The sequence below is a fragment of the Sedimentisphaera salicampi genome (genome assembly GCF_002117005.1).
GTDB lineage: Bacteria > Planctomycetota > Phycisphaerae > Sedimentisphaerales > Sedimentisphaeraceae > Sedimentisphaera > Sedimentisphaera salicampi.
This window is the reverse complement of sequence record NZ_CP021023.1, coordinates 2,998,914-3,056,584: the sequence shown is the minus strand read 5'-3', so window position 1 is coordinate 3,056,584 and position 57,671 is coordinate 2,998,914. Positions and strand designations below refer to the sequence as shown.

The following is a 57,671-nucleotide window of genomic DNA, read 5'->3' as shown; positions in this document are numbered from 1 at the left end:
TTTGCGCTCCCACTCCGTTCCAGTATGCCGCTCTTGAGGCTATGGACTGCGATATAAGCGATAAGGTGGCCTCGTATGCCCGCAAGAGAGATATGCTCTTCGAGGGGCTGAAGGGTAAATTCGAGATCACAAAACCCGAAGGTGCATTCTATATGTTCCCAAAGGCCCCGGGTATGAGCGGAAGCGAATTTGTGGAAAAGGCAATTGAGAATAACGTTCTGATTATCCCGGGAAGCGTTTTCAGCGAGAAAGACACGCATTTCAGAATAAGCTATGCCACCTCAGACGAAAAGATTAAACAGGGAATAGACATACTGAACTCTATCGTGTAATTTTTCGTACCCGCAGCGCAGTAGCTCATACTCTAAAAGCTTGCTTTGAAGCTTTGTTATGTTATTATTTCCAAGGGACAGAATCTTTTAGACTGAAATTGTTAAAAAGGACACAGATGCGCTGCATATTGATACTTTTTTCCGTTATTCTCTCTTCGGTTATGGCTGAAATCAGCCTGCCTTCAATGTTTTCTGACGGTATGATTATTCAGGCCGACTCTTCAGTGCCGGTATGGGGGCAGGCCCCTGCATACGAAAAGGTAGAAATAAAGGGTTCCTGGATGGGCATGGCGGCTATGACAAGGGCAGACAGCGAGGGTAAATGGAAAACAGACATCAAAACCCCCGAGGCCAGCAGAGACAGCCTTGAGCTTACCATTACCACTGGTGCAGGTGAGTATAAGGCGATAAAAAACGTACTTGCAGGCGAGGTATGGCTCTGCTGCGGCGATGAAAATATGCAGATGCCTGTATCAATGGCTATGAATGCAGAGGCGGAAATAGAAAACGCCGACCGCCCGGAAATACGCTTTTTCACACCCCCCGAAAGCATCTCAGTTTCTCCTAAAGAGGAAATATCCGGTAAATGGAAGGCCGCCAACAGGATGAATACAGGCAGTTTCAGCGCAGCGGCTTACTATTTTGCCGACCAGCTCTACGATCAGCTCCGAATACCTGTAGGCATCATATCGGCGACCTGCGCTTCAAGCACAGCCGAGGCCTGGATAAGCAAAGATACGATCACTTCCTCTCGCAAAATGCTTGAAATTGTTAGAAAATACCCGAAGCTGGAAGAGTACGGAAAGAAGAAGGCAGAATTTTCAAAAAAATTCAAGAAGTGGCTGGAAACAGAAGAAGGACAGCGTCCTTCCGAGCCAAGCTACATTGACTACACAGGCCTGCCCTCAGCAACATACAACTCTATGCTGAGCCCTCTTGCTCCATACCGGATAAAGGGAGCTTTCTTCTTCCAAGCCGATGCAAATCTCGCGCGGGCCTATCAGTATCGTTTTGTACTTGGGCTCTTGATTGAAGATTGGCGGGAAAGCTGGGATGTTCCGCAGCTTCCGGTGTATGTGGTGCAGCCTCAAATAGACGGCTATTCCGCTGAGAAGCTGAAATTTGTGCCTGAATTCTGGGAATCCCAGATTGATGTAACCAATAAATATCAAAATACCGCACCAATAGTGAGCTACGATGTAGACAAAGACAATAGACAGGAGCTGGGAAGAAGATTTTCTGTAAATACCCTTGCATACAACTACGATCTGCCAGACACGCCTCATAAAGGGCCTACATTCGTTAGGAAGAGGATTGAAGGCAGCGAGCTGCGAATCTTTTTTGATAATGTTGGCAGAGGGCTTACTACGCAAACCTTCGGTGCAGTAGAAGGATTTGAGATTGCGGGTATAGACAGAGTTTACTACCCTGCAAATGCTATTATTGAAAGAAATACCATTCTTCTTTCCTCCTCGGAAGTAGATCAGCCTGTTGCTGCAAGATACGGCTGGAGCCTCACAAGCGAGAACCTGCCGAATCTCGAAAACAGATACGACTACCCTGCACAGCCTTTCAGAACAAGCCGCTGGAAATACATAACCAGAGAATAAAACATTTTTACAGAGCCCGCAAAAGCTGCTGTTTGCAGAAATAGCCGCTATTGGTATAATTGAATTGTAATTTTTATTAAGACAAATAAGGAAGCAGCTATGAATCCATTTTCATTGTTAGTTAAGCCAGCCGGCCCCGATTGCAATATAGCCTGCCATTATTGCTTTTACTCCTGCAAAACCAGCATCTTCGGCGAACAGAAGCACAGGATGTCTGAAGAGGTGCTGGAAACGATGGTACGAGATTATCTTCGGGCTGGATTCGAGATGAACGCCATAGCTTTCCAAGGGGGAGAGCCCACATTGATGGGCCTGGATTTCTACAAAAAGCTGCACGAATTTGAAAATAAATACGCAAAAGACGGCCAGCAGATTACAAACTCCCTTCAGACCAACGGTATTCTGCTTGATGATGAGTGGTGCGAGTTTCTCAGCAAAAACGGCTGGCTCGTGGGAATAAGCCTCGACGGCCCGAAAAAGTACCACGATTACTACCGCGTGGATAAAGGCGGAAACGGGACATACGAGCGTGTAGTAGAATCTATAGAGCGCTGCAAAAAGCATAATGTTCAGTTCAATATCCTCGTGTTGGTAAACAACTTAAACGTGCAGGATCCGGATGAGATATTTGATTTCTTTGTACACGATCACGGAATACAATTCCTGCAGTTCGTTCCGTGTGTGGAGTACGACGAGGAAACTGGAGAGGTAACAGATTTCAGTGTTGACCCGGATAAATTCGGAAAGTTTCTCTGCAGGATTTACGACCGCTGGAAGGAATACGGACCGGAGAAGCTTAGTGTTAGGATATTCGATTCAACAATGAGCTACCTGCTCACCCGCCGTCATACTAACTGCAGCTTCGCAAAACGCTGCGATGACTATATAGTAATTGAGCATAACGGCGAGGCCTACTGCTGCGATTTCTTTGTGGAAAACAACTGGGATCTGGGCAATATTATGGATAAAAACATTACTGATATCGCCCGCAGTGAGAAGAAAAAGGCCTTCGGCCAGAGGAAAACCAAGCTGCCGAAAAAGTGTGTACTCTGCCGGCATCACAGCATCTGCAGAGGCGGCTGCCCAAAAGACAGAATCCCTGTAAACGGAGACCCTGTGCAGCCGAACTATTTGTGCGAGTCTTACCAACAGTACTTTGACCATGCAGTGGAGGACCTTAAAGGTATGCTCACCGAACGCGGCCTACTGCAGCAGCAGGGCTGAAAGGGGAAGAATATTATAACAAGGCCTTGATTTTAGCCGCAGAATGCCTGCCTGCCCCCTTAGAGGCTTCTATGAGCTCTTTTGCTGCCTCGCCTGTTTTGCGGCGGTATTGCGGTTCTTGAATCGCCCTGCGAAAAGCATCTGCGAGCTCCTTCCCTCCGGCGGCTTCAACAGCCGCCCCGTTCGAGACGAGCAGCTCAGCTGATTCGGAAAAGTTGAATGTATGCGGCCCGAAAACTGTGAATTTCCCGAGAGCTGCGGCTTCTATCATATCAGAACCGCCCATTGGGCACAGGCTTCTGCCAACAAAAATCAAATCGCTGAGGGCATAGAATTTCCTCAGATCTCCCATAGTATCTCCGAGGATCACATCGGAAGACTCTTCAATCTCTGCGTCTGCATCTTCCTTAATTTGGCTGTATCTCTTTACGCCAAGACCCTCATTTTCAATGATTTTATAAACCTGCTGAAATCTCTCAGGCTTGCGCGGGACAACTGCGAGCCTCAGGTTATCAAAATCCTGCTTTAGCTCTTTATAAACATCTAAGAGAATCTGCTCTTCCCCAGGGCCTGTAGCCCCTGCTGTAATAAGCATTTGAGACTCCTTGAGCTTTATCTGCCGTGAAAGCTCCTCAACTCCATCCACCTCTTCAAGGCTGCATGCATTGTCGTATTTCACGCTGCCTGTAACTGCAATTTTATCCTTCTGTGCCCCGAGAGCATTGAATCTTTCTGCGTATTTCTCAGTCTGCACGAGGAAAAAATCAATCTTTTCGAAGATCTTGGAAACAAAAAACTTAATTCTTTTATATTTTGGAAAGCTCTTGTCGCTCAATCTGCCGTTAAATACAACTGTTTTTACTCCTCTTTTTTCGGCAGTAAATATAAAATTAGGCCAAATTTCCAATTCCACAAGCACGCATACATCAGGCCTGATCCTTGAAAATGCCCTTCTGATAAATAATGAAAAATCCAGCGGAAAAAAGAATATTGAAAGTTCCCCGCCATAAAGCTTTTGTGCCCTGCTGAAGCCGGTATCGGTTGTTGTACTCAAGACAATCTCTGCCTCAGTGCATTCATTTTTGAGTATGTCTATAAGGCCTTTGGCCGCATTAACCTCGCCAAGGCTCACAGCATGAATCCAGATGCATTTTTTCTTGTCTGTCTTCCGCTCTACAAAACCCAAACGGTTCTTCAAGCCCTTTCTGTAACGGTTTTGAAAGATGTATCTGTAGATTCCAACGGGCAGGAAACAAATAAATGCCGCAAGATATAGTAAGTTAAGAAGGCAACGCAAATATTACTCCTCGTTAGGCAGGTTGGAAAGCAGTTTTTTAATGTCTTTAACAAAAATATTCTCAGGGTTTTCTTCTATCAAGACGCTGAGCATAGAATCGGCCTTATCAATAAATTCACCCTTTTTCACCGGATCACTCTCATCAAGCCCGAGCTTGGCATATCTTTTTCCCATTAGGAATTTTGCTTCTAAAGCCCCGTCTGTTTTTGGGAATTGCTCCACAAACTTTTTCAAATTCTCAATAAGAGAGAGCCCGTAATACTGCTTCTGAAGTATTTCGAGCCTCACATTATCCGCAAGCGGGCTGTTATCCGGAAGCCTTTTCTCAATAGATTTAAGCTCGCTGAGATAGTCCATGGAACGCTTATCCAGCCTTATGAATTTAGCCAGAAGAGCGGGCTCTGCCTCAAGATACTTACCCTTCAGAAACCGCAGATAATAATTTGTTCGATGCAGAAGCCCCTGCAAATCCATAGGTGTAACCACCGTTTCAGGCGGCTTCTGAAAAATTTCCGTTTCATCGCTTCTGTTTTTCTCAACAATCTTTCGCTTCTCATCGGCCAGATCCAAGACCTCCCTGCAGAGGCTCGCTGCGGTATTGAATTTTTTCCTGCCTGCCAGATTCATCGCCATACGCCACCTTGCCTCCAGCGATTCAACGCTTTCTGGATATTTAGCATAAAGCTTGATCCAGTCTGGATAAACCTCAGCCCTTGGGTATTCGCTGTAGAAGCGAAGCACCTCGAGCTCTTTTATTGCAGGAATGTCTGGCTGATGCTCATTGAGTATTGCCTTGTAGTACAGGGCAGAAGCAACCCGCCTGCTGCCGGGATGCTCTGCAGAGAAATAATTGTACTGCTCAATAACCGCCCGTCTCTTACGTTCATAATCATAGAAATCCGATTCACAGTTTTCTATAAACCAAAAAGGCCACGTTCCCAGAGAGAGCATTTCCTGAAGCTCGTAAATCAGCTCCTCCCTGTAGATATGCGGGTCCGGGGCGTATGCAAATCTGTCATCTGAGGAAAAAAGCGGATTCCTTGCCGCCTTGTCTAAGATACTGCTTATATCGTGAGGCTGGAAATTTTCAATGGAATCCGGCGAATTGCTCTGAATGTATAGTTTGTAGTCTGATTCTGCAAAGCTGATTCTGTCGAAGAAGGTGAAAGCGGAAAGCATAAGCATTACTGCCCCCGCTATCCATATTTGCCCCGGGCGGTAGCGGGTGAAATGGCCTACACTCAGGATTATTCCGCAGAGGCCCAGCCCGAGAAGCCATGAAAGAAGCCATGGCGAGAACGAAAGCCCCCATTTAAGCGGATCCGGATCGGGCACTTTGCCCGTGATTATAAAATACAGCAGCACCGGACTGCTGCATAACACAAGCGAAATAAATCTCGAACGGAATCGAAGCGGCCTCGCTGCCACCATAAAACAGGCCAAAAGCAACATCACTGCAAGCCCTGGAAGCCTTGCTATGGTAAAGCAGAAAATCACTGGAAGGATGCTGTAGCTGAAGCTCAAAAGCTGAGATATCATCAGAGGAAGGAACGTAAGAACTGCCGCAAGCCCGCCGAGTACAAAAATATGCCAAGGGTATTCATAAATGCTCACAGGATTTTTCACCAAATGACCCATGAGCCAAATCTCAGCATTTGAATTCAGCTGCTGGAAAGAAATTAAATCTATATTTCCCCAAAGAACCTTAGACCAGAACAGACAGGCTATAAGGTAAACAACGACAGCAAGCCACCATCCCCGCACAACATTTGAATGTTTATAATGCAGGGTAGGCCCCATAGTCATAAATGGCTTTTTCTGCGGCCTTTTTGCCCCGGCCTCTTTTTTATAAGCCGCTCCCGCATTTTGATTTTTATCTAATTTTGCCATTATAAATTCTCAAGAAACACTTCGAGCAATTAAGGTAAGTTTGCAGACAACAGGAACATTTTTCCCTGAATCCAAATTAAATCTTCGCAGGAGGCAGCTCGCACTTATCCCCGATATCTTCCACCGCTTCCATTTCTATAACTCTCATCTTTTTCCACCTGCCCTTCAGGAATCTAACCAGAAATGCAAAGTTTAACATGTAGATGTAAACTGTCAAACCAATCCAAGGCACAAAATATGGAAGCGAGAGCTTTACTGAGACGTATGACGGGAGAACCATCAGCAGCCATGAGAGTGTGATGGTTATTGTCATCACGAACCTCGTATCTCCCGCACCCTTGAGTACGTTGGAAAATATAATCGCTCCCGCATCTGCTATCGAAAATGCAGCTATAAAACACATCAGAGGATAGGCAAGAGACATCAAAGCATTCACCTGCCCCTCGGCCATCTCGCCTGTGAATGGGGTTATAAGCACTTTGCCAGCGAATACATACATCAGGCCTGTGCATATAAAGTAGGCAAGGGCCATTGAATAAGCTATCCATGCGTTTCTCACGGCCAGCCCGGGCTTGTTCATACCGAGATATTTGCCCGTAATAACGCTTACCGCCATCCCGAGACCTATAACAGGCATAAAAGCTATCATATTAACGCTGAAAACAAGGGAAGCCGCTGTATGTATGTCCTCGCCGTACCGGCCTACAAAGCCCAGAAAGCTCGTAAAAGCAGCTATATCCAGCATAAAATTCACCCCGTTAGGCAGGCCGTATCGGAGAATCCGTTTGGTTAGAGGCCAGAGGAACGGATATCCGCTTACTGCTCCATACCGGCTCTGGTTCTTCTTTCGGATGAAACTTCCCGCATAAACAAGCGTACCTGCTGCAATACTTGCGACAGTTGCATACCCCGCCCCGTGTATGCCCAGCTCTGGGGCACCGAAATTTCCGAATATCAGGATGTAATCAAGAATTATATTAACCGCACAGGTGAGTATGTTTACATACATTACGGTTTTAGTTTTCCCTCTGCCTATATGGAAACAGGCAAATGCCTGCCCCACCAGCACAGGAATAAAGGAAACGCACATTATCCGGAAGTATATCACCTCATACCGAAGTGTTTCACTGCTGTGCCCCATCCACCTGAAAAGCGGTTCAGCAAGAAAATACGCAAAACTGCCTATAATGCCGAAGAAAATGGCAAGATAAACGCCCTGCCAGACAGACTGACCGATTCGGTAGTGCCGGCCCGAACCGTTATACTGAGCTACAAATGTGCTTACGTATGAAACAATCCCGAGGAAAAATGCGCAAATACAGAAAAAGCACAGCCCCGCAAACATAGCTCCGCTCATTGCCTGAGGTTCATAACGCATCAGAAACACCCTGTCTGTGAAGGTTCGCACAGTATGGGCGCTTGTGCTTATTATAAGCGGTATTGCTACTGCGAGCACCTCTGCCGCTGATGCCTTTATCTCTGCTTTCTTGAGTAAGTTATTCATTAATTTCCTTGTCTTTAGAATGCAGAGATTTTAAGGCTTAGAAAAGTTAGTCAACAACTCTTCTAAAATATTTTCAGTCCACTGAGTTTTTTTGAAAGGATTTACAGCCCCGAACCGCTTTGGCTGCGGGGCAAGGATAAATATTTAATATAGGAATGGCGGAGAGGGAATTTTTCAGCCACTAATCTCCGCTGATTTTTCACTAATGATTTTGCCGCGGGCAACGAATCTATCCGCTTGTTTTCCGCCTTCGGCGGACAGGCTCTTCGCCTGCGGCGGACTCCACGTGCGGCTCTGATTGACGTTAGTATTACGTAGCGATTTCACGAAACTAATGTTTAAACCGAGCCACGCATGTAGGCCCGACGCATGCGGGCCGGCATAAGTGGACAGAAGACGCAGAGGAAAAACATATAATCCACAGATTATATTTCTGCATAGTCCGTATAATCTGTGGATTTTAGCGGAAAGCTGAAAAAAACTGGCGCTTTGAAGCCGGCAGCAAAGTTTTTCAATTGACCTTAAACGCACTTTTTGTTCTAATGTTGCTCCGGCGTAATTTCAAAAGAAAAAACTATTTATCTAAAAATTGGGGAACCGATGGTAAAAGTAAGTCGAAGAGCGAAAGAAGTGCCGGCTTCAGCAACGATGGCTGTTGCTTCAAGAGCTAAAGAGCTGAAGGCTCAAGGAGTGGATGTTGTCAGTTTCGGCGCGGGTGAGCCGGATTTTGACACGCCGGATTACATTAAGCAAGCCGCTGTTAAGGCTTTGAAAGACGGAAAAACAGGCTACACTCCAACGCCTGGGATTCCTGAGCTCAGAGAAGCGGTAGCTAATAAACTGCAAAGAGACAACAACCTCGAATACGAACCTACTCAAGTGATCATCAATGTAGGTGCGAAGCATTCCATCTATTCTACAATGCAGGCCGTTGTTGACCCGGGTGATGAGGTTATTCTTCCAGCCCCATACTGGGTAACATATCCAGAGGCTATTAAGCTAGCCGGCGGGAAGCCTGTGGCGGTAGCTGGGCAAGAGGAAAATCAGCATAAGGTTAGTGCTGAGCAGATTAAGGCTGCTATAACAGACAAAACTTCCGCCCTGCTGCTGAACTCTCCGAATAATCCGGGCGGATTTACTTATACCCCTGAAGAGCTCAGTGAAATAGCTGAGGTTCTTGAAGGAACAGATATCGTTGTTATATCAGATGAGATATACGAAAAGCTCGTTTACGGAGACACAGTCTTCCAGAGCTTTGCTGCTGTTAGTCAGGATGCATACGAGAGGACAGTAACGATAAACGGCTGGAGCAAGGCATACGCCATGACCGGCTGGCGGCTCGGCTTCTCTGCAGGCCCTCAGGAGATAATCTCTGCAATGGGCAGGGTGCAGTCTCATATGACTCAGAATCCTGTAAGCTTTGTTCAATATGCGGGAATTGCAGCATTCGACTGCGCTGATGAGGTTGAAAAAATGCGCAGCGAATTCGAAAAGAGAGCAGAATACACCTATAACCGCCTCAACGGCATTTACGGGGTTCACTGCGACAGGCCGACAGGAGCATTCTACTGCTTCCCGGACGTGAGCAGCTTCTACGGAAAGAAAATCGGCGGTGAAACTGTAAACAACAGCATAGACTTTGCTAAAGGGCTGTTGGAGCAGGCGAACGTTGCCTTAGTTCCGGGCGGACCTTTTGGATGCGATAAAAACATCAGGCTGAGCTTTGCCTGTTCAATGGAAAATATCGAAAAAGGGATAGACAGGCTTGAGCAATGGCTGACGAGCTGAAGGCGAACGCTAAACCAAACAGACATCAAATCGTAAGTATTTTAGTGTGGCTGGCTTTTTTTGTATATGCCGGCCACTGTTTTTCTCATATGGTTGCCGCAGGCGATACGTGGGTAGCAATGGCATGCGGCAGGCATTTTTCTAATCACGGAGTGGATACTGTAGAGCCGTTCAGCGCTAATTCACACTCTGCAGGGCCTACCGAAGAAGAGCTTGAGCCATGGCCAGAATTCACCCACGGATTCCTGAAAGAATACCACCCTACCGGCTGGATAAACCAAAACTGGCTTACTCAGCTTATATTCTTCGAAATATCCGGAGGCGATGGGAGCAAAACAAACTACGACGATCTGAACTACAACGCAATGGTTGTTTGGAAGTTTATAATCTGCCTGCTTGTAATATGCAGCGTGTACTATGCCTCCCGCCTTCTCGGGGCAGGAAAGATAAACGCAGCTGTTTTTGCGGCAATTTCGGTTTTTGTGGGCAGAAGCTTCTACGATATCCGCCCTGCAGTATTTTCTAACCTGCTTGTGCCGGCATTTATCCTGATTCTGCTTTTAAGTCAGAGGAGGAATCGGAAGTTTATCTGGCTGAGCGTGCCTCTGATTGTTTTCTGGGGCAATGTGCACGGCGGATACCTTTATGCCTTCATCACAATGTTTATGTTCTGGGCGATCAACCTGATTGTCTGGAAATTTAAGCCGAGATTCTGCCGGCCGTGCTCGGGAAAGCTGATAATTGATACAATGCTTGCCGGTGCGGCATCGTTTATAGCGATGGTTATCCTAAATCCCTACCACCTGACTAACCTCACCCATACTTTTATAATTACGGTCAGCGAGCATGCTTCTGAATGGAAAGATGTAAACGAATGGCACAGCACATTTGAGCTCAGCAATCCTGTAGGTACTTCGATTCCGTTTATCATACTCCTCGGTCTGGGCGGCGCATCGCTGCTTGTCTGGGGTATAATCACAGCATCACAGTTACAAAAATCGGGCAGGCAGCCGGCAAACAAAACGAAGAATACCCCCGAAAATTCTCAAGCTGCGGACACTCCTAAAATTGACCCCGCTTATCTTGCTATAGTTTTATTTTCATTATGGATGGCAATAAGCTCGAGAAGATTTATTCCAATTGCATCTGCAGCCTTCTGCCCGCTTCTTGCTATGATAGCGCAGCAGACCATAGATAAAATTTCAAATAAGCTATCGGCAATGCCAGAGAGGAAACGCCTCTTAGAAAAGAGCTCAATAGCTGCATTTGCAGCTTTCGTGCTTATCCCGGGCGTGCTTTGGGCGGGAAAATTCAAAAAGGTTTATTTAGACCCGTTCTGCCTCGACGATACATACAACAGCATCTTTATGCGTATGACGGCCTCTTATGCCAAGCCGTTTGAAGCATGCGAGTATATAAGGAAAAACAATCTCTCTGGAAATATGCTCAACTACTGGACAGAAGGCGGGTTCATAGCGTTTATGCAGAACCCCAACCCTGATAACGGTTTTATACCACTGAAGCTGTTTATGGACGGCAGGGCTCAGGCCGCCTACGATATCGAGATGTTCAGAACTTATAAGAACGAGATAATGAGCGGAGGCGCGGAATTCAAAAGGATCGCCCAAAAAGCCAGGCGGGAAAGAAAAAGGCTTTCCAGCTTCAAACAGGAGCTGAAAGATGCCTCCGAGAAAATGGACGAAAGGCTCAACAGCAGAGGCGTATGGATATATCTGATGCCTTCAAATGCCGTTAAAAGCGGATTTATGACGCTTATGCGATACAACAGCGACTGGAAGCCGGTGTATATCGACGGCAAGCAGTCTATCTTTGTTGACACTGACACAGATAAAGGGCTTGAACTATACAAGGGGCTTTTCAACGGAACTGCCCAATACCCGTCAGAAGATATTCGAGAAACCTCTATGATTCATTATTTAATCGGTTCAAAACCGGAAGAGGCCTACAGAAGAGCCCGCAAACTGTATGAGAAGTCCGGAGAGCTGCTGGCAATGAAACTGCTCACCGATGCAGCGAGAACAAAAGAATTAAAAGAAAAGGCCTATAAATACTGCAAATCAGAAATTTCCGATTTTATAAAAGAAAAAGACCAGCTCCACAAGCAGCACGGTTATATAAACAAATACAGCATCGCAGATATGTGTCTGAAGTTTGTTATAGAAAACGGAAAGGATTTTGAAGACGACAAGAGCAAAATCTCTGTTTACAAGTCTTACAGGCAGCAGCTGAAAGAAGAAACGCAGCAAATCAGGGAAGAAACCAGATGGTAAGCAGCGAAACTCCTAAGCCGGCATTGAGCATCTTCTTCCCGTGCTTCAATGAAGAGGAAAATCTGGGCGGACTTATTGAAGAAACTCTCAGCTTCCTGCCTGAGATAAGCGACGACTTTGAGATAATAGCAGTTGACGACGGCAGTACAGACAAAACGGCTCAGATCGCTCAAGAATACGCACAGAAAGATTCAAGGGTAAAATTAGTAAGCCACGAGGTAAACAAGGGTTACGGCGAGGCCCTTAAAACCGGTTTCGAAGAGGCCTGCAAAGAGTACGTTTTTTACACAGACGGAGACAAGCAGTTTTCTATTAAGGATCTGGGAAAGGTTCTGCCTCTGGTAGCCGGCGAAAATGCACCTGCTGATATCGCTTCCTGCTACAGGCAAAACCGTCAGGACAACATCTTCAGAAAGCTCACCGGACATACATGGAATATCCTTATGTGCATACTTTTCGGCTTTAAGCTCAAAGATATAGACTGCGCTTTTAAGCTTTACCGCAGAGAAATATTTGATAATATTAAGCTAAAGAGCTCAGGAGCGCTGATAGACACGGAAATCCTCGTTAGAGCCCGAAAGAAGGGCTTCAGGATAACCCAAATGCCGGTAAGGCATTATCCCAGAGTTTACGGGGAGTCTTCCGGAGCTAAGCCGGCTGTAGTTTTGAAGGCGTTTGCAGAGCTTTCTAAATTGTGGCTTGATATAGTGACGGATCACTAATGGCTAATTCAGATACTTTTTTCAGGCCCGACCTGAGGGCCAGCATAGATTCTCAAAGACTCATCGAAAATGTAAATCAGCTTCGCGGCCTCACGCCGACGGATAATAAGTTCTGCGCCGTGGTAAAGGCAAACGCTTACGGCCACGGGATCAAGGAAGTTGTTAATCTCCTCAAGGAAGAACAGGTGGATTTCTTTGCAGTGGCAAGCATATTTGAAGCTTTTTACATAAAGCCTCTGATTGAGCGGCAGAGAATTCTTGTTTTCGAGCCTCTGAATATTTCTACGCCTGCAAAATATATAGATTTTGCGTGCAGAAACGATATACACTGGGCAATATGCTCGCTGGAGGCAGCCAAAAGAGCGTCGCAGCTCGCTTCGGATAAAAAACTGAAGCTGCATATAAATATTGAAACCGGCATGGGAAGGCTCGGGCTCGAACCCGCTCAGGCAGAAGAGCTGATAAATTTCATAGCAGACTCGCCAAACCTTGAGCTGGCAGGGATTTACACACATTTCGCAACTGCCGATGAGGATGACCTTTCTTTCGCTTATGAACAGCTCGATAACTTCAAGCGTTTTATTAAAACCAACACCCGCTGCGGGGATGAAAATGTAATAAGGCATGCCGCAAACAGCGCTGCCTGCATTAAAATACCAGACTCGCATTTTGATATGGTGCGATGCGGGATCAGTATGTACGGATATTTCTCCAGATCCCAAAGACACGCCCCCGTGAGCCTCAAGCCGGTGATGAAGCTCGAGGCGCCGATAGTGCATATCAAAAGGTTGCCGGCTGGCAGGTCTGTCAGCTACGGGCGGTCTTATTTTACCAAACGGGAGACGGCAACAGCTATAATCCCCTCCGGCTATGCAGACGGGTATTCAAGGCTTTATTCTAATAATGCTTCAGTGCGAATAGGCGACAAATTTGCCCCTGTTATAGGCAGGGTATGTATGGATCAGATAATGGCAGATGTAACGGACATTCCCGAGGCAAAGGTTGGGGAGTTTGCTGTAATAATAGACAATGACCAGAACTCCCCTGCAGGCGCTTACTGCCTTGCAAACGCCTCAAACACAATCTGCTATGAAATACTTATCAGCGTACATGAGCATGTAAGACGAGTTGTAATCTGAATTTTTTTCTGTTTCTGCAAAGTTTTTATCGCTGTCTGCTGGATTTATTGCTGCTGATTTGTTAAACTCATCTGTTTAACGTAAAAGCTGAATGTATTGATTGACAGTCAAATTGTTATTACTAAAATTTCGATTCTGTTCTTATTTTATTCAAAATTTATATCTTTCAGAGGACAATAGCAATGACCAAGGGACAACCCATAGACAGTCATCGGAGCGTAAACCATAATCCGAAAATAAACAAACTCTTTAAGACAGTGGTATCGTATAAGGCGAGCGACCTTCACCTCAAAGTGGGGCTTCCTCCCAAGATGCGAATTGACGGTGTTTTAAAGAAGATGAAGGCAGATGTACTTACTGAAGACTCAATGGAGGAACTGATCTTCGACCTTCTTACTGAAGAGCAGAAAAAGTTCTTCCTTAAGAAGGGCTCTATCGACTTTGCCCACGCCCTCAGTGAGATCGACAGATTCCGTGTGAACGTATTCCGCCAGAAGGGATACATAGGGCTTGTTGCAAGGCGTATTGATTCAAACATCCCGCCTTTTGAAAAGCTGAACCTGCCTCCAATTATTCGTGATATTGCGGAATCTCCCACCGGCCTTGTGCTTGTGGTAGGGCCTACCGGATCTGGTAAGAGTACTACAATTGCCTCAATGATAGACAAAATCAACAGAGAGCGTGCGTGTCATATAGTAACTATAGAAGATCCTATCGAATATGTCCATCAGGACAGGAAGGCCAACGTTAATCAGCGTGAAGTTGGTATAGACTGCGTTGACTTCAAGGACGCCCTGCGAAGCCTGATGAGGCAGGACCCCGATGTAGTGCTTGTGGGCGAAATTCGAGATGTTGAAACGCTGGAAGCAGCTATGCAGGCAGCGGAAACAGGCCACCTTGTTTTCGGAACCCTCCACGCAGCAAGCGCCTCTCAGACAATCCAGCGAATTCTCGATATGTTCCCGCAGGAAGAGAGGGAGCTGGCGAGACAAACATTTGCATTAACCGTAAGGGGAATCATAGCCCAGATGCTGCTGCCGAGCATTGACCCTACTGTTAAGAGGGTGCCGGCGCTTGAGATTATGGTGGCAAATCCTTCTGTTAGGAAGCTTCTCAAGGAGGAAAGGGAAGATGATATACCCTCTGTAATACGTTCTTCGCAAAATGAGGGCATGCAGGACTTGACAGAAAGCCTGAGAATGCTTATAGAAAAAGAACTTATAGACCTCGACAACGCCCTGACATACGCACCGAACAAGGAAGAGCTTAGGATGGCTATAAAAGGAATTAGAGCTAATTCAAGCGCAATTCTTTAATGCGTTGCAGGGAAGGCTTTGAAAACTATAAAAACAGATTAACGGAGCGCATTAGATGTATTACTTATCTCTTTTAGCAGATATATCCTTCTCCGGCTATATTGCAATCTACAAATTTGTACCTTTTGTTTTGCTGTTTTATTTATGGCTTCTGCTTGTCAACTGGGTTCATTTCGACACAAAGGCCGTTCAGACAGACACAATGAAATGGGTTTCTATTATTACAGTAGGCGGGCTTCTTGCAATGTGCCTCTGGCTTTTTGTACCTGTTTTCATAATCGGCTTCTCCTCTTATCTGCTCTTGATGATCACTACAATAATGGTTTACGTGATCCACAGGAACTCACTGGTAGCAGATTTTGAAAAAGTTCTGACATTAAACCACATCAAAGGGCTTTTGAGCAATGAATCAGCTAAAATTGAAAAGGCTGCCCGAGGTTTCAGTTTCGTAACTGCCAACGGCAATCCTGTTGACATACCAGACCCCAAAACTAAAGAGGCCTACGGATTCAAGACGGCCTGCTACCTTCTCGATGATGCAATCTGGAAAAGAGCTGAGATTATAAAAATCACACCCGGAGAAGAAGAGTACAAAGTTAAATATGTGATAGACGGTCTGAGAAATGATGCTGATCCGATAGAGACCGAAGAAATGCCCTATCTTCTCTACTATCTCAAACAGCTTGCTGATTTAGACGTGGAGGAGAAAAGAAAGCCTCAGACAGGCAAATTCCAAACGAAAAAAGACGGCGACAAGGCAAGCTGGCACATCACTACGGCCGGCTCAAGAGAAGGCGAACACATCACGATAAAGAAGGATGTTCAATTCAGCCTGATGTCTTTTGCCGAGCTGGGCTTCGAATCCGATCAGATCGAAGAGCTCAAAACGCTTAAGGATACGCCTAAGGGATTGTTCCTTATAGCCGGTACAAAGAGTTCCGGACTAACCTCCTGCCACTACACCTTACTGAGAAATCACGACCCGTTCCTCAACAGCATCAACACGCTTGAAAAATCTCCTGCAGGCGATGTACAAAGCATAATACAGAATGTTTACGACCCAAGCGAGGGGATGAGCTATGCAGAACGGCTTAAGGCTCTGATACGAAGAGGGCCTGATATTGTAGGCGTTTTCGACTGCAACGACCCGGAAACAGCAAAAGCCGCATGCGAGGCCTCAAAGAAGAAGCTTATTTACGTGTCAATGGAATCGAAAACCGCACTGAAGGGTTTGGCACAATGGATAAAAATGGTGGGCGATAAGGATGATGCCCTTGAAAGCCTGATAGGGCTTGCATCGAGCCACCTTGTAAGAAGACTTTGCGAGGAATGCAAGGAAGAATACATACCAAATCCGGGCACGCTCAAAAAGCTAAGCATAGCTCCAGAAAGGGTTAAATCGCTCTGGAGACCCGGAGATATCGAATACACCAGAGGCGGAAAACCAATCCTCTGCGAAAACTGCCAAGGGCAAGGCTACAAAGGCCGAGTGGGAGTTTACGAATCTTTCGTGATAAACGAAGAAGTGAGAAAAGAGCTGCTTGCGGCTAAGAGTATAAAAGAAATAAGCGCTTCTCTCAAACGAAATGGTATGCAGTTCTTCCAGGAAAGGCTCACGCAGAAGATATCAGACGGAAGCACAAGCATCAATGAAATGATACGAGTTTTGAAGGTATTAAACGGTTAATTATCCTTACTGAGGTTTTGAAATGATAGTAATTGGTCTTTTCGCAGTAATAACGCTGGCAATATTAGCCGAGGCGATTGTAAAGCCGAATTTTTATAAATATGTAATAATGCTGTTTTCGATGGTGAGCGGGCTTGTATTTGCGTACTCGTTTTTCGAGCCGCTTTCAAAGATCGTATCTAAGATAAACTGGTTCCCGGCGGCAGCAGAAGGGCTTTCATTCGTTCTTCTTTTCGGAATCTCCTTCGCAATTCTAAAACTGCTTGGAGATTTTACCATTCGTCCGGAGCTGAAGCTGCCTGATATTGTAAACAGGTCATTTTCCGTTCTTTTCTCACTAATATTCAGCTTTTTTGTAACGGGAATGATAGTTGTTTTTCTCTCAATGATGCCGATGGAAGCAAAATACCCATACCCGAGATACGCCAATAAGCCTATAGTTACAAACAGCAACTACCAGATTGCTCCGGATAAAACCTTCCTGAATCTGGATTCAGCTGTTACCGGCTTCTATAATATGCTCTCTGCCGGCAGCCTCAGCGGAGACAAGGACTTCGGCATAGTGCACGACAACTTCATAGATACCAACTTCCTTGACCGAGCTCTTTATGAAGAAGGTGTTTCTCCCATAGCAGGCGAAAAAGCAATTGATGTCCCGGACGTCCCGCAGGCAGCCAGAGAAGCACCAAAGCTTTTGAAATATGCCGAAACCAATCAGGTTGTAAAGAAAATCAACAACAAAAAGCTTTATCTTGTGAAGGTAGAGATATCTCAGGATAAAGTTAAAAACGGCGGCATAATAGAAAAAGGTGGCGGATACGAGATCGGCCCCGCCCAGCTTCGCCTTATCTGCAACAAAAATTACTCTGATATGTTCAAGGGAGACGGACTGTCTGTTTTCCCTGTGGGTTTTGTTACAGACAACAGCAAATTTCAAAAATTTGACCTAAAATCAAAATTTAATCTTCTTCCGCATAAACCAAACAAAAACAAAAATGCGGTATTAGACGTAGGGTTTTATGTTCCTGAGGGCTATGTGCCGGTTGCAGTGGAATTGAGGCAGGATGCTATTGCAAAAGTTCCTAATGTAAACGCAGAGCCGGAAGAAGAAACTGAAGAAAACGGATAGTACTGGAAACCTTAAAAAATAATGGAAAACGAAAACAAAGCCAAACCTGAAAATGCTGCCGGCCAGATTCCCGGGTATAAGATACTGGGGAAGCTGGGCTCTGGAGCTATGGCTGTGGTTTATAAGGCCAAACAGGTTAGCTTAGACAGAACAGTTGCGATAAAGGTTCTGCCGAATAAATTTGTGGGCAAAAGCAACTACGTAGAAAGATTCTACAAAGAAGGCCGGCTGGCCGGCAGGCTCAATCACAACAATATCGTTCAGGCGTATGATGTAGGAGAGGCTAAAGGCCTTTACTACTTCGTTATGGAATATGTGGAGGGGAAGTCTATATACGACGATCTGTCCAAGGGCAAGATATTTGAGGAAAAAGAGGCTCTTGAGATAATGATACAGCTGGCCAAGGCGCTGGAACACGCCCACGCTCAGGGTCTGATACACCGAGACATAAAACCGAAAAACATAATGATTACCAAAGAAGGCGTTGTTAAACTGGCAGACCTTGGGCTTGCCCGTACCACAGACGACTCTGAAACTGCAAGCGCAGAAAAGGGCAAGGCCTTCGGAACACCTTTCTATATCGCACCGGAGCAGATCAAGGGCGAGGTGGATATAGACGGCCGAGCAGATATATACGGCCTCGGGGCAACCCTGTATCATATGGTTACAGGCTCCGTTCCGTTCAAGGCTCAAAAGCCTGCTGAAGTTATGCGGAAGCATCTTAATGAGCCGCTAACTCCGCCTGACCATATAAACACAAAGCTTTCAAGCGGTTTCTGCGAGATAATCGAAACAATGCTCGCCAAGAAACGAAGCGAAAGATACGCAAATCCCAGCGATTTACTCAAGGACCTGGAATCTGTAAACAAGGGTATGCCTCCGGTATTCGCAAGGCAGACTATTGATGTAAGCGATCTGGAAGAGCTTGAAGAGGGGGAGGCTGTTGAGAGAGACGAAAGCAGCCAGTACAGCTATGCGGTTATTGTAAAATACAGGATTATAGTCGCAGTTCTCTCGGCGGCATGTCTGCTGCTTCTTATACTTCTGATATTCACGGCTTCGGGCTGATTTAAGAGTGTTTTCATTGCGGCTATATACGCTTAACACCCCAAAAGCGGTTTAGATAAAACAGGCAGGCAATATGTTAGACAGAACCGGAGTTAATCTTGCGTTTTCAGTTTTATTGATTTGTTCTGCTCTTACCTGGGCTGCCCCGTCTTGCGAACCGTTCATAATTACGGTCAAAGATTCCGCTGCAGGCGAGCCTGTACCGCTTGCAGAGCTGGAAACGGTAAACAAGATATCCTACCTTACAGACAGCAGAGGCAGAATCGCCTTTCTTGAGCCCGGGCTTATGGAGGCTGGAAAAGTTTTCTTTTATGTAAAAGCGCCTCAGGGATACCTTGATATTAAGAAAGACGGCTTCGGCTGCAGAGGCGTTAGCCTCACCCCTTCCTCGGGGGAACAAGCAGAGCTCTACCTTACCCCTGACCCCAATTATGCAGAATCTCCTGAATACAGCGATTTGCAGCTCTACAGACTAAAAAATGATTATGTTACCAGCTCAGCAGCATACTCCCCTTTTGAAATATCCGTACGAGACAGAGCAACTGAAAGAGGCGTGCCGCTGGTTCAGCTTGAAACTGAGCACGGATTAACTTATCACACAGACAGCGCCGGAAGAATTGCTTTCTATGAGCCCGCACTGATGGGAAAGAAGGTATTTTTCAATATAGACAGCTACGGATATGAAAGCCCAAATGGCGGCGGGAAAACTCTAACTCCAACGCCTGATGGCAACGCTGTTATATACTTAGACAGAATTAACACAGCTGAGCGTCTATACCGAATCACTGGAGGCGGCATTTATAGAGACAGCGTACTTCTGGGAAGGGATGTGCCGCTGGAAAACCCCCTTCTTTCGGGAAAAGTGCTTGGACAGGACACCGTGGCTATGGCCGAATACAAGGGTAAGTATTTCTGGCTATGGGGCGATACAGACCGCCCTTCTTACCCGCTCGGGAATTTCAAAACATCTTCCGCTGTATCACGTTTGCCCGGCTCTGGCGGGCTTTGCCCTGATGAGGGAATCAATCTGGATTATTTCACAAACAGCAGCGGCTTCTGCAAAGAGATGTTCCCGCACCCGAAGGGACAGGTAGTATGGATGAACGGACTTGCAGGCGTTGAAGGGAAAGAGGGTGAAAGGCTGATTGCAAGTTATGGAGTAATAAAGGGGGATGCAAAAGGCGAGAAAGGGATTGCAGTTTTCAATGACTCAAAAGAGGAATTTGAGACTCTCACAACTTTCGAAGGAAACCACAATATAGAGCTTTCCGGGCAAGCTCACCGAAGAAACGGCTATGTCTATATAAACTGTCCATACCCCTCTGCAAGGATTAAAGCAGAATTAGAAGCCTTCAAAAACCCTCAGGATTACGAGGCCTACACCTGCCTCAAAACCGGCACGGCATTTAAAGGCAAGAAATCGCAGATTGAGAGAGATGAAAACGGCAGAATAGTTTGGGGCTGGAAGAAAAACACCTCACCATTGAGCGATAATCAATGGCAGAAGCTGGTGGATGAAGGCAAGGCATCGCAAAGCGAGGCATGGAACCGTCTTACGGATGCAGGAACAGGGAAAAAGATTGAGTTGGCGTTTGGCTCTGCAGGTTATAATCACCATAAAGACTGCTGGATTATGATATGCAACCAGAAATGGGGGGATTCATTTCTTGGCGAGATATGGATTGCCGCTTCAGAAAAACCTGAAGGCCCATGGAGAAAGGCAAGAAAAATCGTAACTCACAGCGCCGCAGGCGGCCTCGAAGACTACACCTTCTACAACGCTTCCTACCACCCCGAATTCAACAGCGGGGAAAACATCTATTTTGAAGGTACATACGTTACCACTTACACAGGCAACAGGAACCCCACCCCCAGATACGACTACAATCAGATTATGTATCGCCTGAATTTATCAGACCCGCGCCTTGATGAAATCTGGCCGCAATAATAAACAGATTCAGCATACTTAAGGCTGGGGCTTACTTCGGCAGGTTTGCAGAGATTCCTTGCTTCACTATAATAAAGTTTTTATTTTTGAAGGGAATAAAATGAAAAAATTCGCTGTTATAGGGCTTGGCAGATTCGGCAAGAAACTGGCCGTTGCGCTTTCGATGAGCGAGGCGGAAGTTATAGCGATAGACATAAAGCGAGACGAGATAGACTCCATAAGAGATCAGGTAAGCCATGCCGTGCGTCTTGACAGCACCGACGAGCAGGCTCTGATTTCTCAGGGGGTAGATAAGGCCGATGTTGCCGTAGTAGGGATCGGGCAGAGAAGAGGCGGATTTGAGGCCGCTATCCTTACGGTTGTGAACCTCAAGAATATGGGCGTTAAGAACATCTACGCAAGAGCTATTAACCTCGTATCAGGGCAGGTTTTTAAGGCTGTAGGGGCAACGGAAGTGGTTTATCCGGAAATCGAAGCTGCCCAGCGATGGGCATACAAGCTTATCGCCCCGCAGGTTACAGATAAGATTGATTTTGCCCCGGGATACAGTCTCGCAAGGATAAGCGCAGGCGACAGCTTTCACGGAAAAACGCTTGTTGAACTTCAGCTAAGAAAAAAATTCAACGTAAACCTAATCGCCATTAAGAGAGGAAAATTTGCCGCAGATGAGAAAGAAGGCAAGATTATCAACGTACCAATGCCTAAAACAATGATATACAGAGAGGATATTTTGATGGTGGCAGGCTCTGATATAAACCTTGCAAAACTGCCGCAGGATTGAGTTTTATGAATAATCCACCGAAAAACAGACCGCTCTACGTAACCGACCTCGACGGAACACTTCTGGACAAAAACGCTGCTGTTTCAGATTTCACGAAAAACAAGCTCAATGAGCTCATAGCAGAAGGCTGCAGGATCACCTTAGCAAGCGCAAGAAGCATCGCTTCAATAAGAAAGATTATGAGCGGCGTTGATCTCAGCCTGCCAGTTATTGAGGTGAACGGGGCTTTTATAACTGATATAAAAACCGGCGAGCATCTGCTGAGTGAACCAATGGAAGAGCACACCTGCCGAGAAATACACAGAATAATAGACTTCTATGAGGCAATGCCGTTCATATTCTGCTGCGAGAACGGTAAAGACAGGGTTTACTACGAGGCTATCTGCAACGAAGGGATGAGATGGTTTCTCAACGATAAATCAGAAGACCACAGAGGCAGGTCTAAGCAGATACCTATTGATGATGCCGTTTTCAAGAATGAAACAGCAGGCTTCATTGTAATAGGCTCACAAACTCAAATTGAAAGCATAAGAACAGAAATCGAAGACGTTTTCAGCGAATCCATAGACTGCTACTGCTTTGCCAACCCCTACTGCCCCGAATGGCACTGGCTTACAATACACAGCTCAAGGGCAAGAAAATCGGCAGGGGTCATCAGGCTGGCTGAAGAGCTGGGCACAGATTTGAGCGATGTTGTGGTTTTCGGGGATAACACAAACGACCTGCCCATGATAAAACTCAATACCCAGGGCATAAAGAGCGTATGCGTGGCGAATGCAGTTGAAACGATAAAAAAGGAAGCGGATTTTATCTGTGAGAGCAACAGTGCTGACGGAGTTGTTAAATTTATAGCAGAAGATTTCAGGCAGAAAATCGGGCCTGAATATTCAGCAAAACCTGTATAATTATGAAAAAGACTTTATGCATTAGGAGGGCAGAATGCCCGATAAATTTTATCTTATAGACGGACACGCCTTAATATATTCGAGCTATTTTGCCCCTATGCGGACAAACCTCTCAAGCCCTAAAGGCGAGCCCACAAAGGCATCTTACATATTCACAACCACCCTGCTCGGGCTGATAAACCGCAAAAATCCGGATATGCTTGCTGTGGCGATGGACAGCAAGGAAAAATCTTTCCGCTCTGATATTTTTCCGGAATACAAAGCCCAAAGGCCTCCAATGCCGGAAGATATGCCTCAGCAGATTGACAGAATCGAACAGATCCTCGAGGCGATGAAGATTCCTATACTGAGGGTGGAGAAGTATGAAGCAGATGATATTATCGGAACACTTGCCGAGAAGGCTGCCAAAGAGGGGATCGAAACGTATATATGCTCAGGCGATAAGGATATGCTCCAGCTTATAGAAGAGAACGTATTCGTTCACGACATTAAAAAGGATTCCGTGAAGGATTTGAACTGGCTGGAGACTGAAAAACAAATGAGCCCTGCGCAGTTTCTTGATGCACTTGCCCTTATGGGTGATACCGCAGACAATATTCCGGGCGTTCCGGATGTGGGGCCGAAAACTGCTGAGCAGTGGATCAGGAAATACGGCTCGCTCGAGAAACTCTATGAAAATGCAGGCGAAATAAAGGGGAAAAGGGGCAATTCGCTCAGAGAGAGCAAAGAACAGGCAATGCTCAGCCGGGAGCTTGTAGAAATAAAGAGGGACTGCCCTGTTGAGCTGAGACCGAAAGCCTTCAGGCTCTCAGAATTCGATTACGACAGGCTCGCTGAGATTTTCTACGAGCTGGGCTTTCAAAGATTGTACAAAAGCGTTGGCCTTGAAGGAAAGCTTGACGAGCTCAGCACAGAAACAAAAAACCAAGGCACCTCAAATAAAAAGCAAACCGCCCTGTTTGATACGGATACAGAATATGACAGCATGAAAGACGGTAAGCAAAACTACAAGCTTGCGGGAAGCGAAGAAGAGCTCGAAAAGCTATGCCGAGAGCTTGAGAAACAGGAAATTTTCGCAATAGACACAGAAACCTCCAGCATTGAGCCTATGAGGGCAGAGCTGGTGGGGATAAGCATCTCATGGAAAGAGAATGAAGCTTACTATATCCCCGTGAAAGCCGCAGGAAACGATAAAACTATCGGCATAGAGAAGGTCAAAGAAATACTCGGCGGGATTCTCAGCAATCCGAAAATAAAGAAGGCCGGGCAGAATGTAAAATACGATATTGAAGTGCTTTGGAATGCAGGGCTGAGCCTTGAAGGTGTGAGCTTTGACACGATGATTGCATCATATCTGCTCAATGCAGAGAGAAGCAGCAACTCTATGGACGCTATGGCCAAGGACTATCTCAACTATGAATGTCAGCCGATAAGCGATTTGATCGGCAAGGGCAAATCACAGATCACCTTCGATAAAGTGCCCGCTGCGGATGCGGCAGATTATGCCTGCGAGGATGCGGATATTACCTTCAGGCTTTATGAGTACCTCAATAAGCGTCTGAACGAGCAGCCGAAGCTCAAAAAGCTTTTTGAAGAACTTGAGATGCCGCTGATGAAGGTGCTGTGCAAGATGGAAATTGAAGGGGTGAGCATAGACTGCTCGGTGCTCGATAAAATGAGCAAAGAGATAGCCTCTCAGATTGAAACACTTAGAGATTCGATTTTCGCCCAGAGCGGTTCAGTCTTCAACATAGAATCTCCCAAGCAGCTTTCGGAAGTGCTGTTTGATAAGCTCAAGCTCCCGCAGATAAAGAAACGAAGCACCGATGCCTCCGTTCTTGAAAAGCTTGCGGATTTCCATCCGGTGATTGAGGATATCCAGCAGTTTCGACAGCTCGTTAAACTCAAAGGCACATACATCGACAAGCTCGGGACGATGGTGAACCCGAAGACAAACCGACTGCACTGCAGCTTCAACCAGACAATAACCGCCACTGGCCGGCTGAGCTCTTCCAACCCTAACTTGCAGAATATACCGATACGCACAGATATAGGGCGTAAGATTCGGGCGGCGTTCGTGCCTGCGGAGAAAGACGGGGTGATTCTGAGCGCCGACTACTCTCAGGTGGAGCTGAGGCTCCTCGCTCATTTCTCGCAGGACAGCCAGCTTTTGGAGGCCTTCAACAACGATATGGACATACACAGCTTCGTGGCCAGCGAGCTTTTAGGGGCAGATCCCGAAAACCCAGAACCCGAGCTGAGAGCCAAGGCAAAGGCGGTGAATTTCGGCATAATATACGGCCAAGGACCGTATGCTCTCTCGCAATCGCTGGGAATTACTCAGGGCGAGGCGAAAGAATTCATCGACAGCTACTTCCAGCGGTACAGCTCGATAAAGGAATTTATGCAGAGCGTTATCGACGGGGCAAAATCCAACGGATACGTGAGCACTATCCTCGGAAGGCGGAGAGCCGTGCCGGGAATCAACTCTGCAGCTAAGCGGGAGAAATCGTCCGCTGAACGCATGGCCTTCAATACAACCATACAGGGCTCAGCGGCAGATTTGATAAAGGCGGCTATGATAGAGGTTCAGAATGAAATTGATGCGGGCAAACTAAAAGCAAAGATGATTATCCAGATTCATGATGAGCTGGTTTTCGAATGCAGCAGAGACAATGCTGAGCAAAACGCAAAGCGGATAAGCGAGATAATGGAAAATGCCATAGAGCTTAGGGTTCGACTGAAGGTTGACACCGGCTGGGGCGAGAACTGGATGACCGGGCATTGATAAAGCCTTATTTATTGAAAAAACAAAAATTTCTTATAAGATATGATTGCTTAATAATTTTTTTTTCACAACTAAGGGGCAACAATGAAAATATCTGTCCAAAACATGGGACCGATAGAAAAAGCTGAATTTGAACTTGGAGATTTTACCATAATTTGCGGTAAGAACAATACCGGCAAAACATACGCAACGTACGCCCTTTATGGATTTATAGATTTTTTTAACAATCATTACCATTTGGATGTCTCAGATAATTTAATAAAAAGTCTTCTTGAAGATGGTACAGCAGAAATTCCATTAGAAAATTATTCCAAAAACAGAAATGGTTTACTTTTAGAGGCGTGCAACGAATACACGAAACTTCTTCCGCATGTATTCGCCGCAAATAAAAGTAACTTTCACAACACTAAATTTCAAGTTAGCTTAGAAGAGCCGGAGAATTACCCTCAAAATGTAATAGAAGTAAATTACGGCACCAACAAAAAGAATATCCTGAAATTAAATAAGCCAAAAAATGAAAATAAAATTATTGCAAGCCTGCTGGTGCAAAAAGGCGCTCAAGAGCTTCACAGAGACTTAATAGATAATGCAATTGGAGAAACAATAAGGCAGGTTCTTTTCAGCCATTTATTTCCAAAACCGTTCATTATAAGCGCAGAGAGAACTGGAGCAGCAATTTTCAGGTCTGAGCTTAATTTTGCAAGAAACAGACTGCTGGAGGAAGTTAGCTCTATGGAAAATACTTCGTTTAACCCCTTTGCACTAATAAACAAGGTCTATGCAGATTATGCTCTTCCGGTTAAACGAAACGTTGAATTCATAAGGAATATAGAAAACGTAGCAAAAAAAGAAAGCTTTGTAGCGGCTGAGCACTCTGAACTGCTGCAAGAATTTTGTGATATTATTGGCGGTTCCTATAAAGTAACGAGCAATGATGAATTATATTTTATCCCCAATAAAGACAGAAGAGTAAAACTAACCATGGATGAAAGCTCCAGCTCTGTTCGCTCTCTGCTTGATTTAGGGTTTTATTTAAAACACATCTGCAAAAAAGGCGACTTATTAATAGTGGATGAGCCTGAACTTAATCTGCATCCGGAGAATCAGCGAAAAATCGCAAGGCTTTTTGCAAGATTAATTAACATCGGAATAAAAATATTTGTAACCACTCACAGCGATTATCTTATCAAAGAACTTAATTCATTGATAATGTTTGACCCTGATAACAAATCACATTTAAGAATAATGGAAAAAGAGAATTATTCAAAAGAAGAATCATTATCTGCTTCTAAAGTTAAGGTGTATGTTGCTGAGAAAGGAAAATTTCTCAAGGAAGGTAATAAAAGAAAAACTAACGGCCTAACATTGAACCCGGCAGATATAGACGATGAGCTTGGGATTGAAGTGGCCAGTTTTGATGAATCAATTGAAACAATGGACAGAATCCAAAACAGCCTTCTTTTAGAATCAGGGGAATAAGCTTGCTTCAGAATGAGACGCTTAAAAGCATCTTTCATAAAAGATTTACCTTGGATATAAAGATTTCTCAAGGAAACAATACTGCTGTTTTAAGGGAAACTGGGCAGGGTGCTATACTCAAGAAAGTCAAACTTAGTAATATTCCTCAAAACGCTGTAATACTGAAAATGGATGCGTGCAAGTGTCCCGAATATATTTTCAGAACAACAAAAGATCATAACAAAAGATGCGATTACCTTTTGATATATCAAAAATCGGAAGAACCTGTCCCGCAACTGGTTTTCATAGAGCTTAAATCAAGGAAACTTAAAGGGATTAAAATTTCGAATCAATTCATCAGTTCAGTCTGCCTTTTTGACTATATAAATTCCATACTGATGAATTTCTATGAGATTAAGGCTCTATCTGAGACAAAAAGGCATTTCATCTTATTACACAAAAAACGAATAGCCAAAAGCAAAACAAGAAAAAAGCGGAAACATTTTAGTACTTCTGAGAGCTGCCCTGAAAGACCATTAAGCATAAACCCCAGCAATTCACCTATCCTTTTTGATAATATAAGAATAAGCGTTTGATTATGGGAAAAGATTACGATGCAGTGATAATCGGAGCGGGGCCGGGAGGATATGCCGCTGGAATAAAATGCGCAAGGAACGGGCTTAAAACCGCAGTTATAGAGCGGGACAAACCCGGGGGGACGTGTTTGAATTACGGCTGCATACCCTCGAAGGCTCTTTTAGGCTCGGCAGAGTTTATAATCAAGGCAAGGCACGCACACCTGATGGGGCTTGATGTATCTTTCGGAGAGCCGAACTGGGGCAAGATTCAATCCCGCAAAGATGCGATAGTAAAAAGCTTTACTTCCGGCGTGGAAGGCCTGCTTCGCTCGAACGGAGCGGAGCTGATAAGAGATGATGCGGTTGCAGAAGGCAGAGGCTCGGTTAGGCTGAACAATTCCGGAGAGCTGCTTACCTGCAAGAATATAATCCTTGCAAGCGGCTCTGAGCCCAAAGAGATTCCATCAATCCCATTCGACGGGGAAAAGGTAATTTCCAGCAAAGAGGCGCTGAGCTTAAGTGAGATTCCAAAGTCTTTAGTGATAATCGGCGGCGGGGTAATCGGCTGCGAGATGGGCTGTTTGTATGCGGCCTTAGGCTGCAAGACGACAATAATTGAAGCCCTCCCGAGGCTGCTTCCAAGAGAGGACGATTGGATGGGCAGGCTGCTTGAGAAGGAATTCAGGAAGATAAATCTTAAAGCCCTCACCGATGTTAAGGTGAGCTCTGCAGATACTTCAGGAGATCTATGCAGGCTGAACCTTTCCTCCGGCGAGGTGCTTGAGAGTGAGAAGGTTTTAGTTGCAGTTGGCAGAAGCCCTGTAATAAGCGAGGAAACAGCCGAGGCTCTAAGCCTTGAGTTCAATGGCGGAGAGGTGGTCATAGATGAGAAAATGAGGACATCCGCAGAAGGCGTTTATGCACTCGGAGACCTTGCAGGGAAAACTTATCTCGCTCACGGGGCATATTTGGAGGCGGAAATCCTTGCAGATATTCTTGCGGGCAAAGACGGGAAGATCAAAGACTACCGTCTGGTTCCAAGGGCAGTTTATTCTTTTCCCGAGGCAGCAGGCGTTGGCCTGAGCGAGAAAGAGGCTCAGGAGAGGGGCATTGATTACAGCGTTACTAAATCCGGCTTTCTTGCAAATGGAAGAAGCCTTGCACATAATCAGACTGCCGGCGAGGTGCGGGTTATTAAAAACAATGCTGACGGACGGATAATCGGGGTGAGCATGGTTGGCGAATCAGCAACTGAGATGATAAGCTCAGCGAGGCTGATTATGGGAACAAACGAAAAAGCCGGCGAGGTTAGCTTCCCTCATCCAACGGTATCAGAGGTGCTTAAAGAGGCTTGGATGGGAGCATACGGCGAAAGCATACACCTCCCTCCCAAAAGGTAGAATTCAAGGCTCGGCTGAATCCTGCCGATGAACAGACTGACGAAATAAAATGGGCGCCGGAAATAATCCAGACGCCCGAAAGAGTATTGTATGTGTGATTTATTTAGTTGAATGAAAGGATTTTCAGTTTTTTGCTGAGACCTCTGCAATTGCATTGTTAAGCTCTTCAATGGCCTTTGCTGAATCGCACTTGCTGATAATCTTATCGTCAATACGGACATTCGGCCCTTTGTCGCATTTTTCAAAGCAGAAAGTTGCCTGAATGTTCACCTTGTCCTCAAGGTCTTTCTGGTGGATGTAGTTCATCATATCCTGAAGGATTTTTCTTGAGCCCCGCAGGTGACAGCTTGTACCCACGCATACGTTCACAGAGATCTTAGCCTCATCCTCGGTGCCGATTTCAATATGATCGCTTTGGATTCTTCTTCTGGTTTTGTATTTAGTATGCAGAAGCTCGTGAGCAGTATGGCTTCCTGGCTCGCCGCCGAGGGCATCAGCATAGCAGCTCTGGAGATACGGGTTATCCTGAGATTTATGGAGCTGGAGGCCTTTATCGCTCACATAGAGCCCGTTTTGACGTTTCTGCTTGTAGTTGTAGTCTTTGCTCACCGGCTGGCCTGCCCCTGCAATGCATCCGCCCGGACAAGACATCACCTCCACAAAATCATAATCGCACTCGCCTGACCTTATCATTTCTGCTACTTTGCGGGCATTCTTTAAGCCGTGCACAACAGCGAGCTTGAGCTTAACATCTCCGATTTCAATCTCGGTTTCGCGGATATCATCGTTGCCGCGCACCTGATTGTAGTCTGTTTCGGAAACCTTTTTTCCCGTAAGCTTTTCAGCGGCAAATCTCAGCACTGCCTCGCTCACGCCTCCGGTAACACCGAAGATAACTCCAGCGCCGGTTTTGAAGCCCATAGGCATATCGAGAGATTCGGGAGTAAGGCCGGTGAAATCGATTCCCGCTTCCTTGATCATCATCCCCAGTTCCTGCGTAGTAAGCACTACATCCACATCTCTGTGGCCCTCTGTTTGGAATTCATCCCTCTGGGCTTCGAATTTTTTGGCCGTGCAGGGCATAATTGAAACAAGGTACAAGTCTTCATTGTTTACACTGAGCTCCTCGGGCAGGGTTTTGCGTGCTACAGAGCCAAACATCTGCTGAGGGCTCCTGCAGGAGGAGAGATTGCCCAGAAGGTCTGGGTAGAACTGCTCTGCAAACTTAACCCATGCCGGGCAGCAGGAGGTAAACAGCGGGAGCTTTTCGCCTTTGCTCTTTCGCTCGATAAATTCGGTTGATTCCTCCAGCACGGTAAGATCTGCGGCAAAGGAAGTATCGTAAACCTGATCAAAACCGAGCAGCTTAAGAGCAGCTACGAGCCTTCCCGTTGAAACCTCGCCGGGCTCAAGGCCGAACATCTCGCCTATCGCCACTCTGATTGCCGGCGCTATCTGAACTGCTACAGTTTTCTTCTTGTCGTTCAGCGCATTCCAAACCTTCTCTGTTTCGAATTTTGGAGTTATAGAGCCTGTGGGGCATACGCCTGCACACATGCCGCAGTAAACGCATTCTACTGCATCAAGGTTTTTGAGAAACGCAGGAGAGACAATCGTATCCGCTCCGCGATTTACAAAATCAATCGCACCTACGCTCTGGATCTCCTCGCACGCACGAACGCAGTCGCCGCAGAGGACGCATTTATTCGGATCACGAATTAGCGAGGGGCTGCTTGAATCAATCGGCTTTGGCTTATACTCATCAGAGAACGGAATCTCCCTGATTCCAAGCCTGTTTGAGAGGTCTTGCAGTCTGCACGCACCGGACTTTGAGCAGGTGGTGCAGGTTTGATGGTGATTTGCAAGCAGTAGCTTGAGATACACCTTCCTCATCTCGCGCAGCTCATTGGTGTTCGTGCTAACCACCATACCTTCCTGCGGCGTTGTACTGCACGAGGTTACTATACCCATCCCTTCAATCTCAACCACGCAGAGCCTGCAAGCACCGTAAATGCTCAGTTCTGAGTGGTAGCAGAAGGTCGGCAGGTCTATGCCGATTCTGCGTATTATTTCAAGCAGGTTTCTTTCGTTTTTGATTTCAACCCTGCGATTGTCTATTGTTAAGTATTTCTTATCAGCCATATTTCTACATCCCAATTACTGCGTTAAATTTACAAGCTTCTGCGCACGCTCCGCATTTGATGCACTTATCCTGATCGATAACGTGGGGCTGTTTCTTCTCGCCCTCTATCGCATCCACCGGACATTTCTTCTTGCAGAGCCCGCATCCGATACATTTCTCCGGATCAATCTCCGGCATTGCGTATGCCTTGCACTGCCCTGCTGGACATTTGCCGTGAACAACATGGGCAATATATTCATCGCGGAAGTATTTTAGTGTTGTTAGTACAGGGTTAGGGGCGGTTTTCCCAAGTCCGCAAAGAGAGCCTTTCGAAACCGCACTTGCCACCCTTTCGAGCAGATCAATCGTTTCAAGTGCTGCCCTTCCCTCGATAATATCCTCAAGGAGCCTGAGCATCTGTTTTGTTCCCTCGCGGCACGGCACACACTTCCCGCAGGATTCGTTCTGCGTGAACTGCATAAAGAAATGCGCAATCTGCACCATACAGGTTTTCCTGTTCATCACTACAAGACCGCCCGAGCCTACCATTGCGCCTATATTTCGCAGGTTGTCGTAGTCTATGGGCAGGTCGAGGTGTTCTTCGGTTAGGCAGCCGCCGGATGGCCCGCCGCACTGTACAGCCTTGAAGCCGTCTTTAAGTATGCTCCCGTCATCGTCTGTTACGCCCCCGCCGATACCGAACACGATCTCTCTAAGCGTAAGGCCGAAGGGAACTTCGATAAGGCCTGTATTTGCAACGTGGCCTGTGAGAGCGAAAGTTTTTGTTCCAGCGGAGTTTTCAGTCCCCATAGATTTGAAATACTCTGCCCCGTGCTGGATTATCAGCGGAACAGTTGCAAGCGTTTCCACATTGTTGATGCAGGTCGGCCTGCCCCAGAGCCCGCTCTGGGCGGGGAATGGAGGCTTGGGATTCGGCATACCCCTGCGGCCTTCAATAGAAGCAATCAGGGCTGTTTCCTCGCCGCAGACAAATGCCCCTGCTCCCTCAAGCACCTTTATCTTCAAGCTGCTGCCTGTTCCAAATACATCTTCGCCCAGTATCCCAAGCTGCTCGGCATCTCTAACCGCCTCGCTTACCCTGCTCACGGCAAGAGGATACTCAGCACGCACATAAACATAGGCTTCATCGGCACCGATAGCCCTTGCTGCAATCATCATCCCTTCAAGCACGCGGTGAGGATTGCCTTCCATAAGGCTTCTATCCATAAATGCCCCGGGATCGCCTTCGTCGCCGTTGCAGATTACATATTTCTTCTCACCGGGCTGGGGGAGAGTGAGTGCCCATTTCTTGCCTGTGGGGAATCCGCCCCCGCCTCTGCCTCGCAGTCCTGATTCGAGAACTTGATCGCATATCTGCTGAGGCTGCATTTCTGTAAATGCTTTTCTCGCTGCGAAGTAGCCGTTGTGAGAGATATATTCCTCTATATTGCAGGCATCAATCTTGCCGCATTCATCGAGAACTGTACGGTTCTGACGCGTATAGAAGGGAATGTCCTTGGTGGTTCTGCATGTATTTCCAGTAGCCGGATCGGAGTACAGCAGTCTCTCAACAGGCTTATCATCAGCCACTGAGGATTCAACTATTTCAGCAGCGTCTTCTGGCTTAACCCGAACATAATGATACTCCTGCGGACGCACCGTTACCAGAGGCCCTACCTGACAGAATCCGCGGCAGCCTGTCTTGGCCATAACCACATCCGCATCCTTATCAGATTCCAGCTTTACAGAAACATCTAAATCTTTCTTCTCCACCTGCTCTTTAACAGCTTCAAATACCTTCAAAGACCCGTTAGCCACGCAGGCGGTACCAGCGCAGACAACAATCTGTCTCTGGGTTTTCCCAAGAGCCTTGAGGTAGTTTTCTTTTATTAATTCTAAATTTACGGTTGCCGCAATCATCAGGCCTTCTCCTTTTCAAGAATTTCTTCGATAAGATTTTCCGCCTTCTCCGGCGTTACAAGCCCGTGAACATCTTCGTTTATGGTAATCACCGGAGCCATCCCGCAAGCACCGAGACAGCTTACAGTTTCCACGGTAAAGAGCTGATCGTCGGTAGTGCATTTTTCCTTATCAAGGCCGAGCTTCTGCTGCATTGCCTCAAGGATTGCTATCGATCCCTTAACATGGCAGGCCGTTCCGTCGCATATATGGATTACATACTTACCTTTAGGCTCAAGTGCGAAGTGTGCGTAAAAGCTCGCCACTCCGTATACCTTTGCCGGCGGCATATTCAGGCTTGTTGCGATATAGGTTAAAATTTCTTCCGGCAGATACCTGTACTCCCTCTGCACAGCGTGGAGTATTGGTATGAGATTGGATTTGTCTGCCTGATGTTCTTCAAGTATCCGGCAAACCTTCTCAAACTTCTGCTTTTTACAGGCTTCACAAGACATCAATATTTCCTTTATACAATTATCACTTAACTACTGCTTTTACTCTTATATCAGCTCCATGGTAGAGCTTTTCAAATGCTTGTTGTTGAGAGTATCAACGATCTCTCTAAGCATATTCCTTCTAATATCCAAAGACGCCGGCAGATTCGGGTCTTGATGGGCTTCGTTAATCTTGGTTCCCACGATAAAATGTATGCTGTCGCTCTCGAGGAGGTATTCCACGAGTTTCTCAGCAGGATTCTTCGCGGGTGGCTCTATCTCTCCTTTGCTTTTGAGCAGCTCCAGCGCTCTGCTGAGAGTTACTGTGCCCTCGGTAACCAGCTCTGCACCTTCCATCTTGGATGCCGGAGGGATATACGGGTCTGTCCAGCTAAGGTCAATCTTCACATCCCTGCCCGTCTGCCTTGCGATAATCCTCGCAGTTGTTCCCCCGCAGATAAGCTTTCTGCCGCTGAACTCTTCAAACTTCGATGCCAGCAGACCATCGTTGCTCTGATTATACGGAGGCCCCGTTATCACAAGTGTTCTTCGAGGATGCCTGAAGGAGATAACCGCTGCGCTTATATCATCCTTGGCTTTATTGCCGTCGTTCTTTAATGCCCTTTCAACTATCCTGCGGGCAAGCTTCCTTGCAGAAACAGATTCATATCTGCTAAGCTGGGTGGTTATATATTCCTCAGCTCCCTGAGAAGTCCAGCCAAGAGGCATAGCCTGAGTTCCCATTCCGGACTGGGTAACCCCGTCGCTGCAGAAAAAGAGCTTATCGCCTTTTACAGCATTGAAGCTTGCGTATTTTAGCTCTCGCTCTCCAGCAGAGCCTGCATCTATTTTATGACTGCTTCTTTCCAGCTCTACCTTGCTGCCGTTTCTGAGAAGAAGACAGCAGGGGTTGTCGTATTCTATAATCCGCACGCGCCCTTCGGAATTCACATCAACAATTGTAAAGGTGGAATACCCCACTTTACGGAAGCTGCATACAGGCAGAGTGGCCATAATAATCTCTGATGCCCGCTTAACATCAATATCGGATTTGATGTAGTTCATTGCCATAGTTGATGTAAGGGTGGCAAGTACGTTTGCCTTAATCCCGCTTCCGAGCCCATCTGCGAGAATGCAGATAGTTCTCTGGCCGTCTTCTGTCCTGCTGGAATAGAAGACATCGCCGGGCGAGCCCATACCTTCCTTGCTCTTCTGAAAAGAGCCAACCTCAACGAAAAAATTATTCTTTGTGAGCATCTTTGCCCCTCTGGCTTTCTTCGCTGCCGGTCTGGAAGGATTCTACGATAGAATTGAGAATAACCTCAGAATCAGACGCATTCTCACCGAGCAGATATGCAATCTGCTGCACTGTTTGAAGGTTCTTTTCAATAACGTTTCTCGCCTTGTTTATAATCTGCTCTTTGGCAACTGCCGGAGCAGTAATATCCTGAAGGAACGCTCCTGCGAGCCTTCCCTGCTCGATTGTGAAAACGGTGATATGCAGAACCGCATTATTTATCTTTACATCTTTCTCTAGAACCTGCTCAAGGCTTTCAATAACCCTGCGGAACATATCAGCATTTGGCAGGAGCTTCTCGATTTTTGCCTTCTCCAGCCCGGGCACCTGCTCATAGAGGTTTTCCGCATCGCTTCCAAGCATAGAGGCGAAACGCCTGTTTGACTCTACCACTTCAAGCTTTTCATCCACAATCACTACCCCGCCGGGCATTGTTTTGATGAGCATATCGGCCTTCTTATGGGCGAGCTGACGCATATAGCTTACGCACATACTCTCCTCTGCCCTGCCTTCAAGCAGCGCCTCGGCAAACTGCCTGCAGGAATCATATCCGCAGCCGCTGCAGTTGAGCTCATCCTCAGGGCGGTATTTACCCACCCGCTCAAGGGCTTCTCTGATTTTATGCTCGGGGTATTTTTTTTCTTCCTTCGGCTCGGGAGTGAAGCTGGCTGTTATATCCAGGCCCGGCTTTCTCGGGATATTTTCCTTTTCATATTCACTGCCTGACAAAACATCAAGCCGTTTTAATGCGCTGCTCTTTTCGCTCTGGGCAGCCGGGCCGTTCACGCATCCGCCGTCGCAGGCGAGCAGTTCGAGGAATACAGGCTTATCGGGCTTAAAATTCTCGAGCCCTTCAAGAACCTGCATAATGTTATCCATTCCGGAGAAGGTCATATAACCTGCATCGGTAACATCGCAGTTGGCCTTGATTCCTGCAATCATCCCGCCGTCAACGGGGTACAGGCTGCCTTCAGCCGCCCTCTGCGGAACAAATACATCCTCGCCATTCTCAGGCTGGAGGCTGCCCTGATCGATATCCTCATCATTGAGCCATTGCTTCAGGTCTTGGAACGTTATCGCAACATCCAGCAGGCCTTCTGATGTGTCTGATTCCTTCTTCTTTCCGATGCACGGGCCTGCAAAGACGATTCCGATATCATCCCCGTATTCCTTGCGGAGCATCTTGCAGTGTGCAAGCAGAGGCGAGAGAAGCCCTGTAATGCTGCCTGCAAGCTTAGGCATATATTTCAGCACATACTCTACCACCGTGGGGCAGGCACTTGAGATATAAACGCCCGGCTTGCCTTCGGCGAGTATTTTCGCAGTGTTTGCAGAAACCTCCTGCGCTCCAAGGGCAGTTTCTGAAACGCCGGCAAAGCCGAGCTTCTTAACCGCTGCTATGAGCTTATCCTCGCTGCCTTCAAACTCTGCTCTCCAGCTTGGAGCTATGGACATATATACTTTATCCCTGCTGTTCAGGAGAAGGCGGGCTCTCTGGAGGTCGTTTCGTATTTTCTTTGCGCCGGCCGGGCAAGTTCGAACGCAAGTACCGCACATAATGCAGCTTTCGTTCATTATCCTTGCATGGCCGTCCTGTATTTGTATCGATTTTACAGGGCATCGGCGCAGGCACTTATAGCAGTCCTGGCATTCCGCTGCCTGAGTGTAAACCGGTTCCATAAAATCCATACTATACCCTTTCAAAGCCGGTGGTCAGTGTATGATGCCCTTTTCTCTCAGATGAATTCTGATAAGGTCTAAAACTGATTCCGGCTTAATTTCATCATACTCTTTTTCATCGATAGTTATATGAGGGCCGCTGCTGCATTTGCCCTCGCAAAGGCTCCCTGAAAGCTCAACACTCTCTTCAAGGCTGTTTTCAGAGATATACTCTTTAATGAGCTCCAAGGCCTTATTATTCCCGCGTGTAAAGCAGGAGCTGCCGAGGCAAAGCCTAATTTTCACACTTTCTTTCATACTTTTACGCCGCTGAAATCCTCTGCTGATTCTTCGTTCTTCTCTCTGAGCCTGCTGGAGAGAACCGCAAGCGAACATTCAAGCTCAACCCGCTCAACGATTATGTGCTCGGGTATATCAAGGCGAATGGAGGTGAAGTTCCAGATTGCCTCAATACCCGACTCCACCATATACGCCGCCACCTGCTGAGCCCTGTTCTGCGGGACAGTAAGTACGCCGATTTTGATATGCAGCCTTTCCAGAAGATCGGGGAATTTTTCAAGGCTGAAAATCTTCTTGCCGCTGATCTCCTTGCCGATTTTATTTTTATCAACATCAAAGCCTGCAACTATATTAAGCCCGCGCTCACGGAACCCTTCATAACCCATAAGAGCCACCCCGAGATTGCCGCAGCCTACGAGAAAGGCGTCTCTGCTGTTGTTCCAGCCGAGAAAGTCTTCGAGGTGTTTTATCAGGCCGGCGATATTAAAGCCCACTCCGGACTGGCCGGAAATGCCGGTGGCTGAGAGGTCTTTGCGAACCTGAATAGCCTCAAGATGCAATGCGCGTGCTATATACGCGCTGCTTATATTTTCGTGCCCTTCCTCAAGCGACTGCCTGAGAATATGCAGATATGAGGGCAGCCTCTTGATTGTGGGCAGTGAAACTGATGAAACTTTCATAATCATACATACTCTTTCAAAGATATTTTAATATCGATATTTTTTTATCGAGCATATTTTATCATAGACAAAGCCAATTTCAACCACTTTTTTAAAATTTTTTTTGCTAACCAAAATTGCTTCTATGGATTTAGAAAGAATTTTGGGAAATAACCGATTCTGATTTAAAAACATCTCTGATGGACTTATCAGAGCGGTGATATATCAGGAAGATTGCAGATAGGTTCGGTATAAAAAAAACATCCACCGCAGAGGTAAGATATATAATCCAGAGATTGCACAGAGATTTTTTGACGGGATTTTTATATGAGAGGCAGCCGCTAATCTCCTCTGAGATTTATAAGCCACTAGCAGCTCTAAGATTCACTAAGGTTTTTTAATGCGAAATTTTTCAGCCGCTAATCAGCACTAATTTTTCACTAATGATTTTATTGCTCGCCACAAGCCACGAGCCACGAATCTATCCGCTTGCTCTTCGCCTCCGGCGGACAGGCTCTCTGCCTGCGGCGGACTCCACGTGCGGCTCTGATTGTCGTTAGTATTACGCAGCGATTTCACGATACGAAATATTTAAACCGAGCCACGCATGTAGTCCGCCTTCGGCGGACGAAATAAGTGGATAATAGATATTCATTACAGATAGGCCAAAGCAATGGGCGTTACCTGTGTGTTCACCAGCAGCCGTGTGTTTACCCGCATACCCCCTGATAAAATATACTGCTGCTATACAAACTTTCTTCTAAAATATAAGCCGCCCAAGCCTAAGAGAAAAACACTGGCTGGTTCAGGTACAATTTGCATGTTAAGATCATAGCTAGCCTCTGTATTTGTAACCTGATTCCCATATGTAGTATCAACTCTATCGTAGGTATGTCCTCTAACAACAATAGTGTAAGTACTCTCTGGAAGCTCTCCTTCTAAGCTTACTTGTTTTGTATCATTTGCAATTTGGTAATCTAAAATGGTTTCTGTTCCTTTAATAAGCTGCATTGAGCAATTGGCACCAGCTTCGCCAAGACCATCCTGCCAAACACCGTCAGAGGCACTCATAGTAAGATCCATAGTATAGCTCCTTATTCCCTCAAAACTGAAAGTTACTTCAAAGAGAGACGTAGCGCTTGACAAAATTGTTGCTCCAACCCTCAAATTTTCAGCCTCACCTGAAACAGTGCCTGAAGCATTAATTTCATCTATATAAATATCATTATTTAAAATAGAAGATTGCTGCCCCGCAGAAGAACTTGCAGACCCTCCATAAATTCCAACATAACTGTGAGCAGAAACTAACGAAGAAACTGTTTTGTCATAATCAGAGCCCGGAACGTCTGGATTGTCGCTGTTTTTTGACTCTCGATCTATTATTGTACTGTAGTGCATATAGCTTCTTGAATAAACAGACCTGTTATCATCTTCAATCAGAATAGCTTCTAAATGACTTACCAAAAAAACACAAAAAATCAAACTTAATAAAAACTTCATAATACAACATCTTTCATTTTATTTAACAACATTTGCTCTGCTTAAATCACAGCAACATTCTCTAAGTTGATCATTTACTTAAAGCTGCAGGCTATACTTTAACCTTTTGTATAAACTGAGAAAATTCATCCAACGAAAATGGTGCTTGCCTTAATCCTTGCTTGAGCCACAAACCGCTCTGTCTTATCCTATTTTCAGGAGAGTTCTTGCCAAACCAATTATCAGAAGCTTCGCATTTACTGCATTTTCCAATAGTTGCAATCATTTTCTTCTCATATTTCATTCTTGCCTCTCTATTATCAATATGAATAACAGAAAATGAAAAAGTATCCTTAATTATTTCGCTAACTTCGCTTTCGACAGATTGCTGAAACTTCCAATCTATTTCATGCTCGTATCTAACTCTATTCTTTTTAGAAGTAAGGTCATAATTCCACTGACTAAGATACGGATCATTTCTGGTATTAAGCAAAGCTCTCCCGATATTTTTTCTAAAAATGCTGCGGTCTTTATTCTCACGAATAAAATGCTCACGCATTCTTTCACGCAGATTATTCTGACCTGTGTGCGAGCCAACCCTGACAATCCTATCTAGACAATGCCCTCTTTCTCCTTTCTCAAACAAAACATATATCCCATTCAAAGGTAATGATTGCTTGTCGAACGGAAAACGAAATCTTGGCAGCTTATTAAAAAAATCATGTAAACAACCACAAATCTTAATTACAGATTCTCTGTCAGCCATCTTAATTGCTCCCCTATTCGCATGCCTTCCAAAGGTATTTCTTTGTTAGCTAAAGAACCTGTTATGTACTCTCTATATCGGTTGCCGCACAAAAGAACGAATTGGTCATTTTGCAAATCCGTTTCTTTAATCAATTGACTCACAACCTTTCCAGCCCATTTCCTCCTTTTAGAAGCATCCACATTGTTCAGAGTTTTATCATATGGATTGATTTCCTGCTCAGGTGAAAGAAGCCCGTATTTTGCTGACAAAATAAAAATTTTATCAGGTTTCAATGATTCTGCATAATTAAAGCTTTTCTTAAAAAGTGAACTTGTATAAAGCTCTTTAGCTGGAGCCTTATGAGATAATTTCTGGTTTGAACATGAAATTAAAATAACTTTTTTCATATTTTCCCTTTCTCTTACTAACGACCATGTATATCCTTTGAATCCACCATGCACTCTAATGGGCTCAAGATTTGAAACACTTTCGTTTCCACTCAGCTCTGGATAGATATTATAAACGTGGCTGTCTGCTATAAGTCCTTCCGAACAACCTTTGTTCGAATCCAGATCAAAATCTGTAACCAAAAGCTCGCAACCCACTTTTTCCAATATATTCAAAACCCAACGGCCGCCTGAATGTCCTCCGCCTAAACCGCAACCCCAATTCTTAAGATAGATATGGGTGATTTGCCCATTCAATTTTAATATTTTTTTTGAACAGAAACCCGCATTTTCAACAAACGCATAAATTAACGGAACCTGAAATTCGCCTAAAACATCAGACCTAATATTCAACTCCATATAAATTACAATACCCGTTACTGGTTTATTTTCTGTGAAGCGAACAAGTTCAGCCGGTAAAGGTATGTTTAAATTGCTCAGATATTCTAAATGAGCTACAGTTATTTCAGTATATTCATCCCTGTGTATTAAAGTCGTGTCTAAAAAATCTGAAGTTGTCCAAGGGTAGTAATCAGTATGAATGAAAATATCAGGCTGAGGAGGTTCAGGCTTTCGAGGAGGCTGGAACATTGAGAATTTCTCATTAAAATACAGCACATCTCTAAAATCAACACCAGCAGAAGGATACCAAGCTATTCGAGGTTCTCCAGAAAAGTTATCTATCCAATCCTTAAGCTTCCCTTGCTTGTAGTTATTTAAATCATTCAGTAACTTTTTCGACATAATTTGCCCTTACAAATTGATTACTAACAAAAATTGTATAATGATATTATAAATTTTCAAGAATATTCTTTCTTCTTAACCATTTTCATTCGCCCGTTTAAAAGATTGGTGGAATCGATATAATGGGCGTTTTATCTGAAAATAATTAAGACTACTGGAATATGGCAAAGAATTACACAATAACATTTGTATCTCTGGGCTGCCCTAAAAATACGGTTGACTCGGAGGCGATGCTCGCTGGTTTGGCGGAGCGGGGCTTTATCTTAGACAGCTCCTCTGAGAACACAGATTTCTATCTGGTGAACACGTGCGGATTTATCGAGCCTGCCAAGGAGGAGGCCATCGAGGAGCTCAGGCGGGGAATTCAGCTTAAGAAAGAAGGCAAGGTTCGCTTCGTAGCAGCGGCGGGCTGCCTTGTAGAGCGGATGGGCAGAGAGCTTGCAGATGCCCTGCCCCAGATAGACTGCCTTATCAGCCTCTGCGAGAGGGACAAGGCGGCCGAAATACTCTTAAAAACTGCGAAATCGAAGGGGAGCCGAAAGATTGAAACCGCCTCCGGGAATAAATTCGTCTCCAACGACAGCGTGCGTCTGCTCACAACAAGCCCGGGAAGCGCGTATCTGCGTATAAGCGAGGGCTGCGGGAGGGGCTGCTCTTTCTGCACGATACCGGCAATAAGAGGCCCTTTCAGAAGCAAGCCGAAAGATGAGATAATCCGCGAGGCGGAGATGCTCTGCGAGAGCGGAACGAGAGAGGTGAACCTAATCGCTCAAGATACCACTGGCTACGGGAAAGATTTCGGCCTTGAGGAGGGGCTCTGCGAACTGCTTGAGGAGCTTGTAAAAACAGATTTAGACTGGATAAGGATCCTGTATCTCTATCCGGCCTCTGTGAGCGAGAGGCTTTTAGACACTATTGCCTCGCATAAAAAAATAGTGAACTATATCGATATGCCTATTCAGCACATAGACAACGAGCTGCTCAAATCGATGCGCAGAACAGATTCGCAGGAACAAACCGCAGCACTTATTGAAAAGATAAGGGCAAAGCTCGATGAGCCTGTAATCAGAACAACGGTTATATCAGGGTATCCGGGGGAGACTGCAGAAAAACATAAAAGGCTTTTGGAATTTGTGAAATGGGCAGAATTTGATGCCCTCGGGGCGTTTGCATTCTGCCCCGAAAAAGATACGCCCGCAGGTAAGATGGATGGTCAAATCTCCGAAGAGGTGAAAAACAGGAGGGTGGATGAGATTATGAGAGCCCAGCAGGAAATCGCCTTCGGCAAAAACCGCAATATGCTGGGAAAAAAGCTTACTCTGCTGACCGAGGGCTTCTGCGAAGACTATACGCAGGCAAGGTATTACGGGCAGGCACCGGAGATAGACAGCGTATGCGCTTTGCCCGGAGAGCAGATTGAGCCGGGAAAATTTGTAAAAGCTGAAGTTGCGGAAACAAGCGATTACGACCTTATATGCCGGCTGGTGTGAAATAATTCTCATCAGGCAGGCGAAAAATTTATAAACAGTGTTGATTCGCAAGCCAAATAAACCATAATCTGGGGTTGTTTATGTTTTGCATTTCGGTGCAGCCTTAAAATTTATTAAATCAAAATCAAAAATTATAGATTATGCTTAAAATCAGCCCTCTTACAGAGCTTTACGAGAGATTCGGTGCAGTTTTCTCCGAATACTACGGATGGAATATGCCTTCAGATTTCCCGGACTTCCCCTCTTGCGAAAATGCCTTGTTCAAATCGAATATCGCGTTCGACCTTACTCCGTTCGGCAGATTCGAGATTACAGGCCAAGGCTTCAATCAGTTCGCTGATAAGCTCGCAGGCGAAAAACTTAACAGCGGCGAGTGCAGGTTCTGCAAGCTCTCGTGCGGAGTGGTTCGAATATTGACTGCGGGCGGGAAAACGCTTGTTATAAGCCATCCGGCAAATAATCAGAGCGTTTTGAATCTTCTTAAAGATGAAGCTTCCGGCAGCGGAGCTGCTGTAAGCGATATTACGGAGAATACAGCGATGTTCGGCCTCTACGGGCCTAAGGCATATCAGGCCTTCTCGAGCCTTGCGCCGATAAGCCTGGATCTTGAGCGTGAAGAGGCGGATGTGATATCTGCAATGATGATGAACTTCACTGTAATGCGTTCAAGCTGGATCGGCTCGGACGGGTTAGAGGTGATTTGCAGCAATTCGCTTGCCCGTATGGCAGCAAGCCCTATAGAAAAGTATCACAAGAAAGCAGACATAATCCCCGGCTCGGCCGGATGCCTTGAAAAAGCGGCGGTCAAATTTATGGAAACCTTTGAAGAATAATCGGAAATAGCTATGTTTGCAATTATAAGCGATATTCACTCAAACATTGATGCATTAAATACGGTACTCGAAGACATAAATAAGCGAGGCATAAAGAAGATTATCTGCCTTGGAGATGTTCTGGGCTACGGGCCTTATCCGTTTGAGTGTCTCGATCTTATCATAGAGAATACAGACACCTGCATAATGGGAAACCACGATTATGCAGTGCTTTACGAACCTACGAATTTCAACTACGGAGCTGAACTCGCAGCATACTGGACTCGCGAACAGCTTTGCACGGAAGAAGATATAAAGCTGGCAGAGAAGAGATGGAGCTTCCTTGCAGGACTGCCGATGAGATACAGCTTCGAGCTGGAATCGGAAGGTCAGATAATTAACGTGGATATGGTTCACGCATCTCCGAGAAGGCCGATAAATGAATACGTTTTCCCCGATGATATATTCACCTCGCCGGCAAAGGTTACCTCGCTTTTCGATAACGTAAAAAACATCTGCTTCATCGGGCATACTCACCTTCCGGGCGTGTTTCTGGAAGATCCGGACTTCTATACACCCGATGAGCTCGGGGACTACTACCCAATCGAACCCGAGGAAAGAGCAATCATAAATGTTGGTTCAGTGGGACAGCCAAGAGACAGAGACAAGAGGGCAAGCTACGCTTACGTGCAGGATAACAAGGTTTATTTTGTGCGGCTGGAATACGATATCAGCAAGATTTCTGAAAAGATTTACAGCATCCCAATGCTCGACAACTTCGAAGCCGATAGACTTATTGAAGGAAGATAATGAATAACAAAACTCACAATATACATTCAGCAGGCAACGCTCTGCGCAAATTTTCGCTTTTCCTTGCTGCGGTGATTTTCACTGCCTCAGCAGCCTTTTGTGCAGAGAATGAAGCTCAAAACGCCGGCGAGAACGGCAGCCCCGAGATCGACTTCACAAAACTTTCCGCCTCAGGAGAAGAGCAGAGGGATTATATTCTCGGCTCTGTTCAGAAAGACTCGCCTTATCAGTTCGAGCTTCAGCTGACCAACGAAGGTGCATCTATCAAGTATGCACGGTTGAACGGCTACTACAAGCGGGGAAGCGAAGAAGACCCTTTCCTCGCCCTTGCTCCTGTATCAAGGCTTGAAGCGGGAAAGGCATATTCTCTTAAAAACACCTACCTATGGTTTAAGGGAATCCCGGGCAGATTCCCGCTGGGGAAGCTCAACTGGAAGGCCGGGCAGGTTCGAAGAAACGATAAGGGCAGCGAGAGCATCAGCTTCACGGCAGTGCTTTCGAGCGAGGGCTTCGGAGAAGTGCTCAAGATCAAGAAAACTTACCTTCTGATGCCGGAAAAACAGCATTTTGAGGTTTATTTTACGCTTCAAAACCTTTCTGATCAGGTATTAAAGCCGATATTTCAGGTTCATGGACCGGTAGGATTTATCAGAGAAGGCGTTCGTATGGACGGCAGGAGCATAGTAAGCGCATTTTATGAAGGCGAAGAAGGCGACAAGATCAAATCCAGCAAGATTGAGCTTAAAACTGCCCGCAAGGCCGAAATAGACTATATGAACACCGGCATTGAGAAAGAGCTCGAAGACGTTCAGATAAAGGCCCCGAAAGGCGCAGGTAAATTCAACTGGATAGCGAACGGGAATAAATACTTCACCTGCATACTAAAGCCGATCTGCAAAGACTGCCGCGTACTCCCAGGCAGGGCAAGGTATTACGACAGCAAGCTTATTAAAGGTAAATCAGAAGGCGACCAGCCGAACACCAACGGAACAGAAAGCCTTGCCTATTTGCTCAAATTCGATGATATCACCCTTCAGCCTGCAGGCAGCAAGAACAGCAAGCAGATCATCAAGATGATCACATATCTCGGGCCGAAAGAAAAGAGCATATTTGAAAATGAGCCGATATATAAGAAGCTTCATTTTATCCATGCGATTGATTTCCGTGCCTGCTGCGGAAACCTGTTCCGCCCTATCACGTTCGCTATTCTCGCATTTATGAACTTCTGCTACGGATTTATCCCGAACTACGGAATTATAATCATCATCCTCGTGTTCCTTGTGAGACTGATTCTGCACCCTCTCACCAAAAAGGGGCAGGTTTCAATGATGAAGATGAGCAAGCTCGGCCCGCAGGTTGAAGAGATAAAGAAGAAATACAAAGACACTCCTAAGGAGATGAATCAGCATGTAATGCAGCTCTATAAGGACCAGGGGGCATCGCCTATGCTGGGATTTGTTCCAATGCTGATACAGATGCCGATCTGGGTTTCGCTGTATTCTGCGATATACTCAAGCGTTGATTTGAGAGGCGCAGGCTTCCTGCCGTTCTGGATAACAGACCTCTCGGCACCGGATGCTCTCATCGCCTTCGATCCGTTCACAATACCGTTTATAGGCATAGAAATCGGCTCTTTTAACCTGCTGCCTCTGCTGCTTTCGGTTGCTCTTTTTATGCAGCAAAAGCTTATGAGCGCAGCGCAGCCCGGAGCCACCAGCCCGGAAGTTGCTCAGCAGCAGAAAATAATGCGTATTATGATGCCTATCCTGATGCTCGTATTCCTTTACAAAGCTCCCTCGGGGCTGAATCTCTATATTATGGCCAGTTCGTTCGGCGGAGTTCTCGAGCAGAAGGTAATCCGCAAGCATATCAAAGATCAGGAAGATAACGATAAGCGGGTTGTAGTGCCGGCGAACAGAAAAGGCGGCAAGAAACGCAAGCCAAAGCCCAAGCAGTACTAAACAGCGGGTGTATTGAAAGATGAGCGAAATAATTCGTCTGGAAAACGTGTGCCTCGATAAATACGGCAAACGTATATTGGACGGTATCAGCCTCTCGATATCCTGCGGTGAGTGCTGCGGGCTTATCGGGGCAAACGGTTCGGGCAAGTCTTCCCTGCTCTCGCTTATTTCCGGCTACGACTGGGCAAGCGAAGGGAGCATCTGGTTCTGCGGCGAGAGATACGGAGAAATAAACATTCCCGAAGTTCGAAAGGAAATCGGGCTTTTGAGCCTTTCGAGGACGCCGGAATTTTCCAAGAACCTTACCGTTTTCGAACTCATCAAAACCGGCGTTACCGGCACAATAATGCCTGCCCTCTGGCTGAAGAGCGAGGACAGGAGGGCATCTCAGAAGGCAGAAGAGCTGCTTGCGGAATACGAAATGCAGCATTTCAAATCCCGCAGGCTCGCCACGCTCTCAACAGGAGAGATGATGAAGACTCTTCTTTTGAGAGCGGTAGCTGGAGAGCCGAAGCTCCTGCTTCTTGACGAACCTGCCAGCGGGCTCGATATATTCAATCGTGCCCTGATTCTCGATTTCATCAAAAGGCTTAATAACGGGAAACGGGCGATAATGACCGTTACCCATCACCTTGAAGAGCTTCCGGACAGCTTAGACAGCGTTACAGTGCTAAAGAGCGGGAGGGAAGTAATCACTGGCTGCCCTGAAGAGGTTCTGAAGGATTCGGTATTATCTGAAGCATTCGCCTGCCGGGTAGAAGTTGTGAAAATCGGCAGCAGATACCTTGCAAATGCGAGCCTTTAGTGAACCCTCTGCAAACCGCTATTTCACCCCAAATCTTGAATAGAACCGTCCGAGATTTGTAAGGCTTCCATCTTCCTTGAAAAGAGCGGATGTTCCAAGATGTTTGCTTTTTCTGCTTGCAGGAAACCATGCATATCTTTCGAGGAAATCGAGCTTCTCAAGCTCAGGAAGCACTTCCTTCATAAACCTGAGCACCTTTGCTGGAGAATGCCTGTTCTCCTGCACGCTTTTTGCCTTCCAGTCTCCAACGGCAAATTCAGTGATCCAGAGGGGCTTTCCGTAAAGCTTATGCACCTCGTTTAGTTTGTTTACAAACCCTTCGGCATTCCCTCCGCCATAGTCGTGGACAGTAACAAAATCAACGCGAAGGTTCTTCTTCTCAGCCTGCTCCATAAATTCCAGCATCCACTCAGTATCCGGATGAACGCAGGCGGGGCTTCCAAGCCGGAGGCCGCAGTTTTCAAGCATCGGCCAGAGCTCTATCGCCTTCTCAACAGACATATTCGCCTGCTTCTTCTTGTCCGGTTCGTTGAATGTGAGCACTTCCTGCGCTGCGCCGGAATTGCTGATGCCTTTGAGATACTCGGCCGCCTTATCAACGCCCCATTTCCCCCAAATCATTGGAACGTGATATATACATTTGGGCTCTTTCTCAGGAGTTTTGAGTCCCCAGTTGTAATGCCAGCTTACATTGAGCTGTTTTATTTTATCGAGCCATCCGCTGCCCGGCTTTGTAGCAAGGCCGATTCCCTTTTTTGGGGTTATTATTTTCTTTTTCCCATCCTGCTCTTCTGCAAAAACACTCAGGCCGCAGGCCGAAAACGCCGCGCTGGAAATGAGGAAATCTCTTCTGTCTAACATAATGTTCACCCTTCAATTGAGTATTATTTTTCCGTGAGCACTAATTCAGGAGATACGAATACAGCCCAGTCTCCTCCGTTTGCATTTTCGTCGCCGCCATCGGAGAGGGCTAACGAGAGGAAGCGGCTGGACGGACTTAGAGGCACTGAGATAACCACGGATGGGTCGCTGTATTTCATTTTTTCAATTCTTCTAACCGGCTCGCCGTCGATAAGCACCCAAATATCTGCAAGGCCTTTTATACCAGTATCATTGATCCCCACTCTCGTTTTGAATTCGACAATTTCAACACCTTCGATTCTCTGCCTTATCTGGTTCATATCGAATGTTATTCCCAGATTCGCACAGAAAGTGAGAACTTCCTGATCAACTTTAGAATAATCGATCCCGTCAAGGACGGGTCTTCGCCAATTCACCATACCGTTGGAAAAGCCCACAAACATATCGCCCCTGGAAGGCGGAAAATTATATTTCAGTCCGGTGGTTGAAAGGGTGCTGGCGCCGTTGCTCCTTGTCGAAAAGACTGAATCGATATATGGAATATGGTCTATCCTGTTCCACATTGAGAAGCCGTCCCAATACTGCAAGTGCCCGTATTCGCTGTTGTGCTGGAGCTTCCAATTTTTGAACGTAAGGGCCATATTTTTCCTGCCGGCTTCGAGGCCGTTTGCCCCGCCTATTACAGAAGCGAGAGAAAAATTCTGCCCTCGCCAAAGAATACCGCTTGAGCTGCTGAGTTCCCTTGCGAAATGATGACTGCTGAATTCGGCGTTCTCAATTCGTCCCTCTGCGCTCACTCTTACCGCTCCTCCGTCCTCGAGGATGCGGCTCTCCACGCTCTGCCCCTCTTTGCCTGAGATAATCGAGGCTTTCCCCTTGTAAACCTGAAGATGATTCATACCGTTCGAAGCTATTTCAAGGCCGAATTGGGTGCCGAGGTCTGTTATGCGGAGTTTCTCGCTGTTTATTCTGAAACCGAGCGCATTTTGCGGAACGCTGCAGAATACCCTGCCTGAGGCAAGCTCAAGCTGCTCTGAATCAGACATAGAAAACTCAGCAGGCCCCTCCACCAGAACCTTAGCTCCATAAGCAGTGTAAAGCTGTGCTGCCTGACCATCAGAAAGCTTCACGGAAGGATCTGTGTTAAAAATCTTCCCGCCTTCACGCAGCCCAATGTTTTCACCAGTAAGCTTATCAACAGCAGCCACCTGATAACTGTTATGCTCAGGACGGGAATTTATCAGCAGTACCAGCAAAACTACCGCTGCACCGGCAGCAAACCACGCTGCGGTTAGATGAAGCCTTCTGAGAAATTCATTCTTCTTGGATTCCGGAATTGAAAAGTCAAAGCTTCTTTTTGAACCTTTCATCTTGCTTCGGAAAACAACGCTGCTTTTATCAAACGCCCTTGCTCTGCCCTGCTCGACTTGCGCAACAGCTTCAAAATGACTTTCAACCCCCTTGGCCTCCGCATCCTCCAGAGCAGTATTAACTTTCAAGAGCTCTGTATAATGTCGCTGAGCAGCAGGGTCGTCTTTAAGTATCTCTTCTAAGCGTCTGAATTCTCTTTCAGAGGCGTTCTGCTCTAATATCTTTATCGTTAATGCTCTAAGCTCTTTGTAAATCTGATTGTTCACTGCCAGTTTACCCCCCTCTTAACCCTCTTGGCAAGCAGGCTGTGAATCCTGCCGAGGTTGTAGTATATAGCCCTCACGGTTTTGCCTGTCCTCTTTGAGATTTCATTCACACTCAGCTGGTCCCAGTATCTCTGCCTCAATAATTCTTTATCCTTCTCGGACAGAGTCTGGATACTTTCCTGAAGCTGGGCAGTGTAGGCATCTGCATCTCTGCAAGATTTGAGAGAGCTTAAGTTAATCTGCTCGAAGAGCTCATCACAAAACTGAAGCCGTGATTCCTTTGCTGCCCTTTTTCTGTGTTCGAGGATTTTATAATAGGCAATAGTTGCTGCCCAAGCAAGAAAATCAGAGCCCAGCTCAAATTGCTCGAACTTTCGCCACATGGTAGTGGTGGTTTCCTGAAGTATGTCATCAGCATCATTGTGATTTGCTACAAAGCTCATAATATAAGCGTACAGTCTGCCGCGGTTTGAAGAGAGCAGCCTTACAAATTCTTCCGTTCTTTGAGAGTCTTCATTCATTTAACAGATATCCCGAACACATATTTATTAAAGTATGAGGAAATGGGCGTTCAAATGAAAATATTTTTTTGGTTCTTCCGAAAAACGCATACTTTATTGCAAAAAGAAAGACATGGCGCTGTCATAAATGGAAAAAATAAACCATTTATTTCAAGGAGTTAGCACCATGTCAACTTCATTCTTATATCATAGCTTTGGTATTCGAGGAGTTCAACACATAAGTACAGATTTTTTCGGGGCAAGACCATATTTTCTGCAGTTATTTCGCCTAAGTATGTACGCTGCCCGGTCTGCAATTCCCGCAGCATAATCCGCAAAGAAGCGTGGAACGCACATTTCACGAACTGCCTATAGGCCTTCGCTTTGCTCACCCTAAGCACAGAATAATCTACCCGAATTTACAGAAAGTATTGTCACTACCGGCTTACTCCCAAGCCGCTTTTATCATCTCTTGTCTGCACATATTTGCGATTTTTTTATACAATTATGCGTAGCCGCCCCATATTTTATTGGTACAATCTACTTTTATGAATTTTGAAATTTACAAGATGAATATCAGTGAAGAGAGGTTTTTATGAAGTACTTTCAAACCGCAGCAATTTTTATAGCTGCTATATGTGTAAGCGCCCAAAATATTGATTTATCCGGTCAGTGGCGTTTTTCATTAGACGCGAATGATGCTGGAGTATCAGAAAAGTGGTTTTCGAAGCAGCTCAGCGGCAAACTGCAACTACCCGGTTCGCTCCAAGAGCAGGGATTCGGTGAGATTCCGAGTGTTGATACCAAATGGACCGTTGACGGCAGCTATACCAGACGTGTCAACAAAATCGAGCAATTCGAGCCTTATGTCGTTAAAAACGGGCTCTATCGCCAGTCGATGTGGTGGACGCCTGACCGCGTTTATGTCGGAGCAGCGTGGTATCAAAAAGACGTCGAAATCCCTAATGAATGGAAAAACACAACAATCCTTCTGCACCTGGAACGCGTTCACTGGGAAACGCAGCTTTGGGTGGACAACAAACGTGTAGGAATGCAAAACTCAATTTCAGCACCCCACCAGTACAATCTCTCCGATTATCTCACTCCCGGCAAACATCGTATAACCGTTCGGGTGGACAATCGCATCAAAGATATCAATGTTGGTGCGGGCGGCCATAACATATCAGACCACACGCAGAGCAACTGGAACGGGATCATCGGAGATATGTATCTTGAGTCGCGTCCCTTGGTACACATCGATCAAGTGTCCGTTGATACAATTGACACTGAAAACCCAGCCGCTAAAGTCGTTTTTGATTTGAATAATTCCTCTGATAAAGCTGTTCAGGTTCGTGTAAATTATCAGGCTAAAACAAATTACGGCGAAGGCCATCAGGCTCCCTCCAAAACGTTCACTGCAAGGATACCAGCCGGAAAGAATATTGACGTCGAAAAAATTTATGCGATGGGCAAAAACGCCGTTTTGTGGGATGAGTTTACGCCTGCTGTCTATACGTTAAGTTGTCAACTGCAAACCATACCGACAGGAGAAATGAATGAAGATGGCTATGAGACAACATTTGGACTTCGCCGCATTTATGCAGACGGCAATCAGTTAAAGATAAACGGCCGGAATCTGTTTTTACGCGGCACACTGGACTGCTGTATATTTCCGAACACAGGCTACCCGCCGATGGACAAAGAAAGCTGGGTCGAAATATATAAAATGGCAAAATCCTGCGGGCTAAACCATGTCCGTTACCATTCATGGTGTCCGCCCGAGGCCGCCTTTGAGGCCGCCGATGATGTAGGGATTTTGCTTCAATCAGAAATGGCAATGTGGGTTGGTCTTGGTAATGACCAGACCACCGACGATTGGCTTTTCGAAGAGGGAGCCTTGCTGCTTTCGGCATACGGGAATCATCCCTCTTGCGCGTTTATGGCCATCGGTAATGAACTGAGGCAGGAAAAAGGCTCGAACATGGCTGATAAGCTTCTGCGGCACTATAAAAAAGGCACGCATGGAACGATGCTGACCGATAATGTGAGAAAAATTTTTGGCAAGGAAGCTGAATTCGCTATTACTGGGCAGGGTAAATTTTATGACAAAAAACTCCATTCAGTTCGTGCATCAGACACCGATTTTGATTACAGCAACATTATTAACAACAGTGATATTCCGATTATCACACACGAAGACGGGCAGTGGGCAACCTTACCCAATTTCGATGTACGCAAAAAATACAAGGGCAGCCTGCACCCATATTACCTTGATATCTACGAAGATTTTATGCGGGACAGGGGCACCCTGAACCGCTATGAAGATTATTATATGGCTTCAGGGAAGTTCCAGACACTGTTGTATAAGTCAACATGGGAAGCAGCTTTGCGAACACCTGGATATGGAGGTGTTCAGATGCTCGATCTGCGGGATTTTCCCGGTCAGGGTTATGCACCCGTTGGTTCTTTTGATGAATTCTGGGAAAGCAAAGGCTATGTAACAACAGAAGAGTATAACAAGTTCTGTAATGTAACTACGCCGCTGGCCCGATTCGACAGCTTTGTATGGGAAAGCGATCAGGATCTTGAAGCTCAAGTTATGATCTCCCATTACGGCCCCAAAGATTTGGAAGAAAAAATTGTTAAATGGAACCTGACCGATAAAAAAGGCAAAATAATCGGCAAAGGCAGTTTTGGCCCAATTGACCTGCCGACAGGTTATGTAACCACTGCTGGCAATATAAAAGAGCCTCTTTCCTCAATCACAGAAGCCTCTCAAGTTAATTTAAGCGTGAAGCTTGAAGGGCTTGATAATGAGAATTCATGGGATATGTGGGTGTATCCCAACGAAAAACCGGCAGAAATGAAATCGAATGAAATCATCGTAAGCCAGTTATGGAACGACGAGACCATTCAAAAATTAAATAAAGGAAAGACTGTTCTTCTTGTTCCTCGTCCCGAAAGCGTCGCAGGAAATACAAAAGGCAGCTTTACTCCGATCTTCTGGACACGAATTATGTTCAGCAGCAGTTCAGTTCATACGGTGGGTATTTACTGCGATAACCAGCATCCTGCACTCGCGGATTTTCCAACCCAGAACTATACAAATTGGCAATGGTATGATCTGCTTGAAAACTCCAAACCGCTTGTCATTAATTCATTACCGAAGAATTATAAAGCGATCGTTGAGCCTATTGATGATTGGACTAATCCGCGCCGTCTCGGTTTGCTAATGGAAGCAGAAGTCGGGCGGGGCAAGCTAATGGTCTGCTCGATCGATATTCTCAATGACCTGAAAAATCGCCCTGCAGCCCGCCAACTTAGAAAAAGTCTGGTTAATTACATGAAGAGCAAATCCTTCAAACCAGCCAAAACGATTGATATCGACTCCCTGTCAGAGCTGTTTATGGATCCGTTACGATTAAAAATGATCGACGGGACAACCGCATCCGATTCCGCTGCCGGCTATGAGGTATTGAAAGCAATTGATGGTAACGAAAAGACATTCTGGCATTCTCCTTGGAAAAACAACAAAAAAATGCCGCAGGAGATTATCATCGACCTTGGGGAAAAAGAAGTGATTAACGGTATGACCTATCTGCCGCGGCAGGATGCGGCTCATGTTCGGGTTAAGGATTATGAAATCTCCGTCAGCATGGATGGTAAAACATGGAGCGATGCCCTTCATTCCGGCAGCTTTGATGGATCAGAAAAAAGAGAGACGATTCATTTCTCCAGCCCTCGTAAGGGGCGCTTTTTGAAATTTAAAAAGCTGAGTACTAATAGCAGTGATGCATCAGTTGCTGTTGCGGAGATTGAGCCAATTATTGAAGATTAACGTTAAAGAATTGTGATTAAGATGATCGGCAATTAGGAAAACAATGCAAAGAATTGTCCTGTAAAATAAGAAGCGATTAAACTGCTGCTGGCCTACGCGCTCGGCAGTTTAATCCTGTCTAATTTTTATACTTCTCCGTGATACTCCGATTCCAACGGGGGAAATAATGCAGGTTTCAAAGCTTAGGGCAGATGACAGAAAGTTAGAGGCGGGCTGAGAGCTTTGAAGGCGCTTGCTGGGATAATTAACTGCTGATTTTACCTGTTATGATAATGGATCCGAACGTTTTCGCGATACTCGGTTTGCTCCGAATCTCTGTATTTAGAGCCGCCTACGCTCATAAAAATCTTTATGGCTGTTCCAACACACCATATCCCCGCAGCGATAAATACAGCGGCAGCAATGAAAATAAATACCATTTTGAATACAAACAGAAGTATGCTGAAACCAAGAAGAGCTAAGCCAACTGCAAGGAATATCCCTGCTACCTTCTTAGTGGCATTACCTATCATATCTGAATAAAATTTAAAGTCTGATCTCAATTCTTGTCTCCCTTCCTCCGCTAAATACTCTTATAATTCTCCAAAGCTTAACGCAGTTTCGCGTATTTCTCAAGGAAAAAAGAAAGCGGGGCATAATTATCCGCCCCGCCAATTTTGCTTATTACATCATTCCGCCGCCGGGCATCCCGCCGCCTGAGGAGTCTTTATCATCAGGTATATCGCTTACTACTGCATCTGTTGTAAGAAGCAGAGAAGCAATTGAAGCAGCATTCTGTAAAGCGCTTCTTTCCACCTTGGTAGGCACGATAACGCCGAAATCGATCATATCGCCGTACTCTTTCGTGAGGGCGTTATAGCCGAAGTTCGGCTCGTCGTTTTCATAAACCTTCTGAGAAACGATAGAACCGTCGAGCCCTGCGTTCTTTGCGATCTGCTTAATCGGGGCAAAAACCGCCCTTTTAACAATATCAGCACCTACCTGCTCATCACCTTTGAGCTTGAGCGAACCGATATTCTTTATAGCTCCCAGAGCTGAAACGCCGCCGCCGGGGAGAATGCCTTCCTCTACAGCAGCCCTGCAGGCATGAAGGGCATCTTCCACTCTCGCCTTCTTCTCTTTCATCTCAGCTTCGGTAGCAGCGCCCACGTTAATTTGAGCCACGCCGCCGGAGAGCTTGGCAAGACGTTCCTGAAGCTTTTCTTTATCATAATCGCTTGTTGATATGTTGTACTCGTTTTTGATCTGTTCGATCCTTGCAGAGATATCTTCGCTGCTTCCGCCGCCCTCAACAATTGTAGTATTGTCTTTATCGATAGTAACCTTCTTGGCCATACCGAGCTGAGCGAGCTCTACATTCTCAAGCTGAATGCCGAGGTCTTCCATAATCGCCTGTCCGCCTGTTAGGACGGCGATATCCTGAAGCATAGCCTTTCTGCGGTCTCCAAAGCCGGGCGCCTTAACAGCAGCTACGTTCAAAATGCCTCTGAGCTTGTTTACAACGAGAGTTGTAAGGGCTTCGCCCTCAATGTCCTCTGCAATAATCAGAAGCGGCTTGCCCTGTTTAGAGACCTTCTCCAAAATCGGAACAAGATTCTTCACAGAGCTGATTTTCTTCTCGTGGATAAGCACATAAGGCTTATCGAGGTTCACTGTCATATTTTCTGTGTTGTTTACAAAATGGGGGCTGAGGTAGCCTTTGTCGAACTGCATACCTTCTACAAGATCTACAGTTGTCTCAAGAGACTGACCTTCCTCAACGGTGATAACGCCGTCTTTGCCGACCTTATCCATCGCCTTGGCAAGCACTTTCCCGATTCCAGGGTCGTGATTTGCCGAGCAACGTGCAACCTGTTCAATCTGTTTGGAAGATTCTATAGTGATAGATTTCTTCCTGAGCTGCTCAACTATAGCCTCAACAGCGGCGTCAATCCCTCTCTTAACTTTCATAGGGTCTGCGCCGGCTGTAATGTTCTTCAGGCCTTCGGTAAAAATAGCTTCAGCCATAATCGTTGCAGTTGTAGTACCGTCGCCCGCAACGTTGCTTGTTTTGGAAGCCACTTCCTTAACCATCTGAGCGCCCATATTCTCGTAAGAATCCTCAAGCTCAATTTCCTTTGCCACTGTAACACCGTCTTTGGTAACAGTTGGAGAGCCCATAGATTTTTCGAGAACCACGTTTCTTCCGCACGGCCCGAGCGTAATCTTTACGGCGTTTGAGAGTTTCTTAACGCCTTCAAGAATCGCCGAACGGGCTTCATTTTCAAAAGCAATCTTTTTTGCTGCCATCTTTTATTAATCCTCCAGCTATAAAGCCTTTAAAATCAAATTTCTGCTTACGATTCAGTCTTCTATAACCGCAATAATACTCGACTGATCTACAATTAAATACTCTTCTCCGTCCAGTTTTACCTCTCTCGGGGCATAGCTTTCAAAGATCACTACGTCACCCTTCTTTACCTTCATCTCTGAGGTTGTCCCATCATCATTGAGCTTGCCGGGGCCGGTTGAAATAACCTCGCCTCTGCTGGACTTCTCCTTTGCAGAATCAGGCAGTACAATACCGCCGGCAGTTACCGCAGACTCTTCTACTCTTTTAAGTAAAACATTGTCTGATAGTGGTTTAAGCTTCATCTGTATTAAACTCCTATTAATTTATAAGTTATTATTCATAAATACCTGCAAGCGAAAAAGCAACAAATATGCCACAATTCCAAAGCTACTTCGATATTTCCACAAGATATTCAATGACAATAACTTAACTAATTTCAGAAACACATATCATTTACCAGCTCATTTTGCAACTGTCAACTTGGCAGGGGATTTAAGTGAGCATCTAAAAACCCGAAGAGGGGTAAAGAATGGTATAATAGGAATGAAAATTACTGCGCAGAGTGGATTCTATACGGAATTATCTTATTTGAAAATCTGAAGAAAGGAAACAGAAGTCTAACATATCAACCCTGTTATCGTGTCGGAGATCGCAATAGCCGCACTCGCAGGCGTTAAAGCAATCATAGGCAAGCCAGTTTTGGGAGAAAGTGTAAATATCCATACGATTCACTTTGCCATCTCTGTTGAAATCACTCAGAGGCGGAAAAACTTCAAATTCACAAATACTCGGAACAGTTTGTGCTTCAGTGATAAGCAGACGGATTTTATGAGTCTTAACCGGCTCAAAAATGTGAATTTTAAGATCTCCTATATAATCGCCTTCCGCAAGGTCTTTCCATATACCATCAAAATATTGAATTTTGTGCGAAAGCACCCTATCACGGAATTCTTTTAATCGGACGGATGAAACTACAAAGGGCTCAAAGAATGAAAGCTCAAGCCAAGAACCGTTCACATCGCCCTGTTTACTGTTCCATCTTGTATTCGCATCGCCATCGGCTGCCAAGTCAGCACTGTAATAATCGCCCCATTCGCTTGAAGCTGCTGCGTTAGAGTTCAAGCTCAAATTTACAGGTTCGTTTTCAGTACAAGGCGGCTCATTCGTAAAAGCAAAAGCATCAATAACCACAGCATTTCCGCTGCTCTGTGTATTCTTCTCGCCGGTAGTCAAAATTCTAACGGTATGTTCTCCTGAAGACATCTCAGGCGTTTCGTAAAGCAGTGTGCTGAGCTGTCTTTCCTCACTGAAACAGTCGACTAAAGCATCTTTTTCTTCATTGATATAGACTTCAAAAAAACCTGCATCCTCCCTTAAAGAGCCATAAATCTTTGCTGCCCTGCCGTTGAAAGTAAATGTTGAGACAGCTCCTCCATCACGGGTGTAATGAGAATTTCCGCTAATAAAATCTTCATTGCTGTAGGTATACCAACCATTCCAGCTGATATCTTCAGATGTATTGTCTATTAGTTTCCATCTGCCGGTATTTTTGATTTGTATATTATCAAATTGATTCATATCGAAACTGGAGCCTAAACAAGGCTGGCCTTTATCTCTTGAATCATCCTCAATAGTAAAGAGTTTGCGGCCATCAAGATAACCGGCTAATTTGTTTTCAGCCACACGAATTTTGAGATTGTGCCAGATATCGCCGTTAAAGTCGGGAACTGTTCCGCTTACTAATACGCTGTCCTTTTCTAAAACATTGTCGAAACTAAGTTTCCATTTCCCGTTTTTATTCAATACAAGCGCATAGCCTGCGTGTTTCTGTGTATCGCCCTTCCGAACGGAAATATGCACAAATTCCTGCTCTACAAAGACATCCGAGGAAAACTCGTAGTTGCTCCACTGCATTTCACCGAA

General features: G+C 45.8%; 44 protein-coding genes (2 of these 44 cut by a window edge). 24 read left to right on the top strand and 20 right to left on the bottom strand.

What is annotated here, in order from left to right:
• The 3 genes from STSP1_RS11755 to STSP1_RS11745 all read left to right on the top strand — a co-directional run.
• On the top strand, positions 1-332 hold the 3' portion of the coding sequence (locus tag STSP1_RS11755) for a pyridoxal phosphate-dependent aminotransferase (RefSeq protein WP_085756520.1). Its footprint begins 778 nt before the window's first position; only the last 332 of its 1,110 coding nucleotides appear in the window; its start codon lies beyond the left edge, outside the window; the stop codon is at positions 330-332.
• Between the two features lie 116 nt (positions 333-448).
• On the top strand, positions 449-1,942 hold the full coding sequence (locus STSP1_RS11750; protein ID WP_085756519.1) for a hypothetical protein: 1,494 nt from the start codon (positions 449-451) through the stop codon (positions 1,940-1,942).
• Positions 1,943-2,041: 99 nt separating this feature from the next.
• Positions 2,042-3,166, top strand: coding sequence for an anaerobic sulfatase maturase (locus STSP1_RS11745; RefSeq protein ID WP_085756518.1), 1,125 nt, complete (start codon positions 2,042-2,044; stop codon positions 3,164-3,166).
• Between the two features lie 13 nt (positions 3,167-3,179).
• Here STSP1_RS11745 and STSP1_RS11740 read toward each other — a convergent pair whose 3' ends face one another.
• The 3 genes from STSP1_RS11740 to STSP1_RS11730 form a co-directional block, all read right to left on the bottom strand.
• The gene (locus tag STSP1_RS11740; RefSeq protein ID WP_161491724.1) at positions 3,180-4,364 is read right to left on the bottom strand and encodes a 3-deoxy-D-manno-octulosonic acid transferase; all 1,185 of its coding nucleotides are present in this window, start codon (positions 4,362-4,364) and stop codon (positions 3,180-3,182) included.
• A gap of 102 nt (positions 4,365-4,466) precedes the next feature.
• Entirely contained in the window at positions 4,467-6,353 is a 1,887-nt protein-coding gene (locus STSP1_RS11735) for a tetratricopeptide repeat protein (RefSeq protein WP_085756516.1), read from the bottom strand.
• Positions 6,354-6,429: 76 nt separating this feature from the next.
• Entirely contained in the window at positions 6,430-7,857 is a 1,428-nt protein-coding gene (locus STSP1_RS11730; RefSeq protein ID WP_085756515.1) for an MATE family efflux transporter, read from the bottom strand.
• Positions 7,858-8,457: 600 nt separating this feature from the next.
• On the opposite strand from STSP1_RS11730, the gene STSP1_RS11725 reads away from it, so the two are divergent.
• The 15 genes from STSP1_RS11725 (at position 8,458) to lpdA (ending at position 28,855) form a co-directional block, all read left to right on the top strand.
• Positions 8,458-9,645 carry a pyridoxal phosphate-dependent aminotransferase gene (locus STSP1_RS11725; protein ID WP_085756514.1) on the top strand — a complete coding sequence of 396 codons (1,188 nt, stop codon included), beginning with the start codon at positions 8,458-8,460 and terminating at the stop codon, positions 9,643-9,645.
• Complete coding sequence (locus STSP1_RS11720) at positions 9,630-11,936, top strand: hypothetical protein (RefSeq protein ID WP_085756513.1); 2,307 nt, start codon at positions 9,630-9,632, stop codon at positions 11,934-11,936. The genes STSP1_RS11725 and STSP1_RS11720 overlap by 16 nt, the downstream gene beginning before the upstream one ends.
• Positions 11,930-12,658: a glycosyltransferase family 2 protein gene (locus tag STSP1_RS11715; protein WP_085756512.1), complete on the top strand. Its 729-nt coding sequence runs from the start codon at positions 11,930-11,932 to the stop codon at positions 12,656-12,658. Before STSP1_RS11720 ends, STSP1_RS11715 begins: the two co-directional genes overlap by 7 nt.
• The gene (gene alr / locus STSP1_RS11710; RefSeq protein ID WP_085756511.1) at positions 12,658-13,797 is read left to right on the top strand and encodes an alanine racemase; all 1,140 of its coding nucleotides are present in this window, start codon (positions 12,658-12,660) and stop codon (positions 13,795-13,797) included. The genes STSP1_RS11715 and alr overlap by 1 nt, the downstream gene beginning before the upstream one ends.
• Positions 13,798-13,979: 182 nt before the next feature.
• Positions 13,980-15,113 (top strand): type IV pilus twitching motility protein PilT, encoded by a 1,134-nt coding sequence (locus STSP1_RS11705; protein ID WP_085756510.1) that lies wholly within the window; start codon positions 13,980-13,982, stop codon positions 15,111-15,113.
• A gap of 55 nt (positions 15,114-15,168) precedes the next feature.
• Positions 15,169-16,800 (top strand): ATPase, T2SS/T4P/T4SS family, encoded by a 1,632-nt coding sequence (locus tag STSP1_RS11700; protein ID WP_085756509.1) that lies wholly within the window; start codon positions 15,169-15,171, stop codon positions 16,798-16,800.
• 22 nt (positions 16,801-16,822) lie between these two features.
• The gene (locus STSP1_RS11695) at positions 16,823-17,929 is read left to right on the top strand and encodes a CvpA family protein (RefSeq protein WP_085756508.1); all 1,107 of its coding nucleotides are present in this window, start codon (positions 16,823-16,825) and stop codon (positions 17,927-17,929) included.
• Positions 17,930-17,950: 21 nt separating this feature from the next.
• A complete protein-coding gene (locus STSP1_RS11690) occupies positions 17,951-18,997 on the top strand; it encodes a serine/threonine protein kinase (protein WP_085756507.1) in 1,047 nt (348 codons plus the stop codon).
• 73 nt (positions 18,998-19,070) lie between these two features.
• On the top strand, positions 19,071-20,945 hold the full coding sequence (locus tag STSP1_RS11685; RefSeq protein ID WP_085756506.1) for a hypothetical protein: 1,875 nt from the start codon (positions 19,071-19,073) through the stop codon (positions 20,943-20,945).
• A gap of 100 nt (positions 20,946-21,045) precedes the next feature.
• Positions 21,046-21,726, top strand: coding sequence for a potassium channel family protein (locus tag STSP1_RS11680; RefSeq protein WP_085756505.1), 681 nt, complete (start codon positions 21,046-21,048; stop codon positions 21,724-21,726).
• Positions 21,727-21,731: 5 nt separating this feature from the next.
• A complete protein-coding gene (locus STSP1_RS11675; RefSeq protein ID WP_085756504.1) occupies positions 21,732-22,631 on the top strand; it encodes an HAD hydrolase family protein in 900 nt (299 codons plus the stop codon).
• A gap of 34 nt (positions 22,632-22,665) precedes the next feature.
• The gene (gene polA / locus STSP1_RS11670) at positions 22,666-25,419 is read left to right on the top strand and encodes a DNA polymerase I (protein ID WP_085756503.1); all 2,754 of its coding nucleotides are present in this window, start codon (positions 22,666-22,668) and stop codon (positions 25,417-25,419) included.
• Positions 25,420-25,503: 84 nt separating this feature from the next.
• Entirely contained in the window at positions 25,504-26,898 is a 1,395-nt protein-coding gene (locus tag STSP1_RS11665; protein ID WP_085756502.1) for an AAA family ATPase, read from the top strand.
• Positions 26,899-26,948: 50 nt separating this feature from the next.
• Positions 26,949-27,473 (top strand): hypothetical protein, encoded by a 525-nt coding sequence (locus STSP1_RS11660; protein WP_123807044.1) that lies wholly within the window; start codon positions 26,949-26,951, stop codon positions 27,471-27,473.
• 2 nt (positions 27,474-27,475) lie between these two features.
• Complete coding sequence (lpdA, locus tag STSP1_RS11655) at positions 27,476-28,855, top strand: dihydrolipoyl dehydrogenase (RefSeq protein WP_085756500.1); 1,380 nt, start codon at positions 27,476-27,478, stop codon at positions 28,853-28,855.
• Positions 28,856-28,978: 123 nt separating this feature from the next.
• Here lpdA and STSP1_RS11650 read toward each other — a convergent pair whose 3' ends face one another.
• The 10 genes from STSP1_RS11650 to STSP1_RS11605 all read right to left on the bottom strand — a co-directional run bounded on the left by STSP1_RS11650 (position 28,979) and on the right by STSP1_RS11605 (position 40,702).
• On the bottom strand, positions 28,979-30,997 hold the full coding sequence (locus tag STSP1_RS11650) for an NADH-dependent [FeFe] hydrogenase, group A6 (RefSeq protein WP_085756499.1): 2,019 nt from the start codon (positions 30,995-30,997) through the stop codon (positions 28,979-28,981).
• A 4-nt stretch (positions 30,998-31,001) separates the two neighbouring features.
• Complete coding sequence (locus tag STSP1_RS11645; protein WP_085756498.1) at positions 31,002-32,897, bottom strand: NADH-ubiquinone oxidoreductase-F iron-sulfur binding region domain-containing protein; 1,896 nt, start codon at positions 32,895-32,897, stop codon at positions 31,002-31,004.
• Positions 32,897-33,391: an NADH-quinone oxidoreductase subunit NuoE gene (gene nuoE, locus STSP1_RS11640; RefSeq protein ID WP_085756497.1), complete on the bottom strand. Its 495-nt coding sequence runs from the start codon at positions 33,389-33,391 to the stop codon at positions 32,897-32,899. Before nuoE ends, STSP1_RS11645 begins: the two co-directional genes overlap by 1 nt.
• A gap of 45 nt (positions 33,392-33,436) precedes the next feature.
• Complete coding sequence (locus STSP1_RS11635) at positions 33,437-34,627, bottom strand: SpoIIE family protein phosphatase (RefSeq protein ID WP_085756496.1); 1,191 nt, start codon at positions 34,625-34,627, stop codon at positions 33,437-33,439.
• Entirely contained in the window at positions 34,611-36,356 is a 1,746-nt protein-coding gene (locus STSP1_RS11630) for a [Fe-Fe] hydrogenase large subunit C-terminal domain-containing protein (RefSeq protein WP_085756495.1), read from the bottom strand. Before STSP1_RS11630 ends, STSP1_RS11635 begins: the two co-directional genes overlap by 17 nt.
• Positions 36,357-36,380: 24 nt before the next feature.
• Positions 36,381-36,644 (bottom strand): (2Fe-2S) ferredoxin domain-containing protein, encoded by a 264-nt coding sequence (locus tag STSP1_RS11625; protein WP_085756494.1) that lies wholly within the window; start codon positions 36,642-36,644, stop codon positions 36,381-36,383.
• Entirely contained in the window at positions 36,641-37,312 is a 672-nt protein-coding gene (locus STSP1_RS11620; RefSeq protein ID WP_085756493.1) for a redox-sensing transcriptional repressor Rex, read from the bottom strand. Before STSP1_RS11620 ends, STSP1_RS11625 begins: the two co-directional genes overlap by 4 nt.
• 717 nt (positions 37,313-38,029) lie before the next feature.
• Entirely contained in the window at positions 38,030-38,785 is a 756-nt protein-coding gene (locus STSP1_RS11615) for a PEP-CTERM sorting domain-containing protein (RefSeq protein ID WP_085756492.1), read from the bottom strand.
• A 91-nt stretch (positions 38,786-38,876) separates the two neighbouring features.
• Positions 38,877-39,530, bottom strand: coding sequence for a GIY-YIG domain-containing protein (locus STSP1_RS11610; RefSeq protein ID WP_118158578.1), 654 nt, complete (start codon positions 39,528-39,530; stop codon positions 38,877-38,879).
• Positions 39,509-40,702, bottom strand: coding sequence for a DUF7663 domain-containing protein (locus tag STSP1_RS11605; protein WP_085756491.1), 1,194 nt, complete (start codon positions 40,700-40,702; stop codon positions 39,509-39,511). Before STSP1_RS11605 ends, STSP1_RS11610 begins: the two co-directional genes overlap by 22 nt.
• 161 nt (positions 40,703-40,863) lie before the next feature.
• Between STSP1_RS11605 and rimO the strand changes: the two genes are divergently transcribed.
• The 5 genes from rimO (at position 40,864) to STSP1_RS11580 (ending at position 46,580) form a co-directional block, all read left to right on the top strand.
• Positions 40,864-42,192 carry a 30S ribosomal protein S12 methylthiotransferase RimO gene (rimO, locus tag STSP1_RS11600; protein WP_085756490.1) on the top strand — a complete coding sequence of 443 codons (1,329 nt, stop codon included), beginning with the start codon at positions 40,864-40,866 and terminating at the stop codon, positions 42,190-42,192.
• 140 nt (positions 42,193-42,332) lie between these two features.
• Positions 42,333-43,025 carry an aminomethyltransferase family protein gene (locus STSP1_RS11595; protein WP_085756489.1) on the top strand — a complete coding sequence of 231 codons (693 nt, stop codon included), beginning with the start codon at positions 42,333-42,335 and terminating at the stop codon, positions 43,023-43,025.
• Positions 43,026-43,037: 12 nt separating this feature from the next.
• Complete coding sequence (locus STSP1_RS11590) at positions 43,038-43,814, top strand: metallophosphoesterase family protein (RefSeq protein WP_085756488.1); 777 nt, start codon at positions 43,038-43,040, stop codon at positions 43,812-43,814.
• Entirely contained in the window at positions 43,814-45,775 is a 1,962-nt protein-coding gene (yidC, locus tag STSP1_RS11585; RefSeq protein WP_085756487.1) for a membrane protein insertase YidC, read from the top strand. Before STSP1_RS11590 ends, yidC begins: the two co-directional genes overlap by 1 nt.
• Positions 45,776-45,794: 19 nt before the next feature.
• A complete protein-coding gene (locus STSP1_RS11580) occupies positions 45,795-46,580 on the top strand; it encodes an ABC transporter ATP-binding protein (protein ID WP_085756486.1) in 786 nt (261 codons plus the stop codon).
• 18 nt (positions 46,581-46,598) lie between these two features.
• On the opposite strand, the gene STSP1_RS11575 is transcribed toward STSP1_RS11580, so the two are convergent.
• From STSP1_RS11575 to STSP1_RS11565, 3 genes are read right to left on the bottom strand one after another with little or no spacing between them, the layout of a single operon-like run.
• A complete protein-coding gene (locus STSP1_RS11575; protein ID WP_085756485.1) occupies positions 46,599-47,441 on the bottom strand; it encodes a glycosyl hydrolase in 843 nt (280 codons plus the stop codon).
• 23 nt (positions 47,442-47,464) lie between these two features.
• Positions 47,465-49,078, bottom strand: coding sequence for an NPCBM/NEW2 domain-containing protein (locus STSP1_RS11570; RefSeq protein WP_085756484.1), 1,614 nt, complete (start codon positions 49,076-49,078; stop codon positions 47,465-47,467).
• Positions 49,075-49,599: a sigma-70 family RNA polymerase sigma factor gene (locus STSP1_RS11565; protein WP_085756483.1), complete on the bottom strand. Its 525-nt coding sequence runs from the start codon at positions 49,597-49,599 to the stop codon at positions 49,075-49,077. The genes STSP1_RS11570 and STSP1_RS11565 overlap by 4 nt, the downstream gene beginning before the upstream one ends.
• Positions 49,600-50,173: 574 nt before the next feature.
• Here STSP1_RS11565 and STSP1_RS11560 point away from each other — a divergent pair.
• Entirely contained in the window at positions 50,174-53,416 is a 3,243-nt protein-coding gene (locus STSP1_RS11560) for a discoidin domain-containing protein (RefSeq protein WP_085756482.1), read from the top strand.
• 257 nt (positions 53,417-53,673) lie between these two features.
• Here the strand turns inward: STSP1_RS11560 and STSP1_RS11555 are convergent, their stop codons facing one another.
• The 4 genes from STSP1_RS11555 to STSP1_RS11540 form a co-directional block, all read right to left on the bottom strand.
• A complete protein-coding gene (locus STSP1_RS11555; protein ID WP_085756481.1) occupies positions 53,674-53,958 on the bottom strand; it encodes a hypothetical protein in 285 nt (94 codons plus the stop codon).
• Between the two features lie 121 nt (positions 53,959-54,079).
• On the bottom strand, positions 54,080-55,705 hold the full coding sequence (gene groL, locus STSP1_RS11550; RefSeq protein ID WP_085756480.1) for a chaperonin GroEL: 1,626 nt from the start codon (positions 55,703-55,705) through the stop codon (positions 54,080-54,082).
• A gap of 54 nt (positions 55,706-55,759) precedes the next feature.
• Positions 55,760-56,050, bottom strand: coding sequence for a co-chaperone GroES (locus STSP1_RS11545; protein WP_085756479.1), 291 nt, complete (start codon positions 56,048-56,050; stop codon positions 55,760-55,762).
• Positions 56,051-56,327: 277 nt separating this feature from the next.
• Positions 56,328-57,671, bottom strand: partial view of a discoidin domain-containing protein gene (locus tag STSP1_RS11540; protein ID WP_085756478.1) — the 3' portion only. Its footprint extends 1,596 nt past the window's final position; the window shows 1,344 of its 2,940 coding nt (coding positions 1,597-2,940); the start codon falls outside the window, past its right edge; its stop codon occupies positions 56,328-56,330.

Excerpts from the sequence above, each read along its gene's own strand:
- STSP1_RS11595 (WP_085756489.1), top strand. The coding sequence starts at position 42,333 with ATGCTTAAAATCAGCCCTCTTACAGAGCTTTACGAGAGATTCGGTGCA.
- STSP1_RS11635 (WP_085756496.1), bottom strand. The coding sequence starts at position 34,627 with ATGCTCACAAAGAATAATTTTTTCGTTGAGGTTGGCTCTTTTCAGAAG.
- STSP1_RS11620 (WP_085756493.1), bottom strand. The coding sequence starts at position 37,312 with ATGATTATGAAAGTTTCATCAGTTTCACTGCCCACAATCAAGAGGCTG.
- polA (WP_085756503.1), top strand. The coding sequence starts at position 22,666 with ATGCCCGATAAATTTTATCTTATAGACGGACACGCCTTAATATATTCG.
- STSP1_RS11750 (WP_085756519.1), top strand. The coding sequence starts at position 449 with ATGCGCTGCATATTGATACTTTTTTCCGTTATTCTCTCTTCGGTTATG.
- STSP1_RS11675 (WP_085756504.1), top strand. The coding sequence starts at position 21,732 with ATGAATAATCCACCGAAAAACAGACCGCTCTACGTAACCGACCTCGAC.
- nuoE (WP_085756497.1), bottom strand. The coding sequence starts at position 33,391 with ATGTCTTGTGAAGCCTGTAAAAAGCAGAAGTTTGAGAAGGTTTGCCGG.
- STSP1_RS11625 (WP_085756494.1), bottom strand. The coding sequence starts at position 36,644 with ATGAAAGAAAGTGTGAAAATTAGGCTTTGCCTCGGCAGCTCCTGCTTT.
- STSP1_RS11700 (WP_085756509.1), top strand. The coding sequence starts at position 15,169 with ATGTATTACTTATCTCTTTTAGCAGATATATCCTTCTCCGGCTATATT.
- STSP1_RS11545 (WP_085756479.1), bottom strand. The coding sequence starts at position 56,050 with ATGAAGCTTAAACCACTATCAGACAATGTTTTACTTAAAAGAGTAGAA.
- STSP1_RS11705 (WP_085756510.1), top strand. The coding sequence starts at position 13,980 with ATGACCAAGGGACAACCCATAGACAGTCATCGGAGCGTAAACCATAAT.
- STSP1_RS11565 (WP_085756483.1), bottom strand. The coding sequence starts at position 49,599 with ATGAATGAAGACTCTCAAAGAACGGAAGAATTTGTAAGGCTGCTCTCT.
- STSP1_RS11590 (WP_085756488.1), top strand. The coding sequence starts at position 43,038 with ATGTTTGCAATTATAAGCGATATTCACTCAAACATTGATGCATTAAAT.
- STSP1_RS11580 (WP_085756486.1), top strand. The coding sequence starts at position 45,795 with ATGAGCGAAATAATTCGTCTGGAAAACGTGTGCCTCGATAAATACGGC.
- STSP1_RS11665 (WP_085756502.1), top strand. The coding sequence starts at position 25,504 with ATGAAAATATCTGTCCAAAACATGGGACCGATAGAAAAAGCTGAATTT.
- STSP1_RS11720 (WP_085756513.1), top strand. The coding sequence starts at position 9,630 with ATGGCTGACGAGCTGAAGGCGAACGCTAAACCAAACAGACATCAAATC.
- STSP1_RS11690 (WP_085756507.1), top strand. The coding sequence starts at position 17,951 with ATGGAAAACGAAAACAAAGCCAAACCTGAAAATGCTGCCGGCCAGATT.
- STSP1_RS11725 (WP_085756514.1), top strand. The coding sequence starts at position 8,458 with ATGGTAAAAGTAAGTCGAAGAGCGAAAGAAGTGCCGGCTTCAGCAACG.
- STSP1_RS11745 (WP_085756518.1), top strand. The coding sequence starts at position 2,042 with ATGAATCCATTTTCATTGTTAGTTAAGCCAGCCGGCCCCGATTGCAAT.
- STSP1_RS11650 (WP_085756499.1), bottom strand. The coding sequence starts at position 30,997 with ATGGCTGATAAGAAATACTTAACAATAGACAATCGCAGGGTTGAAATC.
- rimO (WP_085756490.1), top strand. The coding sequence starts at position 40,864 with ATGGCAAAGAATTACACAATAACATTTGTATCTCTGGGCTGCCCTAAA.
- STSP1_RS11605 (WP_085756491.1), bottom strand. The coding sequence starts at position 40,702 with ATGTCGAAAAAGTTACTGAATGATTTAAATAACTACAAGCAAGGGAAG.
- STSP1_RS11615 (WP_085756492.1), bottom strand. The coding sequence starts at position 38,785 with ATGAAGTTTTTATTAAGTTTGATTTTTTGTGTTTTTTTGGTAAGTCAT.
- STSP1_RS11575 (WP_085756485.1), bottom strand. The coding sequence starts at position 47,441 with ATGTTAGACAGAAGAGATTTCCTCATTTCCAGCGCGGCGTTTTCGGCC.
- STSP1_RS11735 (WP_085756516.1), bottom strand. The coding sequence starts at position 6,353 with ATGGCAAAATTAGATAAAAATCAAAATGCGGGAGCGGCTTATAAAAAA.
- yidC (WP_085756487.1), top strand. The coding sequence starts at position 43,814 with ATGAATAACAAAACTCACAATATACATTCAGCAGGCAACGCTCTGCGC.
- STSP1_RS11680 (WP_085756505.1), top strand. The coding sequence starts at position 21,046 with ATGAAAAAATTCGCTGTTATAGGGCTTGGCAGATTCGGCAAGAAACTG.
- lpdA (WP_085756500.1), top strand. The coding sequence starts at position 27,476 with ATGGGAAAAGATTACGATGCAGTGATAATCGGAGCGGGGCCGGGAGGA.
- alr (WP_085756511.1), top strand. The coding sequence starts at position 12,658 with ATGGCTAATTCAGATACTTTTTTCAGGCCCGACCTGAGGGCCAGCATA.
- groL (WP_085756480.1), bottom strand. The coding sequence starts at position 55,705 with ATGGCAGCAAAAAAGATTGCTTTTGAAAATGAAGCCCGTTCGGCGATT.
- STSP1_RS11730 (WP_085756515.1), bottom strand. The coding sequence starts at position 7,857 with ATGAATAACTTACTCAAGAAAGCAGAGATAAAGGCATCAGCGGCAGAG.
- STSP1_RS11560 (WP_085756482.1), top strand. The coding sequence starts at position 50,174 with ATGAAGTACTTTCAAACCGCAGCAATTTTTATAGCTGCTATATGTGTA.
- STSP1_RS11645 (WP_085756498.1), bottom strand. The coding sequence starts at position 32,897 with ATGATTGCGGCAACCGTAAATTTAGAATTAATAAAAGAAAACTACCTC.
- STSP1_RS11630 (WP_085756495.1), bottom strand. The coding sequence starts at position 36,356 with ATGGATTTTATGGAACCGGTTTACACTCAGGCAGCGGAATGCCAGGAC.
- STSP1_RS11715 (WP_085756512.1), top strand. The coding sequence starts at position 11,930 with ATGGTAAGCAGCGAAACTCCTAAGCCGGCATTGAGCATCTTCTTCCCG.
- STSP1_RS11685 (WP_085756506.1), top strand. The coding sequence starts at position 19,071 with ATGTTAGACAGAACCGGAGTTAATCTTGCGTTTTCAGTTTTATTGATT.
- STSP1_RS11695 (WP_085756508.1), top strand. The coding sequence starts at position 16,823 with ATGATAGTAATTGGTCTTTTCGCAGTAATAACGCTGGCAATATTAGCC.
- STSP1_RS11610 (WP_118158578.1), bottom strand. The coding sequence starts at position 39,530 with ATGGCTGACAGAGAATCTGTAATTAAGATTTGTGGTTGTTTACATGAT.